48 protein-coding genes, 10 tRNA genes and 1 rRNA gene (1 of these 59 running past the window's edge) are annotated in these 57671 nt (G+C 39.3%); 8 read left to right on the forward strand and 51 right to left on the reverse strand.

Annotated elements, in window-relative coordinates; all coding sequences use genetic code 11:
• The 11 genes from Q7O90_RS01620 to murC form a co-directional block, all read right to left on the reverse strand.
• Window positions 1-1079, reverse strand: a 16S ribosomal RNA gene (locus tag Q7O90_RS01620); the annotation flags it as partial.
• Between the two features lie 713 nt (window positions 1080-1792).
• Window positions 1793-2227 (reverse strand): LytTR family transcriptional regulator DNA-binding domain-containing protein, encoded by a 435-nt coding sequence (locus Q7O90_RS01625; RefSeq protein WP_304126657.1) that lies wholly within the window; start codon window positions 2225-2227, stop codon window positions 1793-1795.
• Between the two features lie 378 nt (window positions 2228-2605).
• A complete protein-coding gene (locus tag Q7O90_RS01630) occupies window positions 2606-2845 on the reverse strand; it encodes an RNA-binding S4 domain-containing protein (protein WP_304126660.1) in 240 nt (79 codons plus the stop codon).
• A gap of 74 nt (window positions 2846-2919) precedes the next feature.
• The gene (locus tag Q7O90_RS01635; RefSeq protein ID WP_304126663.1) at window positions 2920-3951 is read right to left on the reverse strand and encodes a hypothetical protein; all 1032 of its coding nucleotides are present in this window, start codon (window positions 3949-3951) and stop codon (window positions 2920-2922) included.
• A 272-nt stretch (window positions 3952-4223) separates the two neighbouring features.
• Window positions 4224-4502, reverse strand: a complete 279-nt coding sequence (locus Q7O90_RS01640) for an HU family DNA-binding protein (protein ID WP_009643555.1) — start codon at window positions 4500-4502, stop codon at window positions 4224-4226.
• Window positions 4503-4626: 124 nt separating this feature from the next.
• Complete coding sequence (locus Q7O90_RS01645; RefSeq protein WP_304126668.1) at window positions 4627-6267, reverse strand: putative polysaccharide biosynthesis protein; 1641 nt, start codon at window positions 6265-6267, stop codon at window positions 4627-4629.
• Between the two features lie 97 nt (window positions 6268-6364).
• Window positions 6365-9724 carry a transcription-repair coupling factor gene (mfd, locus tag Q7O90_RS01650; RefSeq protein ID WP_304126671.1) on the reverse strand — a complete coding sequence of 1120 codons (3360 nt, stop codon included), beginning with the start codon at window positions 9722-9724 and terminating at the stop codon, window positions 6365-6367.
• A 2-nt stretch (window positions 9725-9726) separates the two neighbouring features.
• Complete coding sequence (gene pth / locus Q7O90_RS01655; RefSeq protein ID WP_304126674.1) at window positions 9727-10296, reverse strand: aminoacyl-tRNA hydrolase; 570 nt, start codon at window positions 10294-10296, stop codon at window positions 9727-9729.
• Window positions 10297-10367: 71 nt separating this feature from the next.
• Window positions 10368-11315, reverse strand: coding sequence for a ribose-phosphate diphosphokinase (locus Q7O90_RS01660; protein ID WP_106056649.1), 948 nt, complete (start codon window positions 11313-11315; stop codon window positions 10368-10370).
• A gap of 41 nt (window positions 11316-11356) precedes the next feature.
• On the reverse strand, window positions 11357-12061 hold the full coding sequence (locus Q7O90_RS01665) for a DapH/DapD/GlmU-related protein (protein ID WP_304126679.1): 705 nt from the start codon (window positions 12059-12061) through the stop codon (window positions 11357-11359).
• A 12-nt stretch (window positions 12062-12073) separates the two neighbouring features.
• Window positions 12074-13450, reverse strand: a complete 1377-nt coding sequence (gene murC, locus Q7O90_RS01670; protein WP_304126682.1) for a UDP-N-acetylmuramate--L-alanine ligase — start codon at window positions 13448-13450, stop codon at window positions 12074-12076.
• Window positions 13451-13600: 150 nt separating this feature from the next.
• On the opposite strand from murC, the gene purR reads away from it, so the two are divergent.
• Both purR and Q7O90_RS01680 read left to right on the forward strand, forming a co-directional pair.
• A complete protein-coding gene (gene purR, locus Q7O90_RS01675) occupies window positions 13601-14398 on the forward strand; it encodes a pur operon repressor (RefSeq protein WP_287299998.1) in 798 nt (265 codons plus the stop codon).
• A 125-nt stretch (window positions 14399-14523) separates the two neighbouring features.
• Window positions 14524-15312 (forward strand): PHP domain-containing protein, encoded by a 789-nt coding sequence (locus tag Q7O90_RS01680; protein ID WP_304126687.1) that lies wholly within the window; start codon window positions 14524-14526, stop codon window positions 15310-15312.
• A 108-nt stretch (window positions 15313-15420) separates the two neighbouring features.
• Here Q7O90_RS01680 and Q7O90_RS01685 read toward each other — a convergent pair whose 3' ends face one another.
• From Q7O90_RS01685 to Q7O90_RS01715, 7 genes are all read right to left on the reverse strand, one after another.
• The gene (locus tag Q7O90_RS01685; protein ID WP_304126689.1) at window positions 15421-16794 is read right to left on the reverse strand and encodes a L,D-transpeptidase; all 1374 of its coding nucleotides are present in this window, start codon (window positions 16792-16794) and stop codon (window positions 15421-15423) included.
• A gap of 133 nt (window positions 16795-16927) precedes the next feature.
• Window positions 16928-17001: transfer RNA gene (locus Q7O90_RS01690), tRNA-Cys, on the reverse strand.
• Between the two features lie 5 nt (window positions 17002-17006).
• Window positions 17007-17081 (reverse strand) — tRNA-Gln (locus tag Q7O90_RS01695).
• A gap of 21 nt (window positions 17082-17102) precedes the next feature.
• A tRNA-His gene (locus Q7O90_RS01700) sits at window positions 17103-17178 on the reverse strand.
• 18 nt (window positions 17179-17196) lie between these two features.
• Window positions 17197-17273, reverse strand: a tRNA-Asp gene (locus Q7O90_RS01705).
• Window positions 17274-17279: 6 nt separating this feature from the next.
• A tRNA-Val gene (locus Q7O90_RS01710) sits at window positions 17280-17355 on the reverse strand.
• A 3-nt stretch (window positions 17356-17358) separates the two neighbouring features.
• Window positions 17359-17435, reverse strand: a tRNA-Met gene (locus Q7O90_RS01715).
• 158 nt (window positions 17436-17593) lie between these two features.
• Between Q7O90_RS01715 and lgt the strand changes: the two genes are divergently transcribed.
• The 3 genes from lgt to Q7O90_RS01730 all read left to right on the forward strand — a co-directional run bounded on the left by lgt (window position 17594) and on the right by Q7O90_RS01730 (window position 21112).
• Entirely contained in the window at window positions 17594-18352 is a 759-nt protein-coding gene (gene lgt, locus Q7O90_RS01720) for a prolipoprotein diacylglyceryl transferase (RefSeq protein WP_304126692.1), read from the forward strand.
• 11 nt (window positions 18353-18363) lie between these two features.
• Entirely contained in the window at window positions 18364-19455 is a 1092-nt protein-coding gene (gene ychF / locus Q7O90_RS01725) for a redox-regulated ATPase YchF (RefSeq protein ID WP_304126694.1), read from the forward strand.
• 541 nt (window positions 19456-19996) lie between these two features.
• Window positions 19997-21112: a ribonuclease H-like domain-containing protein gene (locus Q7O90_RS01730; RefSeq protein WP_304126697.1), complete on the forward strand. Its 1116-nt coding sequence runs from the start codon at window positions 19997-19999 to the stop codon at window positions 21110-21112.
• A 131-nt stretch (window positions 21113-21243) separates the two neighbouring features.
• On the opposite strand, the gene Q7O90_RS01735 is transcribed toward Q7O90_RS01730, so the two are convergent.
• The 29 genes from Q7O90_RS01735 to Q7O90_RS01875 all read right to left on the reverse strand — a co-directional run bounded on the left by Q7O90_RS01735 (window position 21244) and on the right by Q7O90_RS01875 (window position 50516).
• Window positions 21244-22170, reverse strand: coding sequence for a hypothetical protein (locus Q7O90_RS01735; protein ID WP_304126700.1), 927 nt, complete (start codon window positions 22168-22170; stop codon window positions 21244-21246).
• A gap of 128 nt (window positions 22171-22298) precedes the next feature.
• A tRNA-Met gene (locus tag Q7O90_RS01740) sits at window positions 22299-22374 on the reverse strand.
• Window positions 22375-22385: 11 nt separating this feature from the next.
• Window positions 22386-22474: transfer RNA gene (locus tag Q7O90_RS01745), tRNA-Leu, on the reverse strand.
• A 10-nt stretch (window positions 22475-22484) separates the two neighbouring features.
• Window positions 22485-22559: transfer RNA gene (locus Q7O90_RS01750), tRNA-Asn, on the reverse strand.
• Between the two features lie 99 nt (window positions 22560-22658).
• Complete coding sequence (locus Q7O90_RS01755) at window positions 22659-23345, reverse strand: YwaF family protein (protein WP_304126703.1); 687 nt, start codon at window positions 23343-23345, stop codon at window positions 22659-22661.
• A gap of 9 nt (window positions 23346-23354) precedes the next feature.
• Complete coding sequence (locus Q7O90_RS01760; RefSeq protein ID WP_304126705.1) at window positions 23355-24296, reverse strand: tetratricopeptide repeat protein; 942 nt, start codon at window positions 24294-24296, stop codon at window positions 23355-23357.
• A gap of 46 nt (window positions 24297-24342) precedes the next feature.
• Complete coding sequence (locus Q7O90_RS01765; RefSeq protein ID WP_304126707.1) at window positions 24343-25872, reverse strand: B12-binding domain-containing radical SAM protein; 1530 nt, start codon at window positions 25870-25872, stop codon at window positions 24343-24345.
• An 11-nt stretch (window positions 25873-25883) separates the two neighbouring features.
• On the reverse strand, window positions 25884-27602 hold the full coding sequence (gene argS, locus Q7O90_RS01770) for an arginine--tRNA ligase (RefSeq protein ID WP_304126710.1): 1719 nt from the start codon (window positions 27600-27602) through the stop codon (window positions 25884-25886).
• 18 nt (window positions 27603-27620) lie between these two features.
• A complete protein-coding gene (locus Q7O90_RS01775; protein ID WP_304126711.1) occupies window positions 27621-28091 on the reverse strand; it encodes a DUF523 domain-containing protein in 471 nt (156 codons plus the stop codon).
• Between the two features lie 87 nt (window positions 28092-28178).
• Window positions 28179-30554 (reverse strand): endonuclease MutS2, encoded by a 2376-nt coding sequence (locus Q7O90_RS01780; protein WP_304126712.1) that lies wholly within the window; start codon window positions 30552-30554, stop codon window positions 28179-28181.
• A complete protein-coding gene (locus Q7O90_RS01785) occupies window positions 30547-31026 on the reverse strand; it encodes a cell division protein ZapA (RefSeq protein ID WP_158696652.1) in 480 nt (159 codons plus the stop codon). Before Q7O90_RS01785 ends, Q7O90_RS01780 begins: the two co-directional genes overlap by 8 nt.
• Before the next feature lie 36 nt (window positions 31027-31062).
• On the reverse strand, window positions 31063-31908 hold the full coding sequence (locus Q7O90_RS01790; protein ID WP_304126718.1) for a TrmH family RNA methyltransferase: 846 nt from the start codon (window positions 31906-31908) through the stop codon (window positions 31063-31065).
• Window positions 31908-33050: a cell division protein FtsZ gene (gene ftsZ / locus Q7O90_RS01795; protein WP_304126721.1), complete on the reverse strand. Its 1143-nt coding sequence runs from the start codon at window positions 33048-33050 to the stop codon at window positions 31908-31910. The genes Q7O90_RS01790 and ftsZ overlap by 1 nt, the downstream gene beginning before the upstream one ends.
• Window positions 33051-33199: 149 nt before the next feature.
• Window positions 33200-34396, reverse strand: a complete 1197-nt coding sequence (locus Q7O90_RS01800) for an FtsQ-type POTRA domain-containing protein (protein ID WP_304126724.1) — start codon at window positions 34394-34396, stop codon at window positions 33200-33202.
• 8 nt (window positions 34397-34404) lie between these two features.
• A complete protein-coding gene (gene murG / locus Q7O90_RS01805; protein WP_304126726.1) occupies window positions 34405-35517 on the reverse strand; it encodes an undecaprenyldiphospho-muramoylpentapeptide beta-N-acetylglucosaminyltransferase in 1113 nt (370 codons plus the stop codon).
• A gap of 2 nt (window positions 35518-35519) precedes the next feature.
• Window positions 35520-36737, reverse strand: coding sequence for a putative lipid II flippase FtsW (gene ftsW, locus Q7O90_RS01810; RefSeq protein ID WP_304126729.1), 1218 nt, complete (start codon window positions 36735-36737; stop codon window positions 35520-35522).
• 42 nt (window positions 36738-36779) lie between these two features.
• Window positions 36780-38168, reverse strand: coding sequence for a UDP-N-acetylmuramoyl-L-alanine--D-glutamate ligase (gene murD / locus Q7O90_RS01815; RefSeq protein WP_304126732.1), 1389 nt, complete (start codon window positions 38166-38168; stop codon window positions 36780-36782).
• Window positions 38169-38187: 19 nt separating this feature from the next.
• Window positions 38188-39153: a phospho-N-acetylmuramoyl-pentapeptide-transferase gene (gene mraY / locus Q7O90_RS01820; protein WP_304126733.1), complete on the reverse strand. Its 966-nt coding sequence runs from the start codon at window positions 39151-39153 to the stop codon at window positions 38188-38190.
• A 14-nt stretch (window positions 39154-39167) separates the two neighbouring features.
• Entirely contained in the window at window positions 39168-40607 is a 1440-nt protein-coding gene (locus Q7O90_RS01825; RefSeq protein WP_304126736.1) for a UDP-N-acetylmuramoyl-tripeptide--D-alanyl-D-alanine ligase, read from the reverse strand.
• Between the two features lie 15 nt (window positions 40608-40622).
• The gene (locus Q7O90_RS01830) at window positions 40623-42707 is read right to left on the reverse strand and encodes a penicillin-binding transpeptidase domain-containing protein (RefSeq protein ID WP_304126740.1); all 2085 of its coding nucleotides are present in this window, start codon (window positions 42705-42707) and stop codon (window positions 40623-40625) included.
• Between the two features lie 153 nt (window positions 42708-42860).
• On the reverse strand, window positions 42861-43274 hold the full coding sequence (locus tag Q7O90_RS01835) for an FtsB family cell division protein (protein ID WP_304126742.1): 414 nt from the start codon (window positions 43272-43274) through the stop codon (window positions 42861-42863).
• Between the two features lie 27 nt (window positions 43275-43301).
• Window positions 43302-44231, reverse strand: a complete 930-nt coding sequence (rsmH, locus tag Q7O90_RS01840) for a 16S rRNA (cytosine(1402)-N(4))-methyltransferase RsmH (RefSeq protein ID WP_304126745.1) — start codon at window positions 44229-44231, stop codon at window positions 43302-43304.
• Between the two features lie 8 nt (window positions 44232-44239).
• Window positions 44240-44671, reverse strand: a complete 432-nt coding sequence (gene mraZ / locus Q7O90_RS01845; protein ID WP_106056592.1) for a division/cell wall cluster transcriptional repressor MraZ — start codon at window positions 44669-44671, stop codon at window positions 44240-44242.
• 210 nt (window positions 44672-44881) lie between these two features.
• Complete coding sequence (locus Q7O90_RS01850) at window positions 44882-45640, reverse strand: acyl-[acyl-carrier-protein] thioesterase (RefSeq protein ID WP_304126749.1); 759 nt, start codon at window positions 45638-45640, stop codon at window positions 44882-44884.
• A 19-nt stretch (window positions 45641-45659) separates the two neighbouring features.
• Complete coding sequence (locus Q7O90_RS01855; RefSeq protein ID WP_304126751.1) at window positions 45660-46283, reverse strand: SDR family oxidoreductase; 624 nt, start codon at window positions 46281-46283, stop codon at window positions 45660-45662.
• Window positions 46284-46429: 146 nt separating this feature from the next.
• The gene (locus tag Q7O90_RS01860) at window positions 46430-47869 is read right to left on the reverse strand and encodes an alanine/glycine:cation symporter family protein (RefSeq protein ID WP_304126753.1); all 1440 of its coding nucleotides are present in this window, start codon (window positions 47867-47869) and stop codon (window positions 46430-46432) included.
• Between the two features lie 169 nt (window positions 47870-48038).
• Complete coding sequence (locus Q7O90_RS01865) at window positions 48039-48353, reverse strand: GIY-YIG nuclease family protein (protein ID WP_330667025.1); 315 nt, start codon at window positions 48351-48353, stop codon at window positions 48039-48041.
• Window positions 48354-48357: 4 nt separating this feature from the next.
• Window positions 48358-49290 (reverse strand): D-alanyl-D-alanine carboxypeptidase family protein, encoded by a 933-nt coding sequence (locus tag Q7O90_RS01870; RefSeq protein ID WP_304126757.1) that lies wholly within the window; start codon window positions 49288-49290, stop codon window positions 48358-48360.
• A gap of 74 nt (window positions 49291-49364) precedes the next feature.
• On the reverse strand, window positions 49365-50516 hold the full coding sequence (locus Q7O90_RS01875) for a double-cubane-cluster-containing anaerobic reductase (RefSeq protein ID WP_304126760.1): 1152 nt from the start codon (window positions 50514-50516) through the stop codon (window positions 49365-49367).
• A 347-nt stretch (window positions 50517-50863) separates the two neighbouring features.
• Here Q7O90_RS01875 and Q7O90_RS01880 point away from each other — a divergent pair, with 347 nt between their 5' ends.
• Window positions 50864-51580 carry a TraX family protein gene (locus Q7O90_RS01880; protein WP_273135493.1) on the forward strand — a complete coding sequence of 239 codons (717 nt, stop codon included), beginning with the start codon at window positions 50864-50866 and terminating at the stop codon, window positions 51578-51580.
• Window positions 51581-52053: 473 nt separating this feature from the next.
• Here the strand turns inward: Q7O90_RS01880 and Q7O90_RS01885 are convergent, their stop codons facing one another.
• Both Q7O90_RS01885 and Q7O90_RS01890 read right to left on the reverse strand, forming a co-directional pair.
• Window positions 52054-52854 (reverse strand): MerR family transcriptional regulator, encoded by an 801-nt coding sequence (locus tag Q7O90_RS01885; RefSeq protein WP_304126765.1) that lies wholly within the window; start codon window positions 52852-52854, stop codon window positions 52054-52056.
• Between the two features lie 337 nt (window positions 52855-53191).
• Window positions 53192-53551, reverse strand: coding sequence for a VOC family protein (locus Q7O90_RS01890; RefSeq protein WP_273451995.1), 360 nt, complete (start codon window positions 53549-53551; stop codon window positions 53192-53194).
• 407 nt (window positions 53552-53958) lie between these two features.
• Between Q7O90_RS01890 and Q7O90_RS01895 the strand changes: the two genes are divergently transcribed.
• Window positions 53959-54726, forward strand: coding sequence for a helix-turn-helix domain-containing protein (locus tag Q7O90_RS01895; protein WP_304126771.1), 768 nt, complete (start codon window positions 53959-53961; stop codon window positions 54724-54726).
• Between the two features lie 419 nt (window positions 54727-55145).
• On the opposite strand, the gene Q7O90_RS01900 is transcribed toward Q7O90_RS01895, so the two are convergent.
• A tRNA-Ser gene (locus Q7O90_RS01900) sits at window positions 55146-55233 on the reverse strand.
• 125 nt (window positions 55234-55358) lie between these two features.
• Between Q7O90_RS01900 and Q7O90_RS01905 the strand changes: the two genes are divergently transcribed.
• Window positions 55359-56642 carry an L-cysteine desulfidase family protein gene (locus Q7O90_RS01905; protein WP_304126774.1) on the forward strand — a complete coding sequence of 428 codons (1284 nt, stop codon included), beginning with the start codon at window positions 55359-55361 and terminating at the stop codon, window positions 56640-56642.
• Between the two features lie 107 nt (window positions 56643-56749).
• Here Q7O90_RS01905 and buk read toward each other — a convergent pair whose 3' ends face one another.
• Window positions 56750-57671: the 3' portion of a butyrate kinase gene (buk, locus tag Q7O90_RS01910; protein WP_106056574.1), read on the reverse strand. The gene runs 137 nt beyond the window's last position; the window shows 922 of its 1059 coding nt (coding positions 138-1059); the start codon falls outside the window, past its right edge; the stop codon is at window positions 56750-56752.

Consider the following 57671-nt stretch of genomic DNA (forward strand, 5'->3'; position numbering starts at 1 on the left):
ACTTAACCCAACATCTCACGACACGAGCTGACGACAACCATGCACCACCTGTCTCCTTGATAACCTCTACTGTATCTCTACAGCTTTGCAAGGGATGTCAAGGCCTGGTAAGGTTCTTCGCGTTGCGTCGAATTAAACCACATACTCCACCGCTTGTGCGGGCCCCCGTCAATTCCTTTATGTTTCACACTTGCGTGCATACTCCACAGGCGGAATACTTATTGCGTTAGCTGCAGCACTGAGTTTCCCCAATACTTAGTATTCATCGTTTACGGCGTGGACTACTAGGGTATCTAATCCTATTTGCTCCCCACGCTTTCGTGCATGAGCGTCAGTCTTTGGCTAGCAAGCCGCCTTCGCCACTGGTGTTCCTCCATATATCTACGCATTTTACCGCTACACATGGAATTCCACTTGCCTCTCCAATACTCTAGCCTGCCAGTTTAAGTGGCTGGATTGGGTTGAGCCCAACAATTTAACCACTTACTTAACAGGCCGCCTACGCACCCTTTACGCCCAATAATTCCGGATAACGCTCGCCACCTACGTATTACCGCGGCTGCTGGCACGTAGTTAGCCGTGGCTTTCTGGTAAGGTACCGTCACTTAGATATTCTCTATCTACCGTTCTTCCCTTACAACAGAGCTTTACAACCCGAAGGCCGTCATCACTCACGCGGCGTTGCTCGGTCAGGGTTTCCCCCATTGCCGAAAATTCCCTACTGCTGCCTCCCGTAGGAGTCTGGGCCGTGTCTCAGTCCCAATGTGGCCGTTCACCCTCTCAGGCCGGCTACGCATCATCGTCTTGGTGGGCCGTTACCTCACCAACTAACTAATGCGCCATAAGCCCATCCACCAGTGTTTTTAACCTTTAATAATCAGAAGATGCCTTCCGATTACCTATCCGGTATTAGTCCCCGTTTCCAGAGATTATCCCAGTCTTCGTGGGTAGGTTGCTTATGTATTACTCACCCGTTCGCCACTCCTTCAATCTAGCAAGCTAGATTTCCAGCGTTCGACTTGCATGTATTAGGCACGCCGCCAGCGTTCATCCTGAGCCAGGATCAAACTCTTAATAAATGTTATCTGAAGAATCTTTCGATTCATCCAAATCCTGTTAATGGATGACGCTTATCGCGTCTCGACTCGTTATTTCCGAATCATTGTTGTTTGTGTTTGAATTGTACAGGGACATACGACATATTGTACATCGTTTGTCTCTTATACGATCTTGAGATCTGATCTCCGGTTTTCACCGTGTCGATCTCTTGACCAGTTTCTACACTATGAAGTTGTCATGGTTCTGCTGACTGCGTTTGAGCGATTTTTGTTGTCCACTCTCTCGCGACAGCTTAATCATTATAGCGCACCATTTTTGACTCGTCAAGCACTTTTTTCATCTTTTTTAAGATTTCTTGCCTGCCACGCCCTGGCTCGCTCACTTGCACTCTATTTAGAAAACAAGTTCTTTTCATTATAAAGTCTGCACTATTGCCTGTCAACCCCTGGTTGGCATTCTTTTCCTTTTATTATTAGATTTGCATTTTATATGTAGTATCAATTTTGTAATTTTATTATTTATTTTACACTTTTCTTATATTAATAGCTCTTTTTCTTTATGTGTATCAATAAAAACTGATTTATATCATTTACAGCTTTACATCGTTATCATTTATTCTTTCATTCACACTTTTTTACAATTACATTGATACTATGTATTTATTTACACTATTTTACTTTTCCTTCTTTAACTCACACTAAAATAGCGCAGACTTTCAATGCATTTAACTCACTTAATGATTTTTCCCTTTGTATTTTACTTCATCTTCCCAAAGTGAGTTAATTGTCGCGTGTGGCTTGTTCTCCCAATCCACAGTTACATATGGCGGATATCTAAATAGATATTTCTTATACGCCCTTCTAATCTTAGAATGATTGTTTCTTCCTATACCTATTTTCCTTCCAGATTCAAATTCGATTTCGTATTTGTCAATTTTTCTTACTTTATCGAAGTTAATAATTAGGCCAACAAGAGGTCTAAAAAACGACCTGCCTATCAATGGATAAGCGATATCATCAATTTTTGCGAAAGTTTTGTATATGTATGATGACGTATAAATTAGAAGAGACTTTCCTTCCCTATCTATAAATTCGATGTCATCAATAGCAACTTGCGCGCATGTCGACCCAGTGATAATTGATATTGTGTCTGTGTTCTCTTTATACATAATTTGCTCCTTCTTACGATATGAAATAACACACATTTACAACCAGGGGTGACTGGTGGCTTAATATTAACCTTACAAGCACTAAAAGTAAATCGACTTTTTTCGACCTCAAAATCAATATATTGAAGTTATTTGTAGCACTGCCACAACTTATGCTATTTGGAAAAAATTACGCTTTTTTAACTTGTTTTTTCTTATTATTTTTTTCATCTTTTTCTAAGATTCAAAGACTATTTCACTACTTATCTGTCGTTCTCAAATGTATTTAGCATCGAGCACTCAGTGAACGTTTTCTAATAAATATATTTATACTAAATAGGGGTCCTTTCAAGCGAGCTACATTCACAATAGAATTAACATGATGGTTTTTGGACGCATTTAAACAACAGTATACATTGATTCTGCATCAACCTTCTTAACGTTATCTAAAAGCTTTTCCACTCGCACTTCTAGTACACTTGTTCCAAATGCAATTTTAATTGTATCCCCTTCCTTGAGTTCAATCCCAGGCTTAGCAATTTTACCGTTCACTTCCACTCTTCCTTGCTCACAAGCTTCCTTTGCAACTGTACGCCTTTTTATTATTCTAGAATTCTTTAAAAATTTATCTACCCTCATTTTTCCTCCGCTTTATTATTTTTCATTGTTATATTTTTTATGTTGTACATAAACTTTACATAAATCAAAACACGCTAATTATCATCGTAATTGCGAGCTATCTCTGCAACAATTTGGAAATCTGTCATCATATTACTTCTATTGAATCTTACATATGAATAATATTCATTCCAAAATAAGTGATCACTCCTTGGAGTCCATTGTATACCATAATAGAGGCTTGTCTCATCCGTCGGATAATTCGGAACTGACCACAAATGACTTCCAAAAGTTTCCTTAAAGTCTTGTTCTTTTAAAGTAGATAGCAGATTAAGCCCATTAAGGTTGACTTTGTTGCCGTGTTTTCTAGCATTTTTTATACAATCCTCATCCATCATAATGGCAACTACTTTACAATCCTTTAACAAAGTGTCTTTTTTCATATCGCCAAAGAAATGTATTGCTCCAACTACAGTGTTATTTTTTACTATTAAATACTTCGAATAAAGTATCCCCGATTCAGCTCGCTTGTATCCTGCCGGTATAAATATATTGCTGTTAAGTGAGTATCTTCTATATCTCGGGGAAGCTGAAATATTTATATAATCATCCTCATTACAAGTTTCGTCACTCACACGCTCATATATATCGAAACCTTCGTCCATTAGCTCTGAAGCCTTCGTCTGAGACATCTTAATATCCATGCCAGCGATTGATACAATCGGCGCTTTGCTCGGGAGGCCGATTATAGAAAAAGCTACCATAAGAAATACCGAGAGAAGTGCCGTTGCCGCGAGAACCATAAGCGATCTACCCGTCCTTTTTCGAGCATTAAAAAGCGCTAGTGCAGGCGGTCCAATAATCCATCTCGCCATAATTGAAAACCCTGAACCTGCCCCATGCATTAACTTAATTGCACCACTAACGGCTATTGCTATCATTAGAAAATAAACTATTAGCTCATTCAGAGGAATCTTACTCGTATCTTTCGATTCGTTTACAGCTCTATCAAGAAGCGATACGCCATCAACTTTCTTGTTCTTTAGGTACTTATATGCCCCAAACCAGATTCCAAGGTAAAGAAGAGCCAAAAGCACGAGTGAACATAGTAACACTATTCTAGCCATTTCTATCCATTTCTATCCTTTCAATTTAACCTATACCCCATTAGCAGTAACAACTATACCTGTCCTAAGTAATATAATGTACACGCATCGTATATATAACTTCGATTACTCATTTCTATCAGCAATGCAAATTTCTGAGGAGCACGGCAAGAACGCAGATTAACTTCAGTTTAATTATAAACGCACTTCTATTTTTTCGTATACTCCGGCAATTAAATTTGACAAAAGAAAAAGATGGGCACATCGTACCCATCTCCCTAAGTATAATTCAATTACTTATTTACTGCATCCTTAAGCGACTTTCCTGCCTTGAAAACAGGTGCCTTTGAAGCTGGGATATCAATAACTGCCTCTGGCTTCTGAGGGTTTCTACCCTTTCTAGCCTTTCTTGATCTTGTCTCAAATGTACCGAAACCGATAAGTCTAACACTGTCTCCAGCAACTAGGGACTCTTCAATAGTTCCAAGTACAGCATCCAAAGCTGCTTCTGCATCCTTCTTCTTAAAACCAGTCTTATCAGCAACCTTGCTTACTAATTCAGCCTTATTCATAATTTTCCTCCTTATGGTAACTTAACTACACGTATTATACTGTTGAAGTATTGAAAAGTCAACGAATTGATTGTTTTATCTTGCTTAAAGTCTGTAAAAAGCCTATAAAGTATAAAAATAAGCATCATTTACTATTATTCGTCAAGTGAAATTTGTTCGTTAGCCTCAAAAGTTTCTCTCCTTTAGGCATCATTAGAATTTCCTCGGGGCCTAAACACTTTGTAACAAATACTGCGGCAATATATATGAATACAGCGATTATCATCGTAGCTAGTGTTGCAAGAGAATTGCTTCCCAAAATCTTATATATTAGCAAGTATGATCCATGAGCCCCCGCCCCCATAACAAGCGCCGCCACTGCTGGCTTAACAAATGTTCCGACTATATTAATATTTGTACCGGTGAGTTTATGCATAGCACGATAGTTAAGTATAGCCGTTATTCCATATGCCGCAACATTTCCTGCAGCTGCTCCATTTATGTTAAACGCCGGAATCCCCACTAGTATATATGTGATTATAAATTTACATACGACACCGATTGATAGGTTAATAACAGGAATCGCAGGTTTCCCTATACCTTGTAAAACACTCGAAAATGTACGCAGTATCGATAAACACACTATACCCAACGACAAAACTTGCAGCGTAGGAACTGCAAGAGCTGAATCCTCTGGTTGTCCTGGATAAAGCAAGAAAAGAATAGGTCTAGCTAAAGCAATCAGTCCAATCATGCAAGGAAAACTTATTATCATGCTGGTTTTGATTCCCGTTTGTATATTTTTATGGAGTCCCACCATGTCTTCCCTTACAAATGCTGATGAAATAGCTGGAACAAGACTTACTGCCACAGCAATAGTAAACACTTGCGGAAATCCTATTAGTGGATCACAAAATCCACTGATTAATCCATATAACTGCTTTGATTGATGATGAGTCCAGCCTGTTGCTTGTAGTCTTCTCATTACCAACCATAAATCTACAATCATCATGAATGGTAAAATAGCTGATCCAATTGTAATTGGAACTGCTATCTTAAGAAGCTGACTGAATATAGATTTTGTAGGCTCATCCTTATGAATTGATTTCTGAAAATGGAGTTTTCGTTCCTTACCGCCCACAATATAGACAACAAGTAGAAGTATAAGCGCAGCTATTGAACCAGCAGAGGCACCAAATGTAGCACCTGCGGCTGCTTTTGTAAGATCTCTACTTGAACTAAGGAACATATAGGCTAGTCCAAGCCCAGCAAATACTCTCATCAGTTGCTCAATAACTTCCGATGCTCCAGTAGGCATCATCTGTTGCTGTCCTTGAGAATAACCCCTGAATGATGCAACAATTGGTGCGGTCAATAATGCTGGTGCTATAGCTCTTAGTGACGCTGCACCACCTGGATTTTTACTATGAGCAGCGATTATATCAGCCCCAAAGTAACATACAATAAATCCAAACACACCTATAGCAAACATGATGTGAAGAGACACTTTATATACCCTGTGCGCATTTATATAATCGCCAATAGCTACCCTTTCAGATACCATCTTTGAAATAGCAACCGGTAGTCCTGCAGTTGCTATAATAAGAAAGAACGAATAAATAGGATAGGCTACCCCGTAGTATGACATACCTGCAGCGCCAATCCAATTGTTAAGTGGAATTCTGAAGAACGCACCAAAAACCTTGGCAATTATCCCTGTAATCGACAGGATTGCCGCTCCTTTTACGAATTTAGCACCATGTTCAGAGTGTTGAATTTTACTCATTTATATCTCCTATAACAAAAAGTGTATTTCAGCACTAACGCCGATTATACCATAACACGTAAATATGTCCATGATTAAGATTGGTTGATTTAGTACTCTAATCTGACTGTGCAAGTCCTTGGAGTCTAGCCTCCGCCATCGTCATCATTAAATCTAAGATTCTCACAGCTGGTTTTTCTCTACCTTTCTGTAGGCTAAGGAAAGGATTATTACCACTACTTATCACAAGCTGGTCTCCATACTTTTGTTTAGCTACAATCAGTGTGAATGCATCTGCATTATTCTCTTCATTAAATTCAATTACATAACGCCCACCACGTTCTAATATAGATCTTACACCTAGCTCAGCTGCAAAGCATTTAATCTCGGAAATCCTAATAAGATCCACTGTTACATCAGGTAGATCACCGTATCGATCAATCAGTTCTGCTACAAGCTCCTCAGCCTCTTCATGATTCGCAATCTGAGCAATCTTCTTATATGCCTGCAATTTAAGCGTTTCATCCTTTATATATTCAGCAGGAATACGCGCAGGAATATCAACTTCTATAGATATGTCTTCTCTTCCTTCGGTTATTTTCTCTCCTTTTAATCTTCTAACAGCCTTATCAATTTCTTTAACGTATAGTTCATAACCAATTCCAGCTATATTACCATGTTGAGCCTCTCCCAAGACATTTCCCGCTCCTCTAAGCTCTAGGTCACGCATCGCAAGTTTAAAACCTGCGCCAAACTCGGTAAACTCTCTTATTGCCGCAAGTCTTTTTGTAGCGACTTCTGTCAAAACTCTTTCTGGTTTATACAGTAAGTACGCATAGGCAAGTCTATTTGATCTTCCTACCCTACCTTTAAGTTGATACAGCTGCGAAAGCCCGAGTTTATCTGCGTTTAATATAATTATGGTATTAGCGTTTGGAATATCAATTCCATTTTCAATAATCGTTGTTGCCACAAATATATCTACTTCACCTTCTACGAAATCTAGCATGACATTTTCTAGTGTTGTTTCGTTCATACGCCCATGTCCAACCGCAACTGTAGCATTCGGCACTAATGAATTTATACGTTTTGCAACATCATTAATTCCATTTACGCGGTTATATATGACATATACCTGTCCACCTCTATCAAGTTCACGCCTGATTACGTTTCTTATAAGCTCATCGTCTTCAGCAGATACAAATGTCTGTACTGGATACCTATCTTGAGGAGGTTCCTCAATGGTACTTATATTTTTAATACCTGTTAACGACATGTTCAAAGTTCTTGGAATCGGAGTTGCGGAAAGCGTCAAAACATCAACTGTTTGCCTTGCCATTTTGATTTTCTCCTTATGTTTTACACCAAAGCGCTGTTCTTCATCTATAACTAGTAATCCTAAATCTTTATAGGATATATCCTCTGACAGCAGTCTATGAGTTCCAATAACTAAGTCTACAGTACCTTTACATAATCCTTCAATCACTTTCTTTTGGTGTGATTCATTTACGAACCTAGACATCATTTCTATGTTGAATGGATAATCTTCAAAACGTTCTTTTAATGTATTGAAGTGCTGATTGGCCAAAAGCGTTGTAGGAGCAAGAAATACAGCTTGCTTTCCCTCAGAGAGGCACTTAAAAATTGCCCTAGCAGCCACTTCTGTCTTACCGTAACCAACATCTCCGCACAGAAGTCTATCCATAGGTAGAGGTTTTTCCATATCTGCTTTTATCTCTTCTGTAGCTTGCAGCTGATCATCAGTTTCCTGATACGGAAATCTCTCCTCAAATTCATGCTGCCATACAGTATCGTGCTGAAATGCGTAGCCCCCACGAAGTTCACGCTCAGCATATAATTTAACAAGATCCTCAGCAATTTCCTCAATTGCCTTACGTGCTCTAGCCTTAGTATTGCGCCAATCCCCACCAGACAACCTGGACAGCTTAGGTGCTTTTCCTTCACTTCCAATATATCGCTGTACAATATCCATTTGTTCAGTTGGGATATATAGAACATCAGTACCTGAATAATGGATTTTTAAATAGTCCTTTATTTCTCCATCGGCTTCCAGAGTTTTAATCCCTTCAAATCGCCCTATTCCATGTTCCTCATGAACAACATAGTCACCAGCGTGAAGATCTAAAAAATCTTGTTTCTTTGTCTTACGACGCAACTTTCTTTTTGTGTTTTTTCTTATATTGGGAAAAATATCTGCATCCGTTATATAGCAAAGCTTTTCGTCATCGAGCATCATTCCCGATCCGAGAAGTCCTATATCATATCTAAAATGTCCGAAAATCTTGGCATCTTCTAAATACTCACGAATGCGTTCGTGTCTCGCGCGCTCATTAGAAACTATATGGACTTCATATCCTTCTTTGGATAGTCTTCTCATCTCTCTTCCAAAGAGTTCCATCTGCCCGTTAAAGCTAGCAATCTGTCTGCTAGTTACATTTATGACCCTATTAAATTCATCAATCTCCTTTATAGGTTCTGGAAATGGTGTGAATACGATAAGATCCATATCATACAATTTCTTAAGATCGTTTTTTCCCTCGTGCTCCGGAATCTCAGTTTCTATTCTATTTGGATCATATATCATTAGGTTCGAACTGTCTGATAATCCCAGATAATCCCATAGCCTTTCGGACTTTAGATTGAAATACTTTAGATAGTTGGCAAATATTTGCACATTGGTGCATTCCGTAAACATCTCTGTAATGCGGCTCTTAAGCTCCTTGATTCTGTCTATTCTGCCATCGGATAGTTTTTTTTCACCATTTTGGGTTTTCAGTTCATCAAGGCGCCTATCATATTCACCAATTATCAAGGGAAGAACATCAAGGCGTTCTCGTTCAGTAGGCACAAACTCTGCAGCTGGACATATACGGATAGAATCAATATTTTCAAGTGACATCTGTGATTCCGAGTCAAAGTATCTAATCGAATCTATTTCATCATCAAAAAACTCAACCCTTATTGGATCTGCGTGGTTAGGTGAAAAGATGTCTATTATCCCTCCACGAGTGCTAAACTCGCCTTCTGCTTCAACTATTGAAGATGACGTATATCCAATTGACACTAGCTCACTCTTCAATTTTTTCGGATCAATCCTCATACCTAATTTAAGGTTTATAACTGAATCTATAAACCTTTTTGCTGGCTGAAGAGATTTTAAAGCTGCCGAAATCGGGGCAATTACAACAGCTTCTTCATCTGAACATAACGCATCTAGATCTTTCAAACTCTGTATAGTTGCATTGCTGTCTTTCGCCTCATAAACTATCTGAAGTTCATCTTCTTCAGGCATTATAAAGATTTCTCTGTCCTGTACAAAAAAAGAAATATCGTCCTTGAGCCTTGTCGCAACATCCGCTCTGGAAACGATAATCAATGTCTTTTTCTTCTTAACAATCTCCTTGGCTGCGTAGTAGGCAACCCTACTTCCGCTAACTCCGGTGATATTAATTTTCATATCTAGTCCTTTTTCTTAGTAGTATTGTTGAGATTCATGGCTTTATCGATACCAACCTCGATAATATCCCTTGCCGCCTTAGCTGCTTTTGCAGCTGTTTCATCGAGAATTGCATTCTCATCCTTTGAAACTTTTCCAATTACATGATCAACAAGTGAACCGTCGCCACTACCAACGCCAGTTCGAATTCTTGGGAATTCTGTCGTTCCGAGCTGGCTAACAATTGATCTCATACCATTATGTGTACCTGGACCACCAAATTTACGAATTCTAATAGCTCCAAGAGGAATATCAATATCATCATATATAATTATTATGTTTTCTGAACGCACCTTGTAAAAGTTTGCTACCTCTCTCAAAGCATCCCCGCTAAGATTCATATAAGTCTGTGGCTTAACAAGAAGCACTTTCTGTGTGCCGATTCTGCATTCTCCAATAAGTGACTTAAATTTAGCTTTGGTGATATCAACATTTAGATCATCGGCAAGCTTATCAATTGCTCTAAAACCCATATTATGCCTTGTCTGTGCGTATTTATCCCCAGGATTCCCTAGTCCTACAATAATGTACATACTCTTTTACTCCAATAGACAGATTGGCAACGGAGTTCCCTCCGTTGCCATAAATCACAGTGCTATATCAATTAATCAAATAAAGTGCTTACGGATCCACCCTGGTAAACCCTTGTAATAACTTCCGAGAAGATTGGTCCAACAGATATAAATGTCATCTTGTCTAATTTCTTCTCATCATCGATCGGAAGCGTATTTAAAAGAACTAGTTCCTGTATAGGACTCTTCTCAAGACGCTCTTTTGCTGGTCCTGACAAAACTCCGTGTGTTGCGCAGGCATATACATTTTTTGCACCTAGTTCAATTAGTGCACTTGCTGCATTGCAAATAGTACCTGCGGTGTCAATCATATCGTCTAACAGAATACAATTCTTGCCATCAATATCTCCGATTATATTCATAATCTCACTCTTATTTGGCTCTGGACGTCTCTTATCTACAATTGCAATTGGTGCATCAAGTCTTTCAGCCATATTCCTTGCTCTTGTAACACTTCCGTGATCAGGTGATACAACGACAACATTATCTAGATTCTTTTCTTTGAAGTACTTTGTAAGTATCGGTAATCCAAGAAGGTGATCTACCGGAATATCAAAGTAACCCTGAATCTGATTAGCGTGAAGGTCCATTGAGATAACTCTATCTGCTCCGGCAGCCTGAATTAAGTTAGCCACAAGCTTAGCTGTAATTGGATCTCTTGCCTTCGCTTTTCTATCTTGTCTCGCATATCCATAGTAAGGAATTACTGCGTTGATCCTTCCAGCTGATGCTCTCTTGAGGGCATCAATCATGATAAGCAGCTCCATCAAATGGTCATTAACAGGTGCACAAGTTGGCTGTACAACATATACATCACAATCTCTTACAGACTCCCAAATACTTACCTGAATTTCACCATCACTGAATTTATTAACAGTTGATTTTCCAACTTTAATTCCCATTAATTCAGCAATCTCATTTGCGAGCTCTGGATGTGCGTTGCATGTAAAAAGCTTTAGATCGGAAAAGACCTTGTTCATTATTTACCTCCAATACGTGAACTTAAAAATATAATCTTTTTTTATTTATTATCTTTCTTTAAAATTTTACGATTACGTACCCAATTTTCCTTTGTGGTCATTCGCGATCTTCCTATGCAAAGGGCGTCTTTCGGAACATTTTCCGTGACTGTAGTCGCTGCCGCTACGTACGCACCTTCACCCACTTCAACCGGAGAAACAAGGTTTGAATTACATCCGATAAATGCATCATCAGCAATCTTGGAACGATACTTTTTAGTACCATCGTAATTTACGAATACTACTCCGCATCCGAGATTTACATTTTTACCTATATCTGCATCACCTATATACGTTAGATGCGAGGACTTACTTCCATCTCCAATAGTAGAGTTCTTAACTTCAACAAAGTCACCGACCTTGCATTCGTCACCGATAATACTGCCCGGCCTGATATAAGCGAATGGTCCAACGCTAGTATTCGCTCCGACCTTACTCTCGTATATATATGATGCTTCAACAGTGGAACCGCTACCTACTTCAGCATCTTTAAGAACTGAAGATTGTCCTATGTAAGCACCTGCTCTAATTATAGATTTGCCTGAGATTGTGACATTCTGAGCAATTGTAGCACCTTTTTCAATTACAACCTCTTCATCTATATACGCAGAGTAGAGGTCTACGAAATTAACTCCGTCATCTTCCATCCTACGTTTATTTGCTTCAAGCCTGGCGCTTTCGCAATTCCTATATTCCTCAATAGTCATGTAATCCCTCCACTATACTTCAAGCATCATCTGTCCAATCTTATAGACATCGCCGGCACCCATCGTCATCACAATATCATCCATCTCTGCATTGGCAGAAAGATACTTAACTATGTCCTCAAAATCTTGAACATAATAAACTTCCCTATCAGGATACTTTGCCTTAATTGCATTCACTAGCTGGTATGATGAAACACCGTAGACATCCTTCTCTCTAGCTGCATAGATATCCGTTATGATAAGTGAGTCAACATGGTCAAACGAATCTATAAAATCTTCAAAAAGTGCCTTTGTTCTAGTATATGTATGTGGCTGAAACACAACTCTTAGCTTATTATACTTAACCTTACTAGCAGCTGAAAGAGTTGCCTTTATTTCTGTCGGATGATGAGCGTAGTCATCAACTATCTTAACACCTTTCTTGGTAACACCAGTAAAATCAAAGCGTCTGTGAGTTCCCTTGAATTTCTTAAGTGTTCCAGCGATTACATCATCGTCTACACCAAGATATCTAGCTGTAACATACGCAGCCATCGAGTTCAGGACGTTGTGTTCACCCGGTACGCCTAAATGTAGATGGCAGAGAGTCTTGCCTTCATGACAAATATCATATTCTGGAAATCCTCTATCATCAAACGAAATATTTTCAGCATAAAAGTCGTTGCTGTCGGTGTATCCATACGTTATTACATTCGTAAGTCCTCTTAGTGCTTCTTTTACAAAAGGATTCTCCCCAAATGCAATAATAATGCCTTTCTTAGGAATATTAGAAACGAATTCCTTAAACGATTTAACAATATGGTCCATATCCTTAAAATAGTCTAGGTGATCTGAATCTATATTGAGAAGCACCCCTATCGTTGGATTAAGATGCAAAAAGCTATCCATGTATTCACAAGCTTCAGTAACAAAATAGTTGTTGCCACCAATTTCTACATTGCCTTTAATCTCCTCAACATTTCCGCCGACAAGAATTGTTGGTTCATACTTTGCATCACGAAGTATGAGCGAAGTCATGGATGTAACAGTAGTTTTTCCATGTGTACCACATACAGCAATACTGTGCTTATAGTTGCTCATAATCATTCCCAGTACTTCTGCGCGGGAATATATCGGAATTCGTCTTTCCTTTGCACGAACAATCTCAGGATTAGTATCAGATACTGCATTTGAATAAACTATAGCATCAACATCATCTACATTCTCCGCTTTGTGCTCATAAAACACTTTAATACCAATCCTATTCAGGTGATCAGTAATATCAGATCTATTTATATCTGTTCCGCTAACTACATGACCATTATCCTGTAATATCTCTGCGACAGCTGATAGACCTACACCGCCAATACCCAGGCAATGAATTCTCTTGAACTTTGAAATGTCAGCCACTTTATTTACCTCCAAGCTAATTAATACCTCGAATAATTATACGGCATATCCCTTATGATTTCAACGAATAAAAGACATTAAACACGATAAGAACACGAATTGACTTTTGGTCTAATAACAGTAAAATGAATGTTATTGGAGGAATTTGCTATGAAGAAAAATAAGCGTGTTGGAAGCTTAATTACCGAGCTTCTTTCTCACCCAAGTAAGCAGTATTCTTATAATCAATTCTGCTCTAAATTCGATATTGCAAAATCTAGCCTCAGCGAAGATATTACGACTGCCGGAGAGATTATAGCCTCAGAGGGCATCGGTAGGATTGAGACAATCCAAGGAGCAAACGGCGGATTAAGATATGTACCAGCGTTATCAGATGATAGATTGAAACAGCTACAAACGACTCTTGTAAATAAATTATCCGATCCAGCAAGGATTCTCGGAGGAAGCTTTTTATACACCTCAGACATCATGTTCGACGGACAGTTAACGCGCAGCATGGGCACTTATTTTGCAGGCAAATTTGCAAATTTAAATGCTGATTATGTCGTAACAGTAGAAACTAAAGGAATATCATTAGCCGCCGATGTAGCTTTTATGATGAATTTGCCTTTGGTAGTTGTTAGGCGCGAGGCAAAATATTCAGAGGGTTCTACCGTAAGCATCAATTACTTCTCAGGCTCATACGATAGAATACAAAAAATGTCTATCTCAAAAAGAGCAGTTTCCCAAAACAAGCGCGCTATAATCATAGATGACTTCATGCGCGGAGGAGGAAGCCTGAAGGGTGTATCAGAAATCCTATCTGAGTTCGATATAGATGTAGCTGGCGCGGGTGTGGCAATAGCATCAAGAGAACCTGTCAAGAAAAAAATTGCCTCTTACCTTCCAGTTATATATCTCGATTCAATCGACGAAGACGCTAATCTGATCAAAGCATCATTTGAATAATATAAATAATATATATTCAGTGATCTACAATAATGCAATATACTTGTATTTGCTTTGATTTCTACATATTTTTGACATAATAAGGTTATATAATCAAAACAATTTAATTTTAGGGGAAGTTTGTTTTGTTAAAATTCGATATGCATTGCCATACAAGGTATGGCTCAATAGATGCCAAAGTTAGAATCTCTGAATATGTTAAAATGCTTTCTGCAAAAGGGTATGACGGGATGCTTGTAACTGATCATGATTCTTACCGAGGATATAATCGCTGGAAAGCAGAAAATCCTGACAGTAAATTTATAGTAATCAGAGGTGTCGAATACGATACGAGAGATGCTGGACACTTTATCGTAATTTTGCCAGATGGCGTTCACTTAAAAGCACTCACGATGCGTGGAATGAAGGTTGAAAAGCTCATTAATCTTGTACACCAGGTCGGAGGCATCGTCGGTCCTGCTCATCCGTTTGGCACCAGAAGCTCAAGTGCGATGCTTTTTAAAACGCTCAAACGAAACAAGGCTCTTGTTAAGGAATTTGATTTCATCGAAGGTTTTAACGCTTGCGAAACTGAAACTGCAAATGACTTTTCTCAGATTCTGGCTAAAGACTTCTATAAACCTACATTTGGTGGATCCGATTCACATGATTACGAGTATGTTGGCATGGGTTATACGCTGTTTTCAGATGATATATGCTGCTGCGATGATTTAATTTCAGCCGTTCACAAGGCTTCCGAAAGCAAAGATAACTCGATAAGCTGTGGTGGTATCGTTCGTGGCGAGACACTAAAATCAAAGCATGCTCATGCATTTTATTCAGTCTATGCTTTTATAGCTTATAATTTCAGCCTCGGGCTTCTATACTCACCACTCAGAAAGCATAGAGTTAAGAAAGCTCTCGAACATAAGTAATATCAAGTTAATAAATCCGCATCAGAAAAGCGCTAACAATCAATTTTTCAATTGATGCTAGCGCTATTTAAATATTTATTTTAAAGCCTAAGCTATATTCTAATATTACTAGTTGTACACGTATACTATTGTCCCTGCAGGAATAATCCCAAATAGCTGCGCAGCCATTGATGGAGGCATATTAACACAGCCATGAGAACCATTAGATACATAAATACCTCCACCAAATGCACCTCTCCAGGTTGCATCATGAAGGCCATTTCCACCATCGAAAGGCATCCAGTAGCTTACAGGTGATTCATAATCTGAACCGTCGTCGTTACGACCTTTAAGCGTGACATTACGCATCTTGCCGTTTATCTTAAATATTCCTGTTCTCGTCCTATGTCCTGGACCTCCAGAAACAATTGATGATGTGAATACCACATTACCATTCTTTATGTATTTTACATTTTGAGCAGCAAGATTAATCTCAAGATGAGAACCATCTCCACTAGAGGCTGCTCTATCTGTCACAATTGTTCCAGTTTTCCCATTCTTGGCCGACTCAAGAATAGAATCCGCAGTTTTATCAACATCTACACTAAGCTTAAGTGCATTATTATATAGCGTCTTATCACCAGCAAGAGTCTTTACAGTTAAAGTATTTCCCGAATACTTTTCTGCTATTCCCTTTGCAACTTCCTTTGCGCCCTTCTTACTGTACTTAGGTCCTTCCTTTGTATAAAGGATAACCTTTGCAAGCGAGTTCTGATCCACTTCATAAGGTGTTCCGGTAACAGTATTTAGATAAAGTGGCTTTGAAATATACTTTTTAGCAAATTCAAACTCATCCTTAAGCGATTCTGCAGTAACCTTAGGCTCTGATATAAGCTTCTTTCGATCAATCTTATACTTGTTGAATTTGTAATCAGAAGCTTTTTTTTCAGCAATAGCCTTTGCCACCTTAGTGAAATCAACACTATCACCTTGGATCTCTGGAACAATCTTCATGTTATTGTAATCAATATATGCATCTTCAGTGTATTTAACACCTTGAGCATCAGGAACAGCATCGCCTATAGTCTTTGCAGATTCCTTGATTCCGCCTGCGTTTTTAAGCGAAATATTATAGCTAACACCCTTACCTATCAATACCCTTGGATCAACCGATGATATTCCTATCTTGGCACGAACTGCTGATTTAATATCATAGGTAAAGGATGTGTTTATCTTCTTAGGCTCTTGTCCTTCTTCTTCTATTGTAAATGAGTTATTTGCATCTGTAATCTTCTTTACCGCCGCTTCAGTCTTAAGTCCAGATACATCTACACCATCGATTTTTACTCCCTTAGGGAATGTTGTCGCATTGCTGTACCTGTAGCCTCCAAATGCACCCACACATATAAAAATCAATGCAATAATCGCAATGATTATCTTAGCTCGCTTGCCAGTACCAACTTTCTTATCAGCGAGATTTTGCACTACATTTTTGTTTCTCAAGTCTACAATTCCTTACTTAATTATTAATTTAAATGAATTTTGTAAAATCTATACCTATTAATTAAATCACAACGAGGTGTTCATGTCAAAACAAAATAAAACAGCTAAACTAATCGTTCAGCTGTTTCAGTTATGGAGGCGACACCCAGATTCGAACTGGGGATAAAGGTTTTGCAGACCTCTGCCTTACCACTTGGCCATGTCGCCATTATTGGCTGGGGTAACAGGATTCGAACCTGTGAATGACGGAGTCAGAGTCCGTTGCCTTACCGCTTGGCGATACCCCAATATTAAAATGTAAAAGTTAATGGGGTGGGTAGTGGGATTCGAACCCACGCATACAGGAGCCACAACCCTGTGTCTTAACCGCTTGACGATACCCACCATATCGATTTTAAAAATTGGCGACCGGGAACGGGCTCGAACCGTCGACCTCCAGCGTGACAGGCTGGCATTCTAACCAACTGAACTACCCGGCCAAAATATGGTGGACGCTATAGGGCTCGAACCTATGACCCCCTGCTTGTAAGGCAGATGCTCTCCCAGCTGAGCTAAGCGTCCAAATGGTAGCGGCGGATGGACTCGAACCATCGACCTTCCGGGTATGAACCGGACGCTCTAGCCAGCTAAGCTACGCCGCCATATACGCACTAATGTGTCGCCAAATTATATTACCAAACGTCATTATTCTTGTCAATACTTCATCTTCATTTTCTGTGATAATCTCGTTAATTTAGCTCATTTATGATATACTATCCTAGTATGTTTTTTAAAAATCAACTTTGTATTGGAGGTTTCTGTGACATCACCAGGTCCAATTGCAATTTCAATAGCAGGCTTCGATATAAGATGGTATGGCATACTAATTGCCTCGGGCGCACTCCTTGCGCTATTTATAAGTTATAAGCGTGCACCAAGATATGGATTAGCTTCTGAAGATGTATTAGATATAGTCTTGGGTATTCTCCCACTTGGAATACTTGGGGCAAGAATTTACTATGTTATATTCAACTGGAATTACTATAGCGATTCACCTTCAGAAATTTTTGATATTCGCGGCGGAGGTCTGGCAATACACGGTGGTTTAATCTTCGGTTCTATTACAGCATACGCTATTTGTAAGTATAAGAAAATTAGCTTTATAGATGTTGCTGATCTAATCCTCCCTTCTGTTGCTCTTGCACAAGCGATAGGCCGCTGGGGAAATTTTTTCAACAATGAAGCGTACGGCACTGAAACAACCCTTCCATGGGCAATAATAATAGACGGGAAATCGGTACACCCTACTTTTCTATATGAATCGATATGGTGTTTTATTATTTTTATTATCCTCTCATCTATTTTTAAGCATAGAAAATTCCCTGGGCAGGTTGCATGTCTATATGGACTTCTGTATGCGCCAGAGAGGTTCCTATTAGAAGGATTAAGAACAGACAGCTTGATGATTGGTTTCTTGAGGCAAGCTCAAGTTATAAGCATAGTTATCTTTATCGTTTCAATCGCATTATACGTATATCTTCGGAAAAGAAACGATTATAATATTAAGAATAATTTATAAGAGGTAAAAAAATGAAACTAGGCATTGTAGGTCTACCTAACGTAGGAAAAAGCACATTATTTAACGCAATCACTAAGGCTGGAGCAGAAGCTGCCAACTACCCTTTCTGCACAATTGAGCCAAATGTTGGTGTTGTAACCGTTCCAGATAAAAGGCTTGAGGTACTGACGGATATCTACAAGGCAAAAAAGACTATTTACACGACTATAGAATTTTGTGATATAGCTGGGCTCGTTAAGGGTGCTTCAAAAGGTGAGGGTCTTGGAAATAAATTCCTTGGTCACATCCGCGAGGTTTCTGCTATCGTTCATGTTGTAAGATGCTTTGAGAATGACAATATAGTCCACGTAAATGGTCACATCGATCCGCTAGATGACATAGATACGATTAATACCGAGCTCATATTTGCCGATTTAGAGGTCTTGGAAAGAGCCATCGTAAAACTTAACAAAAACATGAAGGCCGATAAAACTCTCGGCAAGCAGGTCGCACTGCTCGAAAGAGTTAAAACGTGGCTTGAAACAGGTAAGTGCGCTCGCGCTATGGAGCTCGAGGATGAAGAGAAAGAAATCATTTCATCTATGGACCTGCTTACATTTAAGCCAGTAATCTATGTCGCTAACGTTTCCGAGGATGAAGTAGCAAGTGAAGATAATGAGTATGTTGCTAAAGTCTCTGAATTTGCAGCTACTGAGGGTGCAGGCTGCGTAAAGATATGCGCGGAAATTGAAGCTGAAATGGCTGCTCTTGAAGATGATGAAAGGGAGATGTTCCTTGAAGATCTAGGCATAGAGGAATCTGGTCTAGACAAGCTGATAAAAGCGAGCTATGCCCTGCTCAATTTAATATCTTACCTGACCGCAGGCGAACCTGAGGTTAGAGCTTGGACAATTACAAAAGGAACAAAAGCTCCTCAGGCGGCTGGAAAGATACATACAGACTTCGAGAAAGGTTTTATAAGAGCTGAGACCATTGCATACGACAAATTAATCGAATGTGGTGGCAGCCTCGGCAAAGCCCGTGAACAAGGCCTGATTAGATCTGAAGGCAAAGAATACGTCGTGCAGGACGGAGATGTAATTCACTTCTTATTCAATGTATAGATAATAATATACATGTAGCTTATGATAAAGGGACTACTTAAAGTTTTGGATTGAGCCAAAAAGTTATGTCATGTTAGCTTTTGTAGGTGTAATCCCGTAAAGCTTTCAAGTTGAAAGTGGTCCCTTTTTTATTTGCTATTATAAAATCCGCCTTTCATCACATAAACCAATCGAATAATCATTCACTAAAAATATTAATTATGTTACTAGTATAATTATTATCACATTAAGTATTGCAAAATGTACAAAGAGCGACTATAATCATTTATAGAGATTGTCTCCCTGGCAATCTCTTAATCTCTAGTCCCAATACCCTTTTTACAAAACAGACTACTCCCCTGTAGTCTGTTTTACTTTTTTGTGCTAATGAATTATAGTAATAAAACATAGCAGATATCATTTCAATTAATGACAGATTTAGATATTATTATATTTCTTAATAAGCACTTATATGCCAGTTTTTGGCATAACTAAAAATAAAGACATGAAAAAATTTACGAGATCTTACAACACTTATATTTACTCAGGACAAATATTCGATTTGTATCACGGCGGACTAAAGCCATGCATATTTGATATTGAAACAACCGGCCTCTCCGCACAGCGCGGAAATAAAATCATTATGACAGCTTGTCTTATACCAGATAGCAAAGGCATAACCATAACTCAATTCCTTGCTGAAAATCCATATGAAGAAGACCGCGTAATTATGGCTACTATGGATTTTCTTAAAGATGAAAGTGTCGATTATTTAATCACATATAATGGGGCCTCATTTGACATTCCATTCATGAAGCAGCGACTTGCAACGAAAAATCTCCCTTATGTTTTAAATATGTATGAATTTGATTTATATAATTTCATAAGATCGAATACTGGCCTTAAATCACAGATTGGTTCGTTAAGTCAAAAGAATGTTGAGCAGCACTTTGGAATCAGTTCAAATCGAAAAGATGTAATATCTGGACGAGAAAGCGTCAAGCTGTTTGCCGAATATGCTATTAATCAGGATTCTGTAATAGAAAAGATAATCCTCACGCATAACCGTGAGGATGTCCTGCAGCTCTGTCATCTGTTCAATATAATCGGTCGAAACAATTTTGGCGCCGTGCTCAGCGAAGGCGATAATGGGTGTGCTGGCTTTAACGGGGCTGGAATTCATGATGTAAATATGGCGCCTATTGTTTCGAACCACCGCTTGGACGCGGCGCTGGCGCAGACGGGAGCTGGGCTCCCGTCTGCTGGCGGCGAGCTGACAGCAAGACCGAGGCTCGCCGCCGGCTGCCTGACCGTTGCGGGCAGGCAGCTCCGTGCGCCGCACAAGCTCTCCGATAATACCGATTTCGCAATAAACGCTAATTTCTTTCCTGAAACAGCATCATCTATTAGTGCTGAATTCATCAAAGAAAACTGCTCATATCAGATTAGAGTTCCACTCGAGAAGCACGAAAACTCTCAGTTCCTTGATATCAGAAAAATACTATTAGATGCGGAATCTTCTGGTGATAATACCCAAATTAAATGTGCCCACCTATTAAAGGATTCTGATAACCTGATCAACGACTATCTGCTCCTAGTAAATGAAGGTTCGGAATTGAACCGAGAGATCAACCTGCTCTCGATTCTTATCAGCACTCAGTTGTATAGAACTGTATAACCCACATAAACTAAATTGTGAGGACTGTGTATTTTAATAGTTATATTTTTGTTCACCCAATGATAGAACAATGCATGCTGCAGCAACAACCGCAGCATACTTTTTACTTACACGTTTATATAAATAAATCGTTACTCAAGATTGTATTTTAGACTTAACTCTATCTTTCTCTCTTTTTCGAGGTGTAATGAAACAGTAGGATTTCGATATCCTCTTGATTCTATTTTAAAGTCATTTCTTTTAAAAGTAATATCTTCTATTTTAAATCCTAGAATACCTTTAAATTTATCTGAAACATCTAAGACTGTTTTATCAGGCAGATTGTTATCCATCCACATCACAAGATTTGGTTCTATTATCAGAACTCCTTCATCAAGAATCATATAGATTGTGTCTGAAAACTGAAGGCTCTCTTGCTTGTTTTCATAGTAAAGGTTACACGTATAATCGCTATAATGAGAACATTCAGCATATACTTTACATATATGCTGGTCAGTTGCTTTTCCATACCAATCGACACCATGATAATCTCTCCCATTCTTCTGGGCTTCGAATACTTGATATATTGATTCAAAAATATTTGATAAATGTTCGTCATCACAGCACAATCTTTGAAAACTACTCTCTGTAGAAAGCCAATCTTGAAGTGTATCATAGCCACGCTTGTCATCATAAGAAACATTTCTTGCACCTGCATCGAGAAGAAGTTTTGCCAAATCTATAGTATATGAATCAAAGGTCGCAAATATTAAGGATTCTAAACATGATGCTCCATACTGGCCATCATTTTTATTAACATCAAAACCTTTTGCCAAAAAATATTCAACAATTTTATATAGCTTCTTACCAACGTTCTTTCTATGATTCATCCGATATTCGAGAATAATATATGACAGGATATTTTCATCGTTATTATCACCACTTGCATTGATATCTGCTCCCAATGCTATAAGTTTATCAGCTTGAACAAAATCGGCATTTCCTTCAGCCATTAAATCAAGAAGCTTATCTTCATACTTACCATAGACATAATGTTTATTAATAGTTTTATTGTTCATCCAAGAAGACCTCACATGCACGCTATAACTGCAAAGTAGATTATCTTATCAGAAAACAGGATATTAAACAACAATTATTTTAATAATAAAAAACGACTTCAGATTACTCCAAAGTCGTTACTTTTCGTTGGTTGCGGGGACAGGACTTGAACCTGCGACCTCCGGGTTATGAGCCCGACGAGCTACCAACTGCTCTACCCCGCGATATCTATAATTGGTGCCGGAAACCGGGGTCGAACCGGTACGAGAATCACTTCTCACGGGATTTTAAGTCCCGGGCGTCTGCCAATTCCGCCATTCCGGCACAAATTCAATGGCTCCGAGGGTGGGGCTCGAACCCACAACCTACCGGTTAACAGCCGGTTGCTCTGCCATTGAGCTACCTCGGAACATCATCCCGCATTTGCGACTTCCTTATTTTACACTACACATATTAGGCTGTCAAGCGGTTTTATGTAAATATCGTGCTTTTACAGCGACCTAAGTAACTATTCACTTAGGTCGCTTACACCCTTATTCGTTTTTGCCACAGATATTTTATCGAGAAGCATTTCACCAATTATTAGAAGTATAGTCATTATCGTGAATATAATGTACTTATTAACTTTAATAGGAAGTGCTGGAGGCAATTTCATCAAGTAACTATAGTTGCTTCCAAGAATCGTATTTGCAATCATAATCACTAAATTCATAATAAATGTAATCAATACTACATCTCTAAAATTTAGCTTTACTTCATTCCTAGAAATAATAATAAGTGAACTCATAGCGATTAGATAATGAGTGCATATGAATGTAATATTAGTTAGATGCGGCCACAAATAGTCAGATGGATCCGGTACGCCAAACGCTATTATGGTTCCTATTATTCCAAGCCACGCAAAGTACCTAGAAATCACCGGCTTCTTTGCTACATATCCCACTGCCATCATAAGCACAGCAATCCTGCAGTGATATAAAGGAAGCCCTTCCATTATAAAAAGCTCTTTATAACCCAGGTACCAGATAAATAATGTAATCTGAAGTAGCACATTGGTTGCTAGCAATACTTTCAGCAATTTATCATTTTTTCTAAATCTATATGCAATAATTATTGCGATAACAAGCCCCGAATAAATCAGTTTCATGTTTAAGTGTGGATCACCATCTAAAGTATATCTAAAAAAATGTTGCATTCCCAATCCTTAGAAATTTTCTTGTTCTATATTATTCTTAACTATATCGACCTTATTTAAATACTTAGAAGCATTTACCTGATCTCCTATCGCAGTATAAACCGAGGCTAGTTCCTCCATAATATCTGTATTACTAGGAGTATAAATCAGCGCCTGCTTATAATAATCAATCGCTGACTCTGCTTCACCTAGAGATGCTGCACATACCGCCATGTAGTACCATAGAGGCCACCAATCACGATAATTTCCATCCTTGTATCTAGATAGGATCTCAAGACCTCCTAAATAGTCTCCGCTAAGTACGCAGTTTACCCCCTCCTCTATCTTCACTGGTTCTTCGAGTGTGTCCAATCTCTCGGAAATCTCACTACGAAGCTCTTCAATTTCAGGATCTCCAGAGGCTGCTGTCAGTTCTATAAATGATTTCCAAGTAAGATCGGCCTTAGTATATAGTCCCATGTTCGCATATCCATAACCAAGGAAGTAGTAGCCCATAGCAAAATCTGGATGGATCATAGTTAGAAGTTCAAATATTTCGAGTGACTCGGCTTTAAAACTTCCAATATAAGATTCATCTTCATCTTCTTGTTCATATGCATCCTTACAAGCCCTGCCGTATAGGTAAAGTGCATCCCGCGACTTAGGATCAAATATCAGCACTGCTCTAAAGAACATCGCAGCAACATCGTAGTTTTCAGATTGACCATACTTGGCACCCTCTGCAATAAGCGCTTTACTCGCTTCTTCTCCGAATATATGTTTAATATAGGCTATGTAGTTATCCTTATATTTAAAGTTGGTATCTGCTCCGATTACTCTTGCCATACCAAAAGCTATTGTCAGTGTTGTAAGCTCGTCACTCACTCCAGCTGCAATAGGAACAGGAATGCTGTGAAGTATTTCAAATACTCCTGCCTCTTTTAAGTATTTGTCTGATAGTTCATCAAACAAAATACCTCCATTTAAATTCTGGAGGTATTTTGCGATGCGATCTTGTTTAGCTTTTTGCTTTGACATGTATTTCCCAACCTTTACGTTCTAGTCTTCTAATCACATCTTGCGAAACATTGTTGTTCATATCGCTGTGTAGCACTTCTTGAAGCACCTGTAGCTTCAGCGTATCCTCATTCTTATCATATATCTCTGCAGCATACGTATAAAGAACCCTATAAAGATTCTCCTCTTTGCCTAGCTTGCATGTAAGATCATTCTCCATTATGAATGACGTAAGTCCATCGAAAAATGCGAATGGCTTCATGCCAGCATCGAACAATATCTTGCCGATAGAATCTTCAAAGCCACGCTCAAAACGTTTCACCGTTTCAGCAACTAGCTTGATTCTAACTATATTAGCAGCTGAAATGTAATCATTAGTTATGACTTCATTAGGGTATTCTCTGCTGTATTCATAGCCAAACTCATCAGCTTTCTGCCTAAACATCGTCCCCTTCTTAATGCGAAGAACTTCTATGTCAAACTCATCAGCCCCTAGGTTATATATCTTGTTAAACGATCTTTCAAATAATTCTATCGTCTCACCTGGTAGCCCTACTCGCTGTATAACCCTTACATTAACCTTGCTGTTCTGCAAAAGTTTAGATACGTTATACATAAGCTGATATATATTTTCCTTACGCCCGGCTGCCGCTAGTGCAACTGCATTGGTGCTCTCGATATCTATATTGAAGTGGAATAAACCTTCTCTCGCCTCGCTAAGTAGCTCAACCGTTTCTTCATCTAGCAAATCACCATTCACATCGAACGAGAACGACGTAAACCCATTATCATTGTTAATAAGATATTCCCAAATTCTATAGGCCCTGGAAACATCATAGTTAAACCATTTTTCTACAAACTCAACTCTGCATGCTCTCTTGACGAGGAAGTATCTGAGTTCATTACAAATTCTGTTTAGTGATAAGGAACGCAGAGACACACCTGGCATGTACTGAGAATAGTGGCAAGTATCTGGAACACCTCTAGACGATTCGTAATATACCGTCTCACCTTCCTGAACTTCAAACTTGTCATATGCAAACGGAATATCTTCATAACGAATCGGCTCGCCAATCTTATTTACAAGAATCTCATCATTCTCCCTATAAGCTAGTCCATCTATGCTCTCAAAATTAAAACTATACGTGATAATCGAACGCACGAAGTCAAACAAAACCTTCTCGCCTTCACCGCGGAAAACGTAGTCCACCTCTGGATGTGCTAGCATGAATTCACGAGTCTCAAAACTCACTTCCTTGCCACCGATAATTGTAATACAGCTTGGGATAGCCTTCTTAATCATCTCGCAAATGTGCACTATCTTGGATTCATTGATTTCATCAGCATGGAAATACAGGATACTGTACTTCTTATCAAGCAATTCTTCATAAATCCTCTGGTCATTTTCACACAATTCAAATTCCTTGAGAGTCACCTCTAACGGTGCGTTCCCAACGACATTATACATGTTCTTGAGTGCTAGCTTTGAATCAAAGCAATCTGTCTTGACTGTGCTGAGCAATAGCTTCATCGTTGTCTCCCCTACATTTTATCTGGCGCTTTTATACCCAAAATAGCTAAGCAGTTGGCAATTGTAACCTTTGCGGCGTATACTAGCGCTAGCTTTTCAACTTTCTCTTCCTCATTATCCACTAAAATATGTTCATCATGATAGAACCTATTAAAGCTCTGTGCGATGTCTATAAGATGTCTCGTAAGAATTGATGGTTCATACTTAGCTGCAGCTTCTCTTACAACCTCTGGCACCCTATATATCAGCTTAGTTAGCTCATAAGCACTATCTGATGTTACGTAGTTAAAATCATTTATATCACAACTCTTAATCCTGTCTAGTTCCTGCTGCGATGCATTTCTTAGGACGCTAGATGCTCTAGCATGTGTATACTGAACATAAGGTCCTGTCTCACCATCGAAATTAAGAATTTTATCCCATGAAAATACATAATCTTTAATCCTGTTGTTAGACAGTTCTTGGAATATAACTGCGCCAATCCCTACTTCTTTAGAAATCTCATCGATATCAATACCACTGGTATTCTTCTCCGAGATTATCTCTCTAGTCTTCTCAACGGCTTTATTAAGCACATCCTCTAAGAATACCACTCTCCCCTTGCGAGTAGACATCGTGCCTTCTTCAAGGCTTACTAGACCAAATGGAACGTGGATACAATCCTTTTCCCATGAATATCCCATCAAAGCTAGGACCTGTTTCCACTGCTTAAAGTGGAGATTTTGCTGTGTTGCTACTACGTAGATGTTCTTGTAGAAATCGTAGTGCTGCTTTCTATAAATAGCAGCCGCAATATCTCTAGTCGCATAGAGACTCGAACCATCAGACTTCGTGATAACAGCTGGAGGCATATCGTAATCTTCGAGGTCTACTATCTGAGCACCTCTCGATTCGTGCATAAGGTTCTTATCCTTTAACTCCTTCAGAACTGCTGGCATCTTGTCAGAATAGAAACTCTCACCTGCATATGAATCAAAATCGATGTCAAGCATCTTATAAACCCTGCTAAACTCTTCGAGGCTTAGCTCTCTAAATCTTTTCCATAGCTCAACCTCTTCGGGTTCACCGTTCTCTAGCTTGGCAAAAGTCTCTCTAGCCTTATCGTCTAGGCTAGGGTCCTTCTCAGCTTCTTCATGAAACTTCGTATAGTATTTAAGAAGTGATTTTATAGGATTCTTTTCTAGTTCTTCCTCGCTTCCCCAAAGTCTATAAGCAACAATCATCTTCCCAAACTGTGTACCGTAGTCTCCGAGGTGGTTGATTCTAACAACATCATAACCAGTGGCATCATACAGCTTGTAGATTGAATTTCCGATAACCGTGCTTCTGATGTGTCCGATATGGAATGGTTTAGCGATGTTAGGTGATGAGAACTCTACTATTACCGTTTTCCCTTCGCCAACATTAGATTTACCGTATTCACATCCGAGGGAAACAACTTCCGAAACGACATTTCGCACAAACGCATCCTTACAGATAAACATATTCACATATGCATTGACATGTTCAACCTTATCAAAGATAGATTCATTTTCGATTGACGATGCAACATCAGCAGCGATCATCTGCGGAGCTTTTCTCATCGTCTTCGCTAATCTAAAGCAAGGAAATGCAAAATCACCATTTTTAGGATCGGTCGGAACCTCAATCATTTCGGCAATTTCTTCGGCAGTTAACCCAATTTCCTGCTTAGCAATAATTTGTGCAATCTGTACCTTATAGTCGATCATTACTCGGACTTCTCCTCTTTATACCTTCTCTTTAAAATTATTCTCACTCATAACTGGTATCCCTCGTTTCTTGAGAAGATTGGCAAAGATGCCATCCCCAGAAATCAGGGTTCCTGTAAATGTTCCATCATAGATATGGTCACTACCGCACGATGGGCTATTAGCCTTGAGTATAGCTCCTTCTATCTCTTCACCTAGCTCATCAGCCTGCTTAAGGGCTAACTCTAGTGAAACAACCGCACCCTTATGGAAATTATCTGTTAAATCGTTACCTTCCTTATCTATTACACGAATTTCCAAATTCCCATCAGAAGCCTTTATGTACCGTTGCTCTGCTGGCATTCTCGGTGCCTTTAGCCCACCCGAAGTCTCTGGGCATACTAAAACAAACTCGTGGGTACGGCAGAATTCAACAACTTCCTCGTTATAGTTATTACCACCATTATACTTGCAATTATTGCCTAGAAGGCAGCTGCTAACGACGAACATTTACAAAATCTCCAGAATAATACTTTAATCAATTAATTATATATCAAAATCAGCATTTTAGTAACCTATAAAAAGGAGCAAAGGTCATTATTTGTCTATAAAGGTGACCACAGTTACGCCTTCTCCACCTTGATCATATGAAGCGCCTGATACAGACTTGATGTTGCCATTTCTTTTAAGCATATTCCTGATGCCATTACGAAGTATTCCCTCACCTCTGCCGTGCACAATCTGCACTTCATTTATACCTGATAAAAAAGCATCGTCTATATACTTGCTAACTTCAAGTTCCGCATCGTCAAGGCTTTTCCCTATCACATTGATAGATGGTGATATTGTCTTTGCCTTTGATGTATTCATCTTGGCGTAGCTCCTACGATTACGTTCTTTTGTGCCAGGTTTATTATTCTCGATAATCATAACATCCTTAATCTTTGCACCCATCTTGAGTGCTCCGATTCTCACTGTCAGGTTCCCAGATGAGTCAGGCGATGTTTCAACTTCACCATTCTGATCGAGCTTAAGTAACTTGATTCTAGTTCCAGGTTTCAAATCATCCGCCCTTGGAACGTTTAAATTCTTAATCTTGCGTGGAGCAACAGCATTTTCAATTGATTTCTCTCTGAGTTTACGCTTACTCTCTGCAACAACAGCAGAAGAATTATTCCTGCCATCCTTAGCTGCCTTTCTGAGCTCCTTACTCACTTCCTTGACAGTCCTATTTGCATCACTGATTATAGCACGAGCCTCTTCCTTAGCTTCTTCAATTATCTTATGTTTGCTTTCCTTTGCTTTCGCAAGCTTTTCCTCCGCTTCCTTAAGTTTTTTCTCCGCTTCTGTTGCTTTGATGCGGGCTTTTTCAAGCGCTATAATAACTTCCTTTTGATCTTCCTCTACTCTTGATACAGCACCCTCAAACTCGATATCACTTTCATTCATCAGAGATATCGCTCTATCGATAATACTAGGTTCAAGGCCGAGTTTTCTCGAAATTTCAAATGCATTAGACTTTCCAGGAAGTCCAACTTTAATCCTATATGTCGGTGCAAGTGCATCCATATCGAACTCCATCGATGCATTTTCAACGCCATCCGTAGAAAGTGCATATTTCTTGAGCTCCGTATAATGGGTGGTCGCAACGATATGTGCACCTTTTTCTTTCAAGGCTTCAAGCATAGCGACGCCAAGCGCTGCTCCCTCAGCGGGATCAGTTCCAGAGCCCACTTCGTCGAGTAGTACCAGCGACTCTTTGTCTGCATTTGCAATAATGTTTGCAGTATTGAGCACATGAGAGGAGAATGTGCTCAGATTATTTTCGATACTTTGTTCATCCCCAATTTCCGCATAAACTTCCTTGAATATCGGAATATTGCTCTCTTCATAACACGGAACGTGTAGACCAGACTCTGTCATAAGTATGAATAATCCAATAGTCTTAAGAGTTACAGTCTTACCGCCTGTATTAGGTCCAGTAATCAGAAGTGAATCATATCCATCACCTAGAGTTATATCAATCGGCACCACTTTCTCTGTATCGAGCAGTGGATGTCTACCCGCACGAATATAGAGAAACCCGTCTTGATTCAGTTTTGGAGCGGTCGCATCCATCTTAACCGCAAGACGCCCCTTTGCATTTATAACGTCCAGTTTCACTAGCAGTTCTTGATTATTTTTGAGCTCGTTATAATGCTCTCCTACTCGGTCTGATAGCACCTGAAGGATTCGCTCAATTTCTCGCTGCTCGGCTAATTCCAGTTCTCTAAGTTCATTATTAAGACTTACTACAGCTTGTGGTTCAATAAAGAACGTAGCACCTGTTTTAGACTGGTCGTGGATGAGACCAGGCACCTTGCTGCTATATTCTCGCTTAACAGGTATTACGTATCTGCCATTCCTTAAAGTTACTATTGAATCCTGAAGGTATGAATTGTTGTTTCCTGCACTAGTGTAGCTATCAATTTTTCGACGTATACTCTCATTTTTATTCCTGATTTCTCGCCTGATTTTATTTAATTCTGGCGATGCATTATCTGCCATCTCGTCTTCAGACAGTATGCAGCGGTTTATCTCGCTCTCCAGCTTGGTATTTGGAACAATTAGCGAATTTATCTCACTAATCATTGGGATTTCAGGGACATCATAAGATAGGAAGTCCTTAACTTCCCTTGCACCAGCTAGGCTGCGATTGATAGCAAGAAGCTCCCTCATCGAGAGAGATCTGCCCTTGCGTACAATATCTAGCAGCCCTCTGATATCCCCAATTTCTCCAACCGGAATACTGCCTTTATATAGAATAACGGAAACTGCTTCCGTAGTTTCCGTTAATGCTTCCTTAACCATCCGCATATTAGACATAGGCGCAAATCCTTTAATACGCTCTCGCGCAAGTTCTGACCCAGCCTGAGCGGAAAGAAGGTCTATTATTTTGTTGTACTCCAGAAGATTTAAAACCTTCTTATTCATTCTCGCCTCTGAACTTCTGTAAGTTCCTAATTTCGTTCTTGAGATTAGTATTCTCCATCTGGAGATCAAAGTAAGCACTTTCAAGCTCCGAACACTTAGTCTCTAGAGCTTTATACTTCTCACTCTCCTGAACATTCATATCTGACGCAGTTGTCATCTTATCCTTCAGATCAGATACCTGTAGCTTAGCATCCTCCCAGAGTGAGATATAGTGCTTAACATCGTTATCAAGCTGATGATTCTCAGTCTGCAGCTTAAGCAACAAATCACTATTATCCATGAGTTTCTCAGCTAAGTTGATAGCTGTCAAAACTGCACTTCTGTAATTCGGATTGCTATTAAGCATCTTGCTGGTATGTCTAAGCTCATCGTCTACGTACTTAGCAATTTCCTTAATCTTATCCTCGCTCTTATCTCCAGATAGGACATAGTCGTTGCCACAGATTGTAACGTCTGCTTTGCATTTTTCCATAATATACTCCATTCTGCTATAAACGTTGTATCCGTATTATCCCTCAGCAGCCCTTACCGCCTCGTACATAAGTATCGAAGCACATATCGCTGCATTAAGCGACTCAACTTCACCTTGCATTGGTATAGTCACACGGACGTCGGAACATTCCATGACCTCGTCACTGATACCATTGCCTTCATTTCCTATAATAAGTGCTATATCCTTTTCAAGGTTACACTCATAATAAGGACACCCTTCTCTTGGATCTGTGACTACAATTTTCTTATCAAGTACGGTCGTTAAAGTCTTTAATTCATCAACATCATCGAGTTCCACAACAGATATTCCGAATATCATTCCTGCTGATGCTCGAAGCACCTTAGGCGAAAAGATATCTGCGGTACCCTTTATCGTCGCAACAATTGAATAGCCTGTCGCAACAGCAGTCCTAATCATAGTGCCTATATTGCCTGGATCCTGAAGTCTATCTAGCACGAGAATGTTATTTGTGCCAATAGATTTTAAACTGTCTATGGCATCCAGCCTATAGGAGATTTTATCAACGACCGCAATAATCCCAGATCCATTTTCCGCATCGCTTATCTTATCAAATAGATAGCGTGGAATCAGGTATATATCGCGATATTCAACGCCTTCAGCTAGCTCATCAGCAATCTCTCTGTAATCAAAATCATCTGATATGAGAACGAGTTTTATATGCTGCGCTTTACTTAGTGCCGCTCTTACAAGATTGATTCCTTCAATAACGAATTCACCATGTTTATCACGGTATTTTTTTCTACCAAGTTTATTAATAAGGCGTATCTTATCATTGTCAGGTGAACTAATGAATCGATAAGACTCATTAGTCTTCCTGCCATATTCGTTATAAGCTTCCACTACTTAAGGAAATCAGGAACATCAAAGTCAGATGATCCGCTATTGTCCTTATGGTCTTCCTTCATGAAGTCACTCATGTCAACGATCTGACCTTCAAGTCCATCGACATTAACACGCGTTCCACGAACACTAGGTGATGCAACTTCAGGAGCCTCATTAATTGGAGCGGAAAGCCCACCGCTTGTAAAATCAGTTGCGATAAGCGTAATAGACACTTTATCGTTCATGTTCTCATTGACTGTAGCTCCAAATATGATGTTAGCATCAAGATCAGCCTCGTCTTGAATCTTGCTAGCAATCTTGCTGATATCCTGCATACCCATATCATATCCACCACAAACATATAGAAGTATGGATCTAGCTCCATCGATTGATGTCTCAAGAAGAGGACTCTCGATAGCATTTCTGACTGCATCTTCAATTCTGTTGTCCCCTGTACCGATGCCAACTCCCATGTGAGCAACTCCTCTGCCCTCCATAATCGTCTTAACATCCGCAAAGTCAACGTTAACGATTCCGTATTCAGAAATAAGATCAGAAATACCCTGTACACCCTGTCTTAGTACATCGTCAGCCATTGAGAATGCCTCAAGCATCGTTGTATTCTTTTCGCTTGAATCTATAAGTCTATCGTTAGGAATGATAACAAGAGAATCGACAAAATTAGTCAGATACTGTATACCCTTTGTCGCTCTGTTCCAACGCTTCTTACCTTCAAACGAGAACGGCTTAGTAACTACTGCAACTGTTAACGCGCCACAGTCCATCGCAGCTTTAGCAATAATTGGCGCAGCACCTGTGCCAGTTCCACCACCCATGCCAGCAGTTACAAATACCATATCTGCATCCTGCAGATAACCTGAAATCTCCTCTAGGGTCTCCTCAGCTGCTCTCTGACCAATTTCAGGATTAGCACCTGCACCACGACCTCCAGTTAACTTTTCTCCTATCTGAATCTTTACTTCAGCTTTGCATTTTGCAAGAGCCTGCTTATCAGTGTTAACCGCAATAAAGGTTACACCTTGAAGATTCTCGTCAACCATTCTATTGATGGCGTTACAACCGCCGCCGCCTACACCTACGACTTTGATAATCGCAGCATTATCAGTGCTGGATACGAAGTCTGAAACAAATTCCATCATAAAGCCCCTCCTATTATCGACTAAATCTAACTAATAATATCATATTGAATCACACAATGCACTATATATACGGTTCTTTTTTGCATTCATACCACAAAATACATGGTTTTTTGTTGTTTTTGATTAACAAATAATTAATATTTGTCATTTTAGAGTTCAGGTGTAAATGATGCATACCCGTCGGACGAAATTGTAATTGTACCGCGCTTAATATTTCGTTTGAATAGTTCATCGAGCACTTTATGTAGTCGTCCTTTATCGATATTATCTTTAAGGTCCTTATATTTACTCTTTACAACTAGAGAATCATATACATTTGCTGTTATAAAGAGTTCTGTGATATTTATTTTAGTGAAGTAAACATCCCCTGCTTCCATAGATTTTAGAAGAGATAATAGTTCTTTGAATAAATCTGGGCTATTAACCTCTACAGTCTCTCCAAGCTTAACCTTTTTAACCTTAAACCCTGTGACAATTGTTAGCTTCGGCTTTGTTTTAGTCATTCTCAGTAGCGTGCCCTTATTGTCTATTATCAGGAACTTATCTCCATAAGTCAGGGCAGCAATCTGAATTCTCTCTTTTACATTTATAACAATTGTACTCGGCAACTTTCTATAAACTCTGGCTTCCTCTATGTATGGGTTTTTTTCGAGATAATTAAGCATATTCCCTTTATTAAGTTTGTAAATGATGTTCTGCCCTGTACTAGCATGCGCCATATTTGAAATTTCTTCATCGGTAAAGTATTTATTGCCTTGAACATCAATTGTATCTACTGTAAAGAAGCTTGATAAAGAAAACGCTATAACTGCAATTATAACCCCTAGAATGATAAAGATTCTCGTAAAAAAACCTGGCATTTTAAGCTTTCTTTTGCGCTTCATCCGGCGTTTCTCTATATCATCAATGTTTGATTTTGTTTTTCTATCAGCTTGGCTCTCTATTTCTTCATTTACATTAGACTCTTTTTCGTCAGGCTTTTCGCTTCCATTATTCTGTGAAAGCCCTGCGTCAGATGTCTCTCTTTCCAATGAAGGATCCTCTAAAGATTGATTATTATCACTTCCATCATTATCGAAGTTCTCAGGTGTATATGTACCATTATTGGTATTAGAAACACTCGGTGTCCCTAGCTCAGAATCGATTTCCAGATCGTTTTGTATATCTGCTTCATTCTTATTTTCTGATTTTTCATCTTCATTGTCAGCCTGCTCTGGTTCTTCGTTAGCAGCTAACTGATCATTAGACACTATATATGCTTCCAGTTCATCTTTAGCACCGTTAAAAAGCGATTTAAGGTATTCTTCTTTACTCAGTTCAGGCTTAGTGCTCTTATCCTTTTTCATTGAAACCCCTATCTTCGTCTAGCTTTTACGTCACTAATTATCTCTTCACAAATTATTTTTGCAGCATCAACAGGTGCTGATTTATAGCTTCCTTCTTCCATCTCCTCTAAAAGAGCGCCATCTGTTCTAAGAGCTTTTAATGCATTGAGCACCCTGAGCTCTACATCACCGTCTTCAGTGATAAGGACGGCCCCACCGTTATCAGCCACGGCTTTCGCATTGTAATATTGATGATCACCCGTTACATTTGGTGATGGAATAAAAATAGCTGCTCGTCCAGCCATAGTTACTTCTGCTGTTGAAAGTGCACCTGATCTACAGATGATTACGTTGCTTGCAGACAGCATCTTTGCCATCTCAGATATATATGGCATCAATCTGACATTTGCAGGTACTTCCTTGCCGCCAACTTTTAGTCTATTATCGACATGTTCATAATAGTCCTTTCCTGTGCCGAACAGGATAGTTACATTTCTATCATCTCCATATTTGTTTATTATCGCGAGGCCGATGTCGTTAATAGTTTCGGCACCTAAACTGCCTCCAAAAATCAAGACAACAAAATCATCCTGTGCGATGCCTAGTTCAGAACGGGCAAGGTCTCTGTCTTGCTCTCCAAATTCGTTTCTAACTGGATTCCCTGTATATACTACCTTCTCACTAGGGAAGTACTTCCTTGCTGCCTCAAACCCTAGAAACACTATTCTAGCATACTTAGAAAGTAGCTTGTTTGCGACACCAGGATAAGCGTTTTGCTCATGAATATAAACGGGAATCTTAAGGGCTTTAGCTGCGAGCACTACCGGTACACTTACAAAACTGCCCGTACTTACAACAAAATCAGGCTTAAACTGCTTCATTACGTTAATCGCCTGTCTCTTTCCCCATTCATTTTTGAAAAGTGTCTTAGCGAGCTTAAGAGGACTGCTTCTATCAAACCATCTGGAGTCTATATACTTTAGGTCATATCCGTATTTGGGTACGATATAGCGTTCCATACCCTCATCAGAACCGAGGTAAAGGAATTCTGCATCCCTATCGATTTCCTTGAATTGATCTGCAATCGCTAGTGCAGGATAAATATGTCCACCCGTGATTCCCCCAGTTAAAATTACTCTCATCTCTACTTCGCCCTTCCTTGCTTAGATATATTTAGCATTATGCCCATAGACGCCATGAACACCCATAACGATGTACCGCCATAACTAACGAATGGCAATGTAATGCCTGTTGCTGGCATAGATGCGGTTACAACAGCCACATTTACAATAACCTGCAGCCCAAGCATAATAGCAATTCCTGCAGCCATGAATAGCCCTAGCTTATCCTTGGCCTTAGATGAAACCATAATACATCTCCATATTAGAACAAGATATACAATCATCATTATAAAGATTCCTACGAAACCGAGTTCTTCACCTATTATCGCTAGGATAAAGTCATTCTGTGGCTCTGGTAGATATAGGTTCTTGGAGATACTATTTCCAAGACCTAACCCTTTGAATCCTCCATTTCCTAGTGCAATTATGGATTGTGAAACTTGATATCCCTCTCCTTGAGCATCCTTAAATGGATCCATCCAGTTTGTAAGTCTTGAGTACCAATGCGTGTGCCTAAAGAACAGCAGAATCGATACCATACCAACACCCAAGCTACCAAACGCAATGACAATGTATTTCCAAGCTAGCCCACCTACAAATAGAATACCAATCATAATGGCCACGATTACAATTGCTGTAGATAAGTTTGGCTGCTTGATAATCAAAGCTGCATGAACTGCCATAAGTGCTAATATAGTTGACATTCCGGTAATCCCTTGTTTTGCTTTATTAGGATGTTCCGCAAGGTATGTGGCAGTAAAGATGATCATGGCTAGCTTCGATATTTCACTCGGGGTAATTCTGATTGGTCCTATAAATATCCACCGCCTCGCGAAATTAACAGTTACTCCTAGAGGTGTGAAAAGAAGCAATAGCATCAATAAGCTGAACAGCGCAATCTGCTTATAATACTTAGAATACGAATGATAGTCTACTTTTGAAAAAACAAGCAGAATAGCAAAGCCTGATACAGCAAAAGCAACCTGTCTCTTCAGAAAGTAATATGCATCCGTTGATTTCGCAAGTGTAGAATAATAGCCCGCACTAAATACCATCACCACCCCGAACATGGTAAGCGCAGCAACCAGTAAAAGTATGGTAAAATCACTTTCCGTATACAAACTGCTCATCGCTCCTTTAAAGAACTTACGACTCGATGATAGCTTGCTAGTCCTAGCGGAAACTTCCGCTTTAGACTTGTTATTCTTTTTTGACTTTTTAATATTGCTTGGTTTCTTCAATTTTGGCTTCCCTCTATCCCAAACTTTAATGAACACTAACTACTATCTTAGCAGTTGATTTACACAGTTTTTAAAATGGTCACCGCGTTGCTCATAATTATCGTACATATCCCAACTTGCGCAAGCAGGTGATAATAGCACTTTGTCGCCTGATTCAGAGAGTTTATGCGCTCTCTTTACACAATCATTCATATCATTTTCATGGTAGATATTTGAGAATCCAGCAGCCCTAGCTGCCTTCTCAATCTCTTTTGCATCTCTACCTAGTAAAATAAGCGCTTTTACGCGACCAAGCAGGTTTTCGCCTAGCTCCGTAAAATCTTGTGCTTTTCCATCTCCGCCTGCAATCAAGATGATATCCCTCTCTAAGGCCTTTAACGCGATTATTGAAGCATCTACATTCGTTCCCTTTGAATCGTTATAAAACTTTACCCCATCGACAATACCGCAGTATTCTATTCTATGTTCAACACCAGGGAATTTCTTAAGTGCACCAGCGATGACAGCCGCATCAATACCAGCAAAAAACGAAATTGCAGCTGCAGCAAGAGCATTCTCTATGTTGTGGTTACCGATTATTTTAAGCTCATCCTTGCTACAGATCTGATGAACTATTCCATTTTCATCTCTGATTACTATATAGCTATCGTCTATATATGCCCCAAAGTCAAGCTCTTCTGTTCTGCTAAATGGTACTAGCCTTGCCTTCGTATTATCGCCAAGAGCAAGACATGCCTTATCATCATAGTTTATAACCATGTACTCATCAGAAGTCTGGTTCTTGCCTATCGCCGCCTTACAAGCACCATAAGCTTCCATACTACCGTGTCTATTAAGGTGATCCGGAGTAAAGTTAAGTATTGCGGATACTACAGGCTTGAATTTTGAAACTGTTTCAAGTTGAAAACTGCTAGTCTCGGTTATCATCCATTCATCATCTGTTGAATCCTGCACCTTTGAAATAGTAGCAACACCTATATTACCAACTACAGTGTACTTCCTGCCAGACTCCTCAAAAATTTTACCTACCAAACTTGTAGTCGTCGTCTTACCATTAGTTCCGGTAATCGCTACAAACTTACCATAAGATAGTCTATATGCCATCTCTAGTTCGCCAATTACTTCTACCCCATGGTTTCTTCCATCATTAAGGAATGAAAGATTAGGATTCACTCCCGGACTAAGCACGACGATGTCAAAACTGCCCATATGCTCTGGTGTTGATCCAAAATAATATTCTATACCCTCTCTATCTAGGAATGTTATGAATTTAGGGTCTATATTTTCTATTGTATTGATATCCTGTGCTGTTACTGTCGAGCCAAGAGCATGGAGCTCTTTTACAGCCGCCATCCCAGAGCGACCCATACCTACAACAAGGATTTTTTTATCGGAGACTTCTCTTCTGTATTCATCAACTGTATAACTCATAATCCACTCCTCACCAGTTCTAAGCAACTGAGAAATATGCAATTACACTCGAGCATATCGTTACGAGTGTAAATAGTTTTACTACGTTGTACTCTTTCATACCACCGAGTTCAAAATGGTGGTGAATAGGTGCCATGCGAAAGAACCTCTTTCCACCAGTCTTTCGGAAATATGCTACCTGAATAATAACTGAAAGAGATTCCAATACATATATAATTCCTGCAATAGGAAGCAGGAATTCAGTTTTACTTACTATGGCAATCGCAGAAAGGACACCTCCTAGAGCCATTGATCCTGTGTCGCCCATGAATATCTTGGCTGGGTACTTATTGAAAAATAAGAAACCAATCAGAGAGCCTGCAATAGCTAGTCCACTGACCGTTAGTATATATACATCGTGAGTGTACCCAACTACTGCAAAAAGGATTGCTACAACAAGCGTTACTGAAGACGCGAGACCATCAAGTCCATCGGACAGATTAACTCCGTTTGACATAGCGACTTCTGTCAAAATTACGAAAGGCATGAAAAGCAATCCGAAATTCACATATATATTGACAAACGGGATTAGCACATCCGTACCATTGCCACCAAGTATCATGTATAGCCCTATCCCAAGGCTAAGCAATACTTGCAGCAATATCTTCTGCTTTGCTGTTAGTCCTAGATTATTCTTCTTGGCAATTTTCTCAAAGTCATCAAGAAACCCTATAGCACCAAATACAAGCATAGTAAGGATTATTGCAAAGGTATCAGCTGCATCTCCGTTAGTGACTATCCCGGTGGCAAGCCCGGCGGCAATTCCAAGAACTATCATGACACCACCCATAGTTGGTGTCCCAGCCTTTTTTTTGTGTGCCTCCGGTCCTTCTTCTCGAATGAATTGGCCAAACTGCTTCTGTTTAAGAAATGGAATCAGAAGTTTGGTCCCCACCGTCGAAATGAGCAATGATACTATAAAAACAAATACAAGTGAAATATTCATATACCTCTTCCTTGCTAAATAATAGCTGAAATAACTTCTTCTAACTTCATACCGCGGGATGCCTTTACTAAAATTAAATCACCCTTATGAAGCATTGTGTTAATGTCCTTAATCGCCTCATTTTTATCTTTGTACGAGATCACTCTCGTCTTACTAGCTATATTATGCTCAGCTCCTATGAATGCTTCTTCCGCTGCACTAGCAATCGCCTCAGCATTTGATCCAATTGTTATTAGTAACTCTAGGCCAGCACCTGCAGCGTATGTTCCCACGCTTCTATGGAGCTCTACCGAATCATCACCAAGTTCAAACATGTCACCAAGTATCGCCACATGCCTTTCTGCTTTAGATGCCATAAGCATCTTGATTCCTGCTTTCATAGATTCCGGACTAGCATTGTATGCGTCGTTAATAATTGTTAGATTATCATGTCTATCAATCTCAAGGCGCCCTGATGAAAAATGCGTGTTAGCCAAAGCCAAAATCGCATCTTTCGGTCTGATACCGAGCCTGGTACCCGCAGCGACTGCAAGTGCAGCGTTACCGAGATTATGTGATCCAACTACTGGTATGGTGAGTTCGAATGTTCCGTCGTAATCTCCATCACCTGTTTGAACATCTAGTATACAACTAACACCATCTATCCCATCGTCTTTAATATCGTGGAATATAAAATTATCGTCATCTTTACTTCCTACTGTTAGGATTTCCGTGTCAGGAGGCACTATTTTGCTGACTTTCTGTCTAGTAAGCATGTCACAATCAGAATTTACGATAACAGTTTTTTTGTTATTAAAGTATTTCGTGATACCTAGCTTTTCAACAGATAAATTCTCACGCGTTCCGAATACTTCTAGGTGTGAAGTCCCCACATTTGTTACCACACCTATCTGCGGCCTAACAATATTAGCAAGTTCGCTGATGTGTACAGATTCTCCAGCTCCCATTTCGATAACAGCAGCTTCAATATCTTCTGCGAATCCAAACACTGTTAGCGGCACTCCATAATCGCTGTTAAGATTGCCTGGCGTCTTCCCAGTCTTGTATTTTGCAGAAAGTACTGCTCCCAGAAAATCTTTCGTACTCGTCTTGCCAACACTGCCTGTAACGGCAACTTTGATTAAATCATTCCAGTCTGCGATATACTGTTTTGCAAGCTGCATGAGCGCATCTCTGGTATTATTCACTAGGATTACCGTCATATCACCGGTTTCGGCAATCTTATTAGCCCAATCGGGATTGGAAACTACCGCTGCAAGACATCCACTTTCCTTAACTGCTGGTAGAAAGTCATGGCCATCATTTCTCTCACCTATAACAGCAAAAAATAGTGTTCCTGATTTCACCTGTCTTGAATCAATCGCAACGCTAGTGACCTCTTTCGAACCCGCGTCAGATATAAGCTTTGCACCGTGCATGGATTCAAGAATATATTTAATTCCTGTTTTCTTCATTAAACTAGTCCTTAATTATTCACTATAAATGTATACCGTGCCGCCTTTAGCAATCTTATCGCCTTTCTTAGGGTACTGATCGATTACAACGAATGAATCGCCAGTTCCTTCTGGCATCTTTTTAGACTTTAGACCTGCAGCAGTAATCTTGCTTATCGCCTCACTGCTATTAAGACCTGTAACATCAGGGACAGAAATCTCTGCTTTGGCTATGGCGCTCTTCTCGCTCTTCGAGTATTTACGCTCTATGCCCTTATACACAAGTGTCTTTTCGAGGATTTTCTTGACTATAGGACCGGCATTGGCTGCACCGTAACGGCTCTTCTTAGGTCTCGTTACCATAACGAGAATTGATACCTGAGGATTATCCATCGGTGCCATAGCTATAAACGAAGCTATGGTCTGTTCAGAGTATCCTGAATTCTCAGCGATATTTGCAGTACCCGTCTTGCCTCCGACCCTATATCCAGCTAGATATGCGCTTGTACCGCCACCATCTGATACGTAGTACTCCATGATAGAACGCATCTTATCGGCAGTAGACTTTGAAATTGTCTGTCTTAGACGTCTATTTTTAATTACTTTCTTAACCTTGCCATCAGGACCTATGATTTCCTTTACTACTTTAGGTTGCATCATTATTCCGTCATTACCAAGTGAATTTATAGCAGTCATCAGCTGGATTGGGGAAATAGCTATTCCATGTCCATATCCCATTGTGGCAAGATCAACGTTGCTCACATTATTCTTATTCTTAATTATTGGGTCAGCTTCTCCAGGCAAATCCACTCTCGTCTTCTGAGTAAACCCGAAGATATCTATATACTTGTAGAAGTTAATTTTCCCCATATCGAGGGCAACTCTAGCTAGTGCAGGGTTGCATGAATTTCCAACCGCTTCAGTGATATTTTGAGTTCCGTGTGGAACTGGACTCCAGCAATTCAATTTTGTTCCATCCACATTGATATATCCAGGACAACTATATCTAGACGAATCGGTTGTGGTTCCAGATTCGATAGCAGACGAAGATGTTATCAGCTTAAATGTCGATCCAGGCTCATAAAGCCCACTTACAGCTGGATTGGTCCACATTCTACTAAGGTAAGCACTCTTCTCCTTAGTACTGAGAGATTTAAACTTCTTCGCTTCATCACCTGACGGTGTGTATGGGTTGTTAGGATCATAGCTTGGAGTACTTGCCATAGCTAGTATGTCTCCTGTACGCGGGTCCATAACTATGCATGTAATTGACTCTGCTCCAGTGTCATCCATGCCCTCAGCAATTGCGTCTTCAACATAGTGCTGAATTACTTCATCTATCGACGTCACAAGGCTATCACCATTCTGAGGGGAATAATATTTGCTACTACCTACAGAAAGCGCATTGCCATATATATCAGTCGTTCTAACCACTCGCCCTTTGATTCCGGCAAGTTTCTCATTATATTGATATTCCAGGCCGTTAAGTCCAGTATTTTTGCTGTCTACCGACCCAAGGAGTGTAGATGCAAATGTACCATTAGGATATGATCTAGTAACTTTTGTCTTTACTACAATATCATCTCCCCATTCTTTCTGAGCCTTATTGACTTGACTTTGATCAAGCCCTTTTGCAAGTAAGACTAGATTATCTTTGCCTGAAAGCTTTTTCTTCATTTCCTTACGGCTATCGCCAGATAGTTTAGATAAGTCACGTAGATTTTTCTCTTTCGTAGCACTATCCAAACCCTTTTTCTTATACAGGTTAAGCGAATATCCGTAAAGTTCGTACTTTGTGACTGTCTGAGCTAGAACTTTTTTATTCCTGTCATAAATATTACCTCTTACGGGATCAAGTTCTGTATCTATCTTCTGCATTTCAGCAGCTTTTGCATTTAGATCATCAGCCTTAATAACCTGCCAGAATGCTAGGCGAAATATCAGAATCGTAAAGCATACTACGATTGCTAGAAACCCAAAACCAAGTCTGCTTTTATTTTCAGCAGTTACCGCGGTACTTACAGCCTTGCGATTAGCGGTATTGGTAGTTGTTCTGGTCACCTTGCCTTTACCTGAAGCCTTCTTATTCTTTTTATCTAAAGGATTGTGGAACTTAGCCATCAAATTCTCCTAATTATTCTCTAAATTATCCGCAACACTACAATCTACATTATATACCATATCTAGTCGTTTTTTGTATATTTACTGTACATATATTTGAAAAAAGCCACCGATCCAATTTAGGATCAGTGGCATTATAATCAATTGAACTATTTATTCATAAGCTTCATCCTTGATTGCCGATGCTAGGTTTGTCTTGCTAGAAGATTTTGAATCTCCAATAGTTATACAATTCTGCGACTCAGAATGTACCATTCCGTATTTCTCAGTTGCAATCTTCTCAATTTTATTAATATTGCTTGCATCGTTTATCTTTGTGTTCAGTGAATCAACCTCTGCTTGAATATAGTCATTTTTCTTCTGTAGCTGGTTGTTCTCTTGATTGAGATTTGCCGCAAATGCGGACATAACCACCATCATTAGACACATGATTCCCGCAATAATAACTATAGCAAGCATCCTCGAATTCTGCTTTGCTCTTGTGCTACGATTGATATTGCTAGAGCTCCTTCTTTCAACGCGAACTCCACCATTCATTGTCCCTGCTACGTTAGTCGCAACCTGCATTTCCTTCTTCTCCCTTACTGAATACCCTTAAATTTTTTCGATAACCCTTAGCTTGGCGCTTCTTGCTCTCGGATTCTCCTCAAGCTCTTGTTCGCTTGCTACTATTGGTTTTCTCGTAACCTTTCTTACATCTGCCACTTTGCCACATACACACACAGGTAGTTCTGGCGGACATGTGCATGGATTTACTCTCTTGTTAAATGCATCCTTTACTATTCTGTCCTCTAGCGAATGAAATGTTATAACAGACATTCTTCCGCCAGGTGCTAACAGCTCAGGAAGTTTCTCCATCGCTAGCTTTAGATGTTCTAGCTCTCCATTTACCTCTATCCTTATCGCTTGAAATGTTCTCTTTGCCGGATGAGGTCCTGTTCGTCTTGCTGAGGCTGGAATAGCAGCCTTTATAATATCTACCAGTTGTCCCGTGGTCTCTATATATTTTTCATCTCTCGCCTTAACTATGAACTTAGCTATGCGTGACGCCCAACGTTCTTCGCCGTACTCCTTGATAATTCGAAAAAGCTCGGCTTCTGAATATTCATTTACAACGGTCGCTGCTGTGAACATATCATCTTCATTCATACGCATATCCATAGGGGCATCGTGCATGTACGAAAACCCTCGCTCTGCTGTATCCAGTTGATAAGAGGAAACCCCTAAATCCAAAAGTATCCCATCAACTTTACAAATTTCAGTTCTTATCTTGTCGACATCACTATAATTTGCATGAATAAACGTCTTCTTACAACTGAACTTACTCAGCCTCTCCATCGCGGTTTCAAGCGCAACACTGTCTCTATCAACCGCCACCAGGCGGCCGTCCGCACTGAGTTTCTCGCAGATTCCTGAAGAGTGACCAGCTCCTCCAACTGTGCCATCCATATAAGTTCCATTCACTTTTATATTGAGCGAATCGATAACCTCATTGAATAAAACTGGCACATGTTCAAACGTCATCATCTCTCCTACAGTCCATACTCAGCTAATTTCGCTATGAAATCTTCATCATCCATAGGATTATCATCCTCGTTTTCATTGAAGATTTCCTTACTCCAAACCTCTATCTTATCCATAGCCCCAAGGGTTACTAAATCTTTATCTATCCTTGCATAACTCTTGAGGTTGGCAGGAACTATCACGCGTCCCTGTGAATCAAGCTTACATTCACTTGCCTGTGAAAATAATTTCCTTATGAACTCTCGTATAGCTGGATCTGACTGTCTAAGTTCCTTTAATTTCTCTACTAACAGTCCCCAATCTTCCATCGTATAGATGTAGATGCAGCGGTCATACCCTCTTGATAGAACGCACTCCCCGCCAAGCTGGTTTCTGTACTTTGCCGGAATGATTAACCGGTTCTTGCTGTCTATTGAATTTTCATAAGTCCCGGTAAACATATCTTCCCTCTTTGCACACAAATTCTATTTTTTATATTTGCTTCTCCATTTTAAACCACTTCTCTCCACAATTCAACACTTTATTGGTATTTTTATGTATTTTTCAGTAATCTCACTGATTTTTTTCATAAAAAAGAAGACTGTTCAAAGTCCAGTCTTCCATCATAAATTCATTTAATACTCTATAATAAAATGAGCAAAAATATACTTTTAGATAATAACTTTTTTAAGTCCTACGGCTGCCTCAAGATTTAACATTCCATCTGCTTCTGTATAAAAATATATTAGCTTTTCCGCCCTATAATCCATTTCGCCAGGATCCACAGCATCACTGCGATAAACCTTAAACTCGCTACCCAGCGGTGCTTCGTGAACGTACCTAAGATTAATCGATGTAATGAAATACTTTTCTGCATCATCAATATTATCGTACAGCTTTGATGCATATACAGTATTATTCATATGCATATTAATGTCTATCATCGACATCGCCACCTTAGAACTCTCAACCTCTTGAAACTTTAGTTCTTTAGGAATTCTAAACCTCCTTGGAATCGAGAGTTCCGGAGCCTCATCCATCGAATAGGTACCCATATCATAATCTTTGCTAGCTATAAGCTTTCCCGTAACGGTATCAACTAGAGCCCAGTTGCAGATGGCTTTTGCAACCAACTGACCACCTTTATACATTTCATAGCCACGCGGAAAATTTGCACCTTTACCAGGAATAATCCACGTTTCTACGTCCACGTCGGAATACTTTTCAACTGGTCTAAACACCTCAATACTCATTCGGCTTACCACAAAAGCTTTATGCTCTTTGTTATATAGCTCATCGTATGCTACCGCCTCTTCTCTCATCTGTCTATCACCAGATTCCTGAAGAAGCTGCATAAGCTGCATCGGTTTAAGCGCACCATGTAGGTCGACTTCATACGATCTGATATTATAATGTGCCTTGAATCTCATATAAGTCCCCTTTTCTACTCTACAGTTGAATTATTTGCCCTGTCATAAATGATGAGCTGTTTGATGCAAGCTGCCTAGTTGCATCTGCAACATGTGTTCCCACATCCTCTACATTCTCATATATAATAGCATTGACGTTAATATTTGCATCATTCAGCGATTTAGAGAGAGATATTGTCAACCCCCTAATATACGATTCGAGTATATCGCATGCGAACCCTGAGTTCTCATTCTTTGCGGCTGTTATTATAATACTGCCACAGCGTCGATTCAGAAACGGTCTGAGAGCTCTAATCGTATAGAAGAGTCCATCAATCTCTGCAATCACCATGTTACGCCATTTATCACCATCCATATTGTCGAAGCTAGTATTGTCAGAAATATCAATATTAAACACAAGCACATCAAACTCATCATCGAAATATCCTCTTAGTACTTCAAGTGCTGACCACAGCGAATCAAGTTTAGATATTTTACACCTAATATTAAGTGCGCTTACCTCTTTACTAAGAGCAATGGCCTTGTCGTATGAATTGCTGTAAAAGAAAGCTGTAGATGCACCGTGCGATGCAAAGCTTCTCACTAGCATCTCACCACAAGCATTTACACCATCTGTTATAAGAACGCGTTTGCCCTTTCTCATGTTTTAGACCTCCAACACTACTGCTTATGAACATTTTTAATGTTATCACTTACCCCACACAACATCAAGAGACCGCTACATGCTTCTGCAAGTAGCGGTCCCTAATATATTCAAATATGTGTTATCTCTAGACTCTACCGAATCAACTATTTCCAGAAGTCCGTCTCATCATGTATTCCGATATCTGAAGCGATAAAATGTGGATCAAGACCAGCATGCTTCTGTTTCCTGTAGTCATTCAAGCATCTAACAGCAGTTCCACCTAGGAATAAAATTACCGGCATGTTAGTAATTACCATAAATCCTTGTGCCATATCAGCCATATTCCACACGAGATCAGCCTGCGACACAGCACCCACATATATGAGCACAATAGCAATACATCTAAACACAAGTGCTTCCTGTCTCTTGAGATTTCTCTTCAGTACAAATGCCAGGCACCCTTCGCAATATGAGTAGTTTCCAATTAGCGTAGTAAAAGCAAAGAAGAACATCGATATAGCGATAAATATAGGTCCGAAATTGCCGAGTGTCGAATGAATAGCAGCTTGTACGTATCCCGCAGCGTTTGCAGCATCTCCATCAACATATTTCTGAGGATCTACATCCGTAATTAAGCATAGGAATGCAGTTGTTGAACAGATAAGTAGCGTATCGATAAATACCGACAGCATCTGAACAAGTCCCTGCTTTACAGGGTGAGATACATCTGCTGTAGCGGCGGCATTAGGCGCAGATCCCATACCTGCTTCGTTAGAATATAGCCCCCTCTTTACACCAAACATTATGCAAGACCCCGTGAACCCACCGAAGATTGCTTTGAAATCAAAAGCATTTGCAAAAATAAGATGGAACATATGAGGAACATTCTTGACGTTCATGAGAATAACCACAAGCGCAACACCAACATAGATGACTCCCATTACCGGTACAAGTATCTTTGTTACATCTGATAACCTCTTTGCACCACCTATTACTATCGCTCCAAACGCAAGTGCAAGGATTACCCCGATAACTTTTGGTGAATTCTGATTATAGAAACTGAAGGTACTAAATGTTGACTGCAGATTATAAGCGGCTAACATATTATAGCCGACTGCATATGTAAATATTATGATTATAGAGAAGAATACTCCGAGCGCCTTTCCGAGGCCTTTGAACCTAATCGCATCTCGCATATAGTATGCCGGTCCGCCGTAGCTAGAACCATCGCTGTTTTTCTTCTTGTAAATCTGAGCAAGCGTAGACTCAACAAATGCCGACGCTCCACCAAAAATGGCAGTAATCCACATCCAGAAGATCGAACCGGCACCGCCAAGGATAATAGCTGTAGCAACACCGATGATATTACCGGTGCCGACTCTAGATGCAGTGGAAACCATGAGCGCGCCGAATGACGAAATACCGTTTTCACTCTTAGGTTTCTCAGATACAACTTTAATTGAATCCTTAAACATGCTTATCTGCATGAATCTGGTGCGAATTGTAAAGTACAATCCACCAGCAAGGAGTAGCAGTGGCACAATCCAAGGCTTATATAGCACATCACTTATCATGAGCACTATATTGTTAATAGCATTTTCCATATTTTTTCTCCCTAATAATAAGTCCGCATAGTAGTAACGTATAAAGTAAAAGTATTTTAGTACAAAAAGTTGATGCACGATTCCCCTAATAATCATGCATCAATGTGAAAATTATACCACACTACAAATAATGTGTCTATTATTTGTATATCATTTTAAATGGCATTACCTATGATTCTAGCTTTGTAATTAGCTGCACTTTAGCTTCCCTTGTCATCTTTTTTATGTGCCACTCTCTGCTCATCGCTTCGTTTCTGTTATCAAACTCCTCGTAATACACTAAGTCTACAGGGACACGTATACTAGTGTATTTTGCACCATTTCCACTATTGTGAGTATCAATTCTTTTAGCTAGATTTACCGTCCATCCCGTGTATAAAGTACCATCATCGCAAAGCAATATATATGTGTAGAAACCGTCTTTTTCAGGCGCTTTTAGCTTTTTAAACATTTCTACATGTGAAGATTTATAATTATTAATCATAAAATTACCCATTAATCTTTTTCATCGCTGTTAGAACATCATCCATATGACCATGATTACCGCCTTTGTTATAGCAGCCCAATGTAATGACTATATACTTTTTGCCATTCTTTTCCGCTAATACAGCTATGCTCTTACCAGCTTCTCTTGTATATCCAAACTTACCACCGATAACCTTAAAACTTTTAATCTTATGCTTATTAAATGCTGAAATAACGTCATTTGATAGTTTTATGCCATCAGGGTGACGCTCAGTCTTTGTCGATACATAAGTCGGCGTAGTGAAAATTTTGTAATAATCTTTATCCGATAGCGATTCCTTGAGTAATTTCGCAACGTCTGAAGCAGTCGAGTACTCCCCTCTCTTATAAACACCATCCGGTGTCTCGTAATGCGTATTAGAAAGCCCTATTACACTTGCTTCATCATTCATTTCACTTACAAAATGGTTTATATTACCCCCCATCATGCTAGCTATAGAATTTGCACACGCGCCATCAGATTGCATAATCATCGCATAGAAGAGATCATTTAAATCGGTGCTCTCATCCACATCATAACCCACCATAAACTCTTTTTGCCGCTTGACAATTTTAACCGCTTCTTCACTCACTTGCCCGCTATCATCAAGGACAAGCCCCTTACTTCGCATAATTATGAGAGCTTTTCGGCAGGTCATCAGCTTAGTCAGCGATGCTATAGGCAGCTTCTTATTGCCGTTAACGTCAATCTCTACTTTGCCGTCAGTCAAGTTGTATACATATACACTTTTGCTATTATAGATATCTTTGCTTCTGCTACGGCACTCTCCAGTTCCTCTATCAGAGATAAAAAACCACATTAAAGAAACTATTGCAACCACAACGATTGCAATAGTCATCCATATGTAAATTCTTTTTCTTTTATTCTTATTCTTATTATCGTATCTAGTTTCCAATATACCTTCTTACTAAAATTCTTACAGAAAGCATGATGCTAATTCAAACCAGCTTCCGAGATAGCTAAATACTTTTATAGCATCTCAAGAAAAGCAGTAATTCTGGTATTAAGCTGCCCTACATCTGCCTTAGAATAATCCGTTTCTACGCTAAGGTACGGAATCCCCTTCTCCTCTGTTACGAATTTTCCTATCGATTTAGATTCAATATTATATGTCAGACAGGCAGTAAGTGACATATCAATAACTCCGTCTACATTATACTGATCGATTAGTCTCCCTAGCAGTTCATACCTATTCTCATTTGGCGTCATCACTGAACATCCAATCTTAAGATATCTATCTGCTATCGCTCCTATTATATCATCAGCCTCTGCATCCACAAGTCTATCAAAATTCTTGTACCCAGAACAATTCTCGTAACATACAACAACGCCACCATTATTTTCTATGGCATTCACGACCTTCATAGTTCCACTACCCATCGGACATCCTGTTATTAAAATTCTAGAACGCTTATCTAACATATTGCCATGATTGTATTCATCTTCTATTCGATTAGTCAGGGCATTAAGTGATCCGATAAGTTCTTCTTTATCGAATTTAAAGGTGCTGCCATATACAGCATTGAATAGATTTTCTCCTGTAATAGGTGCTGGATCATGTATCATCACTTCAGAGATCTTTCTCTGTGCATCTCTCTCCCTATTCTTGAGCCTTGCAGCATCTCGAAGCTTATCTTCTGTAATTTCAACACCAAACTTTTCTTCCAAATACTTGATAAACTTAACTACTTCTGCACGCCACAGTTTCCTACCTTCTTCGTCCTGACTATTAGGAAGATTCATTAGGTAAAGTTCCTTAAAATCAGACATGAGCTCATACATTTTCTTCTTACCATCGCAAGTCGTTTCACCTACAACTACGTCGGAAAAATGGAAATAAGGACACTTATCAGATTTTGCAAATCCATAGCTCGCCTTAATTAGCGGACATAGGTTTGCAGGCAAATCTTTTTCGGCATCAGGAATAGCTTCATCCGACATAGAACATAGACCTATAGGCGCTGCCCCTGCTGCCATAGCAACTTCCTGCGGAAAATATGTGCAGTATGCACCTATAACCGGTGTACCCGACTCCTTGATTTCTTTAACGCTTAAGAATGAGTTCCTTCTCTGTTCCGAGAACTCCTCAAATACCTCCGGTAATTCCTTAATAATTTCCATATCTACTCTCCACCTACTCTTTAAGTATCAAAATTCGTGTTGCATGCGATAAATCATTTTACTAGCACTAATGCACTCTTAAAATAATTATATCAGTTCACTTTAGAGGATTTTACACCTGGCCATGCATAAATTCAATCTCATAAATGCGTATTTTACAGCACTTCTAGGATTATAAGCCTTTTTTATATCGCCAGTTATTATTTTTTATTTTTCAATAATTAGTATCAGGATATCCCATTATTAAGTATTTATTAAATTGCACACAACCTACTATGAAGAACGGTTTTTAAATGCTATATTTACAGATAATAAATGTACTCATTACGAGATTAGGAGAATTAATAATGGACAGTTCAAAACTACAAAAACTGAAAGTCTTGTCTGGTGCACAGCTCAAGTATATAGCATTTATTTCAATGCTGATAGATCATACAAACAAAGCTCTTATATACCCGAATCTTACGGGAGGAAAACTGAATGTCTTAAGCGATGTATTTGATATACTAGGTAGAATTGCCTTCCCTATATTTGCCTTTCTACTTGTAGAGGGTTATTTCAAAACACGAAATAAATGGCGATACCTCGGAACACTCCTATTGTTCGGAGCTATTTCTGAGGTGCCCTTCGACATGTTTACAAGCGCAGAATTCTACGAAAAGAATTGGAGCAACGTGATGTTTACGCTTGCACTCATGCTTATAACAATCTGGATTATAGATATACTTAAGGAAAAGATGAAGTCTATACATATGGCTTTTTGGTACCTCGCATCTCTTTTCGTCATCCTAGCAGGCATCGCTCTCTCCTTGTACTTCAGTGTCGACTATGACTACCACGGAATCCTGATTGCATACTTTTTCTATTTATTCCACGGGAGAGAGTTACTGGCAATTCCATTCTGTTTTGTTTCGATGATCAAGGAACCATGGGCACTACTTGGATATGGATTCGTTCTCACTTATAACGGAGAACGCGGAAAGCAGTATAAGCTTTTGAACTATTTATTCTATCCTGTACACCTACTAATACTGGGGATAATTAGAATGAAATTGGGAATATAAATTATTTTCTAGCACTGTATTTTAACAATATATAAATGCATGGTGCATAGTTATCTAAAACATGTCATCTTTAATTCAAGAAAATAAAATGCTAAAGGCCTGATTCTAGGAATCAGACCTTTTTGCATGTGCGAAATATGGAGTTAGGAATATTTCGACCTGTGTTAGTATGTGGCCAGCACCCATCAGTTTGGGGCGCATGCCTTTGAAGCGATGTCCTAGCTGCAATATTCTAATGGATATCGCTATTACTCTACCTATTTTATGTAAATTAATTCTATGGTATGGAATTATTCTAGTGTCAAGTGATTATTTGTATTTTTTATGCTACTTATCGCAAAAAAAATTATATTTTTTGCAGTTTTGAAACGTCATATTCAAATAAACATTTGGATATGATAAATAAAATATTTGGATATTGAAAAACCTTGGATTACACCAAGGTTTTCCATATCACTACAATCTGTTTTTATCTAGCCTATCTTTGTCTGAAGCTCTATTACCACGTGGAGTTCTCCTGCTCTTTTAAATCTGCTTGCAATAATACCTCTTACCGGATTTATTGCAATCTTTTCACCGTAGCGATCATAGGCGTTCTTGCGGAACCTATCGATTGCCGACATATCAAACTTTTTAACACATCCAATATTTTCAAGTGAACACAGGTACATTCCCTCTGGCTCATACTCGCATCCATGAGGCAAATCTATAGATAGCTCATCTATATAGTTTTTTGATATATCTGCATACCACGACTGTTTATCGTCGATTGAATTAAATCCATAATCCACAAATGGATTTACGCAATCTGAGAACAATACATCACTGGTGGATGAATCAAGTTCTATGGGCCCAAATTCCCCACCAATACTATCCACAACGTGGTACCTGTAGCGACCAGGCATACTCTTTGTCCAATAACTACCTATGCTTTGATTGCTCGCTTCATATCTAGCTTTGAGTTCTTCTATGCGTTTTAAAAGCGTGGTGCCAAAGCTTAATTCACCCTTAAGTTCATTATAATATCTATCCAGATAACACGACATATTGTGTTCATAATCACCCTGCCGCATCGCCTCGATTTCTCTAATGCTCAGATTAAGATTTTTGTGCTGAATTGTATCAAGTAGCTCAAAAACCGCCATATTGTCATAGGTGCGGTAATTGTTGCTTTCATTGCGCTCCGAGACAATCACGCCTCTTTTCTCATAGTAGCGAATCATATCTCTGGATAAGTGCAAGAAATTAGCTACTTCTCCGATTGTGTACTTCATATCCCCACCCTATTAACCTTTGGCATGATTATATCGTATAGATGGGAGTTCGATGTGAATTGTTTTTATTATGTGCAAGGAGGTTAAAAGCTATTTGAATTTATAGAGTATTTTTTAAGTATATAATTAAATTTATTATTTTCATTAAAAAATAAGCTTATATTTTTTAATGACGTGTTATATATCTGTACTATTTTTAAATTAGAGAGGTGATTTGCTCGATAACCCTAAATCAAAAAGTAAGAGATTTACTTAAATGTCTCAATATAAGTCGACCGACTTTACAAAAGAGGTTGAAAGTTATAGATAAACAACAACTTAGCATCATTTTAAATCATTATTTTGCCGGTATAATCTCAATCCAATATCCGTCTGGATCTTCGATAAAATATATTCCCATCCCCTCATTAACAAAGACAATGCAATCTAACTCCTCATGAAGTTTAACAGAAGCTTCGATATCATCAGTAGTCATTGCAAGATGATACTCGAGTTCTCCTAGTTCATATGGCTCCTTGCGGTCGTGTAAATACGTGAGTTCCAGCTGAAAATCGGTTTTACCGTCACCAAGATAAACTAAAGTAAAGTTGTCGCCATGGTTTTCTCTAACTGGCTTTAGTCCAAGCGCCTTATCGTAAAACTCAAGGCTACGATCTAAATCTAAAACGTTGAAGTTAAAATGGTTAAAAGTAAACATGTTTTCTCCTTTAAATTGAATAGAATACAAATTCAATTGTATTAATGATTTCCTAGAGCATCTTTTAAACTAGGAATTCGTTTGATACCATTTGAAGTTGATTTAGTTAATTCGATTTCTTTCATACTTAAATAAAATTTTTCTGTATTATATCATATAACTCAATATACATGGGACTACTATGGCGGCTGCAGTTCGTCTTTCGCTTCGCTTAATCTCACTGACCGCCTCTGTATTTGACCTGCCTCGCCTCTGCCTTCACTTCGTTCGGCAATTGTCGGGCTAGGTCATAATCGAACCTCACGGGAGCCCATGGTTTCTCGTCCCTTCATTGTTGCTTTTATGCCTTAATACTGGTATTATTCAACCACGTTAAAGCTAATTTAAAAGAAGGAGTGCACTTCATTATGGAAATTGGCGAAAAAATAAAGTTTTTACGCATGAGACAAGGAATGACACTTGAGGAATTAGGCTCAAGAGTGGGTGTGGGAAAAAGTACGGTCAGAAAATGGGAAACAGGTCAAATAGCTAACATGAGACGCGACAAGATTGCAAGTTTGGCAGACGCACTTAATGTATCGCCCTCATACCTTATTGGTTGGGAAGATGAAAACAATGTTTATATGGATATGAAAAATAACAGCGGTATTGCATCTGACAATATTGGTAATATAGATAAATTACTGTACTGTAAAAAGGGGGGCATGAAAATTGGTGAAAGAATTAAAAGTCGTAGAATTGAATTAAACATTACACAAGATGAGCTAGCACGCAGGCTTGGTTATTCTGATAAATCTTCGATTTCAAGAATAGAAAATAGTTCAAAACTAACGCTTAATAAGGTGCAACTATTGGCAGACGCACTCAATGTATCCCCCTCATGCCTTATGGGGTGGGAAGATAAAAATAATGTTGATATGGATATGAGAAACAACAGCGGTACTATATCTAATAGCATAGGTTTTGATTCAAGCGAATCAAACAATACATACACAACAACTAATAACTACTATTCTGCCCCATGTTCACAAAATGAAACGACCGTAACTAAAGATATAAAGGCAACAATTACAAGTAAAGAATTGTTCTATGAAATGTTAATGGTATTAAAAGACATGGACGATGAACAGTTAAATGATATGATACGTTATGGCGAGTTTATAAAGGCTAGATAGGTGCACATATCATGTATATAGAACAAGTCAGTAAAAACAAGTTTCGTGTTAAGCTCTCTCAAACAATAAATGGGAAGTGAAAAAAACACGAAACTTTTAACACAACAAAGAAAAAAGAAGCCGTGAAAATGGTCCAATCATGGGAATAAGAAATACTATCAAATGGTTCTAGCAAATAAACCGCACATAGCCTTATATTGGCTGTATGGGACAATATAATTAAGAATAACTCCTATACCATTGACGGATATAATGCTTGTAGAAGACGAATATTTTACAATATGGACGATATAAATGCCAGTGACTTATCTCCTAGATTTATACAATAATAGTTTGTTTAAAAACATCAAAAATAGTCACGAAAAAGTCACGTAATAAATAAAAAGAACCTTGCAACCGCTGAAATTGCAAGGTTCTTTTGGCGGAGGACATGGGACTCGAACCCACGGGGCTGTTACGCCTTACCTGATTTCCAATCAGGCTCCTTAGCCACTCGGTCAATCCTCCACACGCGGCTAACGCAATCATATTCAAATCATGCCTAACTAGATTAACACAAACGGAATCTAAACGCAAGCCGTTATTATATTCACGTGTATGGTATTATGTAAATACACAGAAAGGAGTATCAAATGCACGAGCTTATAGAACTAATAAAATCTGATATGAAGCCTGCACTAGGTGTAACTGAACCAGGTGCTATAGCTTTTGCTGTTTCCACGGCTTGTTCGTACCTTAGCGGCGAGGTAGAGAGCATCGAGCTTAGACTTAATAGCGGTATATACAAGAATGCTTTTACCTGTGGTATTCCGAGCAGTCCTCACGTAGGTAACCTATATGCTGCCGCACTAGGTGCAATCGCAGCCGACCCTTCTATGGGGCTCGAGTGTCTTTCGTCAGTCACTCCTGCTGATAATAAAGCCGCTGAGAAGATGATTGCCGACGACCGTATTAAAGTTGTTTTATCGGAAATTAGTAGCTGTATACACATCGAAGTAGTTGCCCGCTGCGGCGATGAATACGCCGAGGTAATTATTTGGGATAGCCATACCAATATTACGTGCATAAAGCACAACGGCAAAATTGTAGAGGGCAATGATTTACCTGCTTATGAACAGTCTGAATCTGCTGAACCACCGATAATTCACAAGTACACTCTTCAAGATTTTGTCAACCTAGTTAACGAAGTCTCATTTGAAGACATAGTGTTTATTAAGGAGGCTTACACAGTTAATCTCAATCTTTATGATTTGGCCATGGCGAGTGACCGCACGACTTTTGCAAAATCGCTATATAAAAATAACGGAAATAAAACTATCAGTGATAACGCTGTCGATACAGCAAGTTTATTATGCAATGCTGCGATTGAGGCGAGAGTGCTAGGACTTGATGCTCCAGCGATGAGCATTACTGGATCTGGTGCACATGGAATCATAGCTACACTTCCTCTATATGGCTACTGTAAAATCCATAATATCGAAGAGGAGAAACTTATCCGAGCAACCGCTCTCAGCTATCTAGTCTGTACATATATAAAAGAATATTCTGGGAAGCTATCTGCATTTTGCGGATGCGCTATCGCTGCTGGAAGTGGCATGGCTTCTGCGCTTGTATACCTTGACGGTGGTGATACTGAAGCGATATCTAGATGCCTTAACAACATGGCGAGTAGCATCACTGGGATGATTTGTGACGGAGGAAACCATGGATGTGTTATGAAGGGTGTCTCAGCTGTAGATACGGCTTTTCGTTCAAAAGACTTTGCAATGTCTGGTATATGCATAGAAAACCTACACGGCATCAATGGTTCAACTCCTGAAGAAACTATGCGTAATATGGGATTAATCGCCTCACCCGGCATGGTCAAAACAGAAGAGACTATCTTAGATATAATGAAATCAAAGCTGCAATCATAAGCATAATTAATAATCTAATCATTATTGCAATCATAAGCATAATGACAAAGCGGACGGCGCTGCCGTCCGCTTTTTTTATTTAACTTCGAAATCGATTCAAAAGTTTACTATTCGTAAATCTTGTACTCCTTTGTCTCGAGAGCTCTGAGTGCACCATCAGCAAGAGACTTCATCTCTTCCTCGCCAGGGAATCTTAGAACTGGAGCAACCTTACCTACGTATGAAGTGATTTCCTCACAGAATCTATCACTATAAGCCATTCCACCGGTGTACACAATTGCATCTACATCGAAGTGAAGAACAGCAGACATAGCGCCGATATCCTTAGATAGCTGGTAAGCAATAGCTCTGAATGCACCTAAGCATTCCTTATCTCCTTCGTCAAATGCCTTGTTCTCTACTGTACGGAAATCCTTAGTTCCTGTGTATGAGAATACACCCGCCTCATGACCGATGATTTTCTTTACTTCAGCCTTAGTCTTTCCAGAGAAGCATAGGTTAACGAGAGCATTTGCAGGAAGAGCACCACCTCTATCCATACCCATAGAACCATCGTCCTTTACGTTGTATACATCTACAACTCTGCCCTTCTTGTGAGCTGCAACAGATACTCCACCTCCGAGGTGAACTACAACTAGGTTGAGGTCTTCATAAGCCTTTCCTATTTCCTTTGCTGCCTTTCTAGCAACTGACTTCTGGTTAAGCGCATGGAAGAAGCTCTGTCTCTCCATACCCTTTAGTCCAGAGTATCTAGCAACATCATCAAGCTCGTCTACGCAAACAGGATCAACGAAGAAAGCAGGAATGCCAACTTTATCACCTAGTTCTTTTGCTAGATACGCTCCGAGGTTAGCCGCATGCTCACCATAAGGTGGGTTCTTAATATCTCTGATAACTGCATCGTTAACGAGATAAGTCCCAGATGGGATATGCTTGAATAGTCCACCACGACCGCAAATTGCGTCAAAATCTTCCAGTTTGTAGCCTTCAGCATCGAGCGTCTTCATTATTACGTCGCGACGGAATGGC

The sequence above is a fragment of the Mogibacterium diversum genome, assembly GCF_938028775.1.
GTDB classification, from domain to species: domain Bacteria; phylum Bacillota; class Clostridia; order Peptostreptococcales; family Anaerovoracaceae; genus Mogibacterium; species Mogibacterium diversum_A.

Bases quoted from the DNA above. Each gene is read 5' to 3' on its own strand.
- Q7O90_RS01735 (WP_304126700.1), bottom strand. From the start codon at position 22,170: ATGAACAATAAAACTATTAATAAACATTATGTCTATGGTAAGTATGAA.
- rsmH (WP_304126745.1), bottom strand. From the start codon at position 44,231: ATGACGTTTGAACATGTGCCAGTTTTATTCAATGAGGTTATCGATTCG.
- Q7O90_RS01830 (WP_304126740.1), bottom strand. From the start codon at position 42,707: ATGGCTAAGTTCCACAATCCTTTAGATAAAAAGAATAAGAAGGCTTCA.
- Q7O90_RS01865 (WP_330667025.1), bottom strand. From the start codon at position 48,353: ATGATTAATAATTATAAATCTTCACATGTAGAAATGTTTAAAAAGCTA.
- purR (WP_287299998.1), top strand. From the start codon at position 13,601: ATGAAGAAAAATAAGCGTGTTGGAAGCTTAATTACCGAGCTTCTTTCT.
- Q7O90_RS01645 (WP_304126668.1), bottom strand. From the start codon at position 6,267: ATGAGTAAAATTCAACACTCTGAACATGGTGCTAAATTCGTAAAAGGA.
- Q7O90_RS01635 (WP_304126663.1), bottom strand. From the start codon at position 3,951: ATGGCTAGAATAGTGTTACTATGTTCACTCGTGCTTTTGGCTCTTCTT.
- Q7O90_RS01800 (WP_304126724.1), bottom strand. From the start codon at position 34,396: ATGAAAAAGGATAAGAGCACTAAGCCTGAACTGAGTAAAGAAGAATAC.
- Q7O90_RS01875 (WP_304126760.1), bottom strand. From the start codon at position 50,516: ATGGAAATTATTAAGGAATTACCGGAGGTATTTGAGGAGTTCTCGGAA.
- Q7O90_RS01890 (WP_273451995.1), bottom strand. From the start codon at position 53,551: ATGTTTACTTTTAACCATTTTAACTTCAACGTTTTAGATTTAGATCGT.
- Q7O90_RS01630 (WP_304126660.1), bottom strand. From the start codon at position 2,845: ATGAGGGTAGATAAATTTTTAAAGAATTCTAGAATAATAAAAAGGCGT.
- Q7O90_RS01775 (WP_304126711.1), bottom strand. From the start codon at position 28,091: ATGTTCGTCGTTAGCAGCTGCCTTCTAGGCAATAATTGCAAGTATAAT.
- Q7O90_RS01895 (WP_304126771.1), top strand. From the start codon at position 53,959: ATGGAAATTGGCGAAAAAATAAAGTTTTTACGCATGAGACAAGGAATG.
- Q7O90_RS01625 (WP_304126657.1), bottom strand. From the start codon at position 2,227: ATGTATAAAGAGAACACAGACACAATATCAATTATCACTGGGTCGACA.
- mraZ (WP_106056592.1), bottom strand. From the start codon at position 44,671: ATGTTTACCGGGACTTATGAAAATTCAATAGACAGCAAGAACCGGTTA.
- Q7O90_RS01880 (WP_273135493.1), top strand. From the start codon at position 50,864: ATGGACAGTTCAAAACTACAAAAACTGAAAGTCTTGTCTGGTGCACAG.
- ychF (WP_304126694.1), top strand. From the start codon at position 18,364: ATGAAACTAGGCATTGTAGGTCTACCTAACGTAGGAAAAAGCACATTA.
- Q7O90_RS01765 (WP_304126707.1), bottom strand. From the start codon at position 25,872: ATGAAGCTATTGCTCAGCACAGTCAAGACAGATTGCTTTGATTCAAAG.
- Q7O90_RS01825 (WP_304126736.1), bottom strand. From the start codon at position 40,607: ATGAAGAAAACAGGAATTAAATATATTCTTGAATCCATGCACGGTGCA.
- Q7O90_RS01855 (WP_304126751.1), bottom strand. From the start codon at position 46,283: ATGAGAAAGGGCAAACGCGTTCTTATAACAGATGGTGTAAATGCTTGT.
- Q7O90_RS01660 (WP_106056649.1), bottom strand. From the start codon at position 11,315: ATGAACAAGGTCTTTTCCGATCTAAAGCTTTTTACATGCAACGCACAT.
- Q7O90_RS01640 (WP_009643555.1), bottom strand. From the start codon at position 4,502: ATGAATAAGGCTGAATTAGTAAGCAAGGTTGCTGATAAGACTGGTTTT.
- mfd (WP_304126671.1), bottom strand. From the start codon at position 9,724: ATGAAAATTAATATCACCGGAGTTAGCGGAAGTAGGGTTGCCTACTAC.
- murG (WP_304126726.1), bottom strand. From the start codon at position 35,517: ATGAGAGTAATTTTAACTGGGGGAATCACGGGTGGACATATTTATCCT.
- Q7O90_RS01755 (WP_304126703.1), bottom strand. From the start codon at position 23,345: ATGCAACATTTTTTTAGATATACTTTAGATGGTGATCCACACTTAAAC.
- Q7O90_RS01905 (WP_304126774.1), top strand. From the start codon at position 55,359: ATGCACGAGCTTATAGAACTAATAAAATCTGATATGAAGCCTGCACTA.
- murD (WP_304126732.1), bottom strand. From the start codon at position 38,168: ATGAGTTATACAGTTGATGAATACAGAAGAGAAGTCTCCGATAAAAAA.
- ftsZ (WP_304126721.1), bottom strand. From the start codon at position 33,050: ATGATGGAATTTGTTTCAGACTTCGTATCCAGCACTGATAATGCTGCG.
- pth (WP_304126674.1), bottom strand. From the start codon at position 10,296: ATGTACATTATTGTAGGACTAGGGAATCCTGGGGATAAATACGCACAG.
- Q7O90_RS01850 (WP_304126749.1), bottom strand. From the start codon at position 45,640: ATGAGATTCAAGGCACATTATAATATCAGATCGTATGAAGTCGACCTA.
- mraY (WP_304126733.1), bottom strand. From the start codon at position 39,153: ATGAATATTTCACTTGTATTTGTTTTTATAGTATCATTGCTCATTTCG.
- argS (WP_304126710.1), bottom strand. From the start codon at position 27,602: ATGATCGACTATAAGGTACAGATTGCACAAATTATTGCTAAGCAGGAA.
- Q7O90_RS01785 (WP_158696652.1), bottom strand. From the start codon at position 31,026: ATGGAAAAATGCAAAGCAGACGTTACAATCTGTGGCAACGACTATGTC.
- Q7O90_RS01780 (WP_304126712.1), bottom strand. From the start codon at position 30,554: ATGAATAAGAAGGTTTTAAATCTTCTGGAGTACAACAAAATAATAGAC.
- Q7O90_RS01885 (WP_304126765.1), bottom strand. From the start codon at position 52,854: ATGAAGTACACAATCGGAGAAGTAGCTAATTTCTTGCACTTATCCAGA.
- Q7O90_RS01665 (WP_304126679.1), bottom strand. From the start codon at position 12,061: ATGACTATTGAGGAATATAGGAATTGCGAAAGCGCCAGGCTTGAAGCA.
- Q7O90_RS01860 (WP_304126753.1), bottom strand. From the start codon at position 47,869: ATGGAAAATGCTATTAACAATATAGTGCTCATGATAAGTGATGTGCTA.
- Q7O90_RS01835 (WP_304126742.1), bottom strand. From the start codon at position 43,274: ATGCAGGTTGCGACTAACGTAGCAGGGACAATGAATGGTGGAGTTCGC.